The 57,671-nt window shown below is 31.9% G+C and carries 49 protein-coding genes and 3 tRNA genes (2 of these 52 running past the window's edge); 22 read left to right on the top strand and 30 right to left on the bottom strand.

The window, feature by feature from the left end:
• On the top strand, window positions 1–351 hold the 3' portion of the coding sequence (locus U0D62_RS22675; protein ID WP_322289645.1) for a hypothetical protein. The gene continues 210 nt to the left of window position 1, outside the view; only the last 351 of its 561 coding nucleotides appear in the window; its start codon lies beyond the left edge, outside the window; its stop codon occupies window positions 349–351.
• Window positions 352–840: 489 nt separating this feature from the next.
• A complete protein-coding gene (locus tag U0D62_RS22670) occupies window positions 841–1,350 on the top strand; it encodes a hypothetical protein (protein WP_322289644.1) in 510 nt (169 codons plus the stop codon).
• 66 nt (window positions 1,351–1,416) lie between these two features.
• On the opposite strand, the gene U0D62_RS22665 is transcribed toward U0D62_RS22670, so the two are convergent.
• The 4 genes from U0D62_RS22665 to U0D62_RS22650 all read right to left on the bottom strand — a co-directional run bounded on the left by U0D62_RS22665 (window position 1,417) and on the right by U0D62_RS22650 (window position 5,918).
• Window positions 1,417–2,526, bottom strand: a complete 1,110-nt coding sequence (locus tag U0D62_RS22665; RefSeq protein WP_322289643.1) for a hypothetical protein — start codon at window positions 2,524–2,526, stop codon at window positions 1,417–1,419.
• A gap of 221 nt (window positions 2,527–2,747) precedes the next feature.
• Entirely contained in the window at window positions 2,748–3,224 is a 477-nt protein-coding gene (locus U0D62_RS22660) for a hypothetical protein (RefSeq protein ID WP_322289642.1), read from the bottom strand.
• A gap of 17 nt (window positions 3,225–3,241) precedes the next feature.
• A complete protein-coding gene (locus U0D62_RS22655) occupies window positions 3,242–5,509 on the bottom strand; it encodes a nitric-oxide reductase large subunit (protein WP_322289641.1) in 2,268 nt (755 codons plus the stop codon).
• Window positions 5,510–5,600: 91 nt separating this feature from the next.
• Window positions 5,601–5,918, bottom strand: a complete 318-nt coding sequence (locus U0D62_RS22650; RefSeq protein ID WP_322289640.1) for a 2Fe-2S iron-sulfur cluster-binding protein — start codon at window positions 5,916–5,918, stop codon at window positions 5,601–5,603.
• Between the two features lie 113 nt (window positions 5,919–6,031).
• Here U0D62_RS22650 and U0D62_RS22645 point away from each other — a divergent pair, with 113 nt between their 5' ends.
• Window positions 6,032–6,373, top strand: coding sequence for a cupin domain-containing protein (locus tag U0D62_RS22645; protein WP_322289639.1), 342 nt, complete (start codon window positions 6,032–6,034; stop codon window positions 6,371–6,373).
• A 2-nt stretch (window positions 6,374–6,375) separates the two neighbouring features.
• Here U0D62_RS22645 and U0D62_RS22640 read toward each other — a convergent pair whose 3' ends face one another.
• From U0D62_RS22640 to U0D62_RS22630, 3 genes are read right to left on the bottom strand one after another with little or no spacing between them, the layout of a single operon-like run.
• Entirely contained in the window at window positions 6,376–6,738 is a 363-nt protein-coding gene (locus U0D62_RS22640) for a methylglyoxal synthase (protein WP_322289638.1), read from the bottom strand.
• An 8-nt stretch (window positions 6,739–6,746) separates the two neighbouring features.
• Entirely contained in the window at window positions 6,747–7,733 is a 987-nt protein-coding gene (gene pfkA / locus U0D62_RS22635) for a 6-phosphofructokinase (protein ID WP_322289637.1), read from the bottom strand.
• A 46-nt stretch (window positions 7,734–7,779) separates the two neighbouring features.
• The gene (locus U0D62_RS22630) at window positions 7,780–12,159 is read right to left on the bottom strand and encodes a translocation/assembly module TamB domain-containing protein (protein WP_322289636.1); all 4,380 of its coding nucleotides are present in this window, start codon (window positions 12,157–12,159) and stop codon (window positions 7,780–7,782) included.
• A 126-nt stretch (window positions 12,160–12,285) separates the two neighbouring features.
• Here U0D62_RS22630 and tsaD point away from each other — a divergent pair, with 126 nt between their 5' ends.
• From tsaD to U0D62_RS22615, 3 genes are all read left to right on the top strand, one after another.
• A complete protein-coding gene (gene tsaD / locus U0D62_RS22625; RefSeq protein WP_322289635.1) occupies window positions 12,286–13,308 on the top strand; it encodes a tRNA (adenosine(37)-N6)-threonylcarbamoyltransferase complex transferase subunit TsaD in 1,023 nt (340 codons plus the stop codon).
• A gap of 56 nt (window positions 13,309–13,364) precedes the next feature.
• Window positions 13,365–14,069 carry a 16S rRNA (uracil(1498)-N(3))-methyltransferase gene (locus U0D62_RS22620; RefSeq protein ID WP_322289634.1) on the top strand — a complete coding sequence of 235 codons (705 nt, stop codon included), beginning with the start codon at window positions 13,365–13,367 and terminating at the stop codon, window positions 14,067–14,069.
• 63 nt (window positions 14,070–14,132) lie between these two features.
• Window positions 14,133–15,272: an esterase-like activity of phytase family protein gene (locus U0D62_RS22615; RefSeq protein WP_322289633.1), complete on the top strand. Its 1,140-nt coding sequence runs from the start codon at window positions 14,133–14,135 to the stop codon at window positions 15,270–15,272.
• Between the two features lie 19 nt (window positions 15,273–15,291).
• On the opposite strand, the gene U0D62_RS22610 is transcribed toward U0D62_RS22615, so the two are convergent.
• The 4 genes from U0D62_RS22610 to U0D62_RS22595 all read right to left on the bottom strand — a co-directional run bounded on the left by U0D62_RS22610 (window position 15,292) and on the right by U0D62_RS22595 (window position 18,066).
• A complete protein-coding gene (locus U0D62_RS22610) occupies window positions 15,292–15,822 on the bottom strand; it encodes a GNAT family N-acetyltransferase (protein ID WP_322289632.1) in 531 nt (176 codons plus the stop codon).
• A gap of 25 nt (window positions 15,823–15,847) precedes the next feature.
• Window positions 15,848–16,669: a cyclase family protein gene (locus U0D62_RS22605; RefSeq protein WP_322289631.1), complete on the bottom strand. Its 822-nt coding sequence runs from the start codon at window positions 16,667–16,669 to the stop codon at window positions 15,848–15,850.
• Between the two features lie 151 nt (window positions 16,670–16,820).
• Entirely contained in the window at window positions 16,821–17,180 is a 360-nt protein-coding gene (locus U0D62_RS22600; RefSeq protein ID WP_322289630.1) for a nuclear transport factor 2 family protein, read from the bottom strand.
• 166 nt (window positions 17,181–17,346) lie between these two features.
• Window positions 17,347–18,066 carry a DUF1223 domain-containing protein gene (locus U0D62_RS22595; protein ID WP_322289629.1) on the bottom strand — a complete coding sequence of 240 codons (720 nt, stop codon included), beginning with the start codon at window positions 18,064–18,066 and terminating at the stop codon, window positions 17,347–17,349.
• Between the two features lie 46 nt (window positions 18,067–18,112).
• Here U0D62_RS22595 and U0D62_RS22590 point away from each other — a divergent pair, with 46 nt between their 5' ends.
• The 5 genes from U0D62_RS22590 to U0D62_RS22570 all read left to right on the top strand — a co-directional run bounded on the left by U0D62_RS22590 (window position 18,113) and on the right by U0D62_RS22570 (window position 24,518).
• A complete protein-coding gene (locus tag U0D62_RS22590; RefSeq protein ID WP_322289628.1) occupies window positions 18,113–18,757 on the top strand; it encodes a DUF4159 domain-containing protein in 645 nt (214 codons plus the stop codon).
• Entirely contained in the window at window positions 18,757–19,272 is a 516-nt protein-coding gene (locus U0D62_RS22585; protein WP_322289627.1) for a TrmH family RNA methyltransferase, read from the top strand. The genes U0D62_RS22590 and U0D62_RS22585 overlap by 1 nt, the downstream gene beginning before the upstream one ends.
• A 103-nt stretch (window positions 19,273–19,375) precedes the next feature.
• The gene (locus U0D62_RS22580; protein ID WP_322289626.1) at window positions 19,376–20,464 is read left to right on the top strand and encodes an AI-2E family transporter; all 1,089 of its coding nucleotides are present in this window, start codon (window positions 19,376–19,378) and stop codon (window positions 20,462–20,464) included.
• A 24-nt stretch (window positions 20,465–20,488) separates the two neighbouring features.
• A complete protein-coding gene (locus U0D62_RS22575) occupies window positions 20,489–21,673 on the top strand; it encodes a THUMP-like domain-containing protein (protein ID WP_322289625.1) in 1,185 nt (394 codons plus the stop codon).
• 184 nt (window positions 21,674–21,857) lie between these two features.
• The gene (locus tag U0D62_RS22570) at window positions 21,858–24,518 is read left to right on the top strand and encodes a T9SS type A sorting domain-containing protein (protein WP_322289624.1); all 2,661 of its coding nucleotides are present in this window, start codon (window positions 21,858–21,860) and stop codon (window positions 24,516–24,518) included.
• A 119-nt stretch (window positions 24,519–24,637) separates the two neighbouring features.
• Here U0D62_RS22570 and U0D62_RS22565 read toward each other — a convergent pair whose 3' ends face one another.
• From U0D62_RS22565 to U0D62_RS22545, 5 genes are all read right to left on the bottom strand, one after another.
• Entirely contained in the window at window positions 24,638–25,312 is a 675-nt protein-coding gene (locus tag U0D62_RS22565; RefSeq protein ID WP_322289623.1) for a response regulator transcription factor, read from the bottom strand.
• On the bottom strand, window positions 25,309–26,115 hold the full coding sequence (locus U0D62_RS22560) for a sensor histidine kinase (RefSeq protein ID WP_322289622.1): 807 nt from the start codon (window positions 26,113–26,115) through the stop codon (window positions 25,309–25,311). The genes U0D62_RS22565 and U0D62_RS22560 overlap by 4 nt, the downstream gene beginning before the upstream one ends.
• A gap of 595 nt (window positions 26,116–26,710) precedes the next feature.
• A complete protein-coding gene (locus U0D62_RS22555) occupies window positions 26,711–27,148 on the bottom strand; it encodes a hypothetical protein (RefSeq protein ID WP_322289621.1) in 438 nt (145 codons plus the stop codon).
• Window positions 27,149–27,315: 167 nt separating this feature from the next.
• A complete protein-coding gene (locus U0D62_RS22550; RefSeq protein WP_322289620.1) occupies window positions 27,316–27,786 on the bottom strand; it encodes a hypothetical protein in 471 nt (156 codons plus the stop codon).
• Window positions 27,787–27,809: 23 nt separating this feature from the next.
• Window positions 27,810–29,432: a hypothetical protein gene (locus U0D62_RS22545; RefSeq protein WP_322289619.1), complete on the bottom strand. Its 1,623-nt coding sequence runs from the start codon at window positions 29,430–29,432 to the stop codon at window positions 27,810–27,812.
• Window positions 29,433–29,711: 279 nt separating this feature from the next.
• On the opposite strand from U0D62_RS22545, the gene U0D62_RS22540 reads away from it, so the two are divergent.
• From U0D62_RS22540 to U0D62_RS22525, 4 genes are all read left to right on the top strand, one after another.
• A tRNA-Ser gene (locus U0D62_RS22540) sits at window positions 29,712–29,795 on the top strand.
• Between the two features lie 35 nt (window positions 29,796–29,830).
• Window positions 29,831–29,905 (top strand) — tRNA-Pro (locus tag U0D62_RS22535).
• A gap of 55 nt (window positions 29,906–29,960) precedes the next feature.
• Window positions 29,961–30,034, top strand: a tRNA-Arg gene (locus tag U0D62_RS22530).
• 294 nt (window positions 30,035–30,328) lie between these two features.
• Complete coding sequence (locus U0D62_RS22525) at window positions 30,329–31,696, top strand: beta-propeller fold lactonase family protein (RefSeq protein WP_322289618.1); 1,368 nt, start codon at window positions 30,329–30,331, stop codon at window positions 31,694–31,696.
• A 186-nt stretch (window positions 31,697–31,882) separates the two neighbouring features.
• Here U0D62_RS22525 and U0D62_RS22520 read toward each other — a convergent pair whose 3' ends face one another.
• Entirely contained in the window at window positions 31,883–32,050 is a 168-nt protein-coding gene (locus U0D62_RS22520; RefSeq protein ID WP_322289617.1) for a hypothetical protein, read from the bottom strand.
• Window positions 32,051–32,078: 28 nt separating this feature from the next.
• On the opposite strand from U0D62_RS22520, the gene U0D62_RS22515 reads away from it, so the two are divergent.
• The 3 genes from U0D62_RS22515 (at window position 32,079) to U0D62_RS22505 (ending at window position 34,860) form a co-directional block, all read left to right on the top strand.
• A complete protein-coding gene (locus U0D62_RS22515) occupies window positions 32,079–33,134 on the top strand; it encodes an outer membrane beta-barrel protein (protein WP_322289616.1) in 1,056 nt (351 codons plus the stop codon).
• Window positions 33,135–33,592: 458 nt separating this feature from the next.
• Entirely contained in the window at window positions 33,593–34,117 is a 525-nt protein-coding gene (locus tag U0D62_RS22510; protein ID WP_322289615.1) for a hypothetical protein, read from the top strand.
• 272 nt (window positions 34,118–34,389) lie between these two features.
• Complete coding sequence (locus U0D62_RS22505; protein ID WP_322289614.1) at window positions 34,390–34,860, top strand: hypothetical protein; 471 nt, start codon at window positions 34,390–34,392, stop codon at window positions 34,858–34,860.
• 237 nt (window positions 34,861–35,097) lie between these two features.
• Here the strand turns inward: U0D62_RS22505 and U0D62_RS22500 are convergent, their stop codons facing one another.
• Complete coding sequence (locus U0D62_RS22500; RefSeq protein WP_322289613.1) at window positions 35,098–35,364, bottom strand: hypothetical protein; 267 nt, start codon at window positions 35,362–35,364, stop codon at window positions 35,098–35,100.
• A 659-nt stretch (window positions 35,365–36,023) separates the two neighbouring features.
• On the bottom strand, window positions 36,024–36,902 hold the full coding sequence (locus U0D62_RS22495; protein WP_322289612.1) for a haloalkane dehalogenase: 879 nt from the start codon (window positions 36,900–36,902) through the stop codon (window positions 36,024–36,026).
• 172 nt (window positions 36,903–37,074) lie between these two features.
• On the opposite strand from U0D62_RS22495, the gene U0D62_RS22490 reads away from it, so the two are divergent.
• A complete protein-coding gene (locus tag U0D62_RS22490; protein ID WP_322289611.1) occupies window positions 37,075–37,962 on the top strand; it encodes a LysR family transcriptional regulator in 888 nt (295 codons plus the stop codon).
• A gap of 13 nt (window positions 37,963–37,975) precedes the next feature.
• Here U0D62_RS22490 and U0D62_RS22485 read toward each other — a convergent pair whose 3' ends face one another.
• The 4 genes from U0D62_RS22485 to U0D62_RS22470 form a co-directional block, all read right to left on the bottom strand.
• The gene (locus tag U0D62_RS22485) at window positions 37,976–40,174 is read right to left on the bottom strand and encodes a PepSY domain-containing protein (protein ID WP_322289610.1); all 2,199 of its coding nucleotides are present in this window, start codon (window positions 40,172–40,174) and stop codon (window positions 37,976–37,978) included.
• A 10-nt stretch (window positions 40,175–40,184) separates the two neighbouring features.
• A complete protein-coding gene (locus U0D62_RS22480; RefSeq protein ID WP_322289609.1) occupies window positions 40,185–40,673 on the bottom strand; it encodes a DUF2271 domain-containing protein in 489 nt (162 codons plus the stop codon).
• A gap of 91 nt (window positions 40,674–40,764) precedes the next feature.
• On the bottom strand, window positions 40,765–42,261 hold the full coding sequence (locus U0D62_RS22475; RefSeq protein WP_322289608.1) for an ankyrin repeat domain-containing protein: 1,497 nt from the start codon (window positions 42,259–42,261) through the stop codon (window positions 40,765–40,767).
• 1 nt (window position 42,262) lies between these two features.
• Window positions 42,263–43,168: a DUF6607 family protein gene (locus U0D62_RS22470; RefSeq protein WP_322289607.1), complete on the bottom strand. Its 906-nt coding sequence runs from the start codon at window positions 43,166–43,168 to the stop codon at window positions 42,263–42,265.
• 109 nt (window positions 43,169–43,277) lie between these two features.
• On the opposite strand from U0D62_RS22470, the gene U0D62_RS22465 reads away from it, so the two are divergent.
• Window positions 43,278–45,392, top strand: coding sequence for a TonB-dependent receptor plug domain-containing protein (locus U0D62_RS22465; protein ID WP_322289606.1), 2,115 nt, complete (start codon window positions 43,278–43,280; stop codon window positions 45,390–45,392).
• 10 nt (window positions 45,393–45,402) lie between these two features.
• Window positions 45,403–46,152 (top strand): HmuY family protein, encoded by a 750-nt coding sequence (locus U0D62_RS22460; protein ID WP_322289605.1) that lies wholly within the window; start codon window positions 45,403–45,405, stop codon window positions 46,150–46,152.
• A 104-nt stretch (window positions 46,153–46,256) separates the two neighbouring features.
• On the opposite strand, the gene U0D62_RS22455 is transcribed toward U0D62_RS22460, so the two are convergent.
• Window positions 46,257–46,958, bottom strand: a complete 702-nt coding sequence (locus U0D62_RS22455) for a hypothetical protein (RefSeq protein WP_322289604.1) — start codon at window positions 46,956–46,958, stop codon at window positions 46,257–46,259.
• 221 nt (window positions 46,959–47,179) lie between these two features.
• Complete coding sequence (locus tag U0D62_RS22450) at window positions 47,180–47,707, bottom strand: hypothetical protein (protein WP_322289603.1); 528 nt, start codon at window positions 47,705–47,707, stop codon at window positions 47,180–47,182.
• 435 nt (window positions 47,708–48,142) lie between these two features.
• Between U0D62_RS22450 and U0D62_RS22445 the strand changes: the two genes are divergently transcribed.
• A complete protein-coding gene (locus U0D62_RS22445; protein WP_322289602.1) occupies window positions 48,143–49,732 on the top strand; it encodes a glycosyl hydrolase family 18 protein in 1,590 nt (529 codons plus the stop codon).
• Window positions 49,733–49,829: 97 nt separating this feature from the next.
• Here the strand turns inward: U0D62_RS22445 and U0D62_RS22440 are convergent, their stop codons facing one another.
• The 5 genes from U0D62_RS22440 to U0D62_RS22420 form a co-directional block, all read right to left on the bottom strand.
• A complete protein-coding gene (locus tag U0D62_RS22440; protein ID WP_322289601.1) occupies window positions 49,830–50,732 on the bottom strand; it encodes an ROK family protein in 903 nt (300 codons plus the stop codon).
• 20 nt (window positions 50,733–50,752) lie between these two features.
• Window positions 50,753–52,159, bottom strand: a complete 1,407-nt coding sequence (locus U0D62_RS22435) for a sugar MFS transporter (protein ID WP_322289600.1) — start codon at window positions 52,157–52,159, stop codon at window positions 50,753–50,755.
• Between the two features lie 42 nt (window positions 52,160–52,201).
• Window positions 52,202–55,540 (bottom strand): VCBS repeat-containing protein, encoded by a 3,339-nt coding sequence (locus U0D62_RS22430; protein ID WP_322289599.1) that lies wholly within the window; start codon window positions 55,538–55,540, stop codon window positions 52,202–52,204.
• A gap of 80 nt (window positions 55,541–55,620) precedes the next feature.
• Window positions 55,621–57,144: a SusD/RagB family nutrient-binding outer membrane lipoprotein gene (locus U0D62_RS22425; RefSeq protein ID WP_322289598.1), complete on the bottom strand. Its 1,524-nt coding sequence runs from the start codon at window positions 57,142–57,144 to the stop codon at window positions 55,621–55,623.
• A 22-nt stretch (window positions 57,145–57,166) separates the two neighbouring features.
• Window positions 57,167–57,671 carry the final stretch of a SusC/RagA family TonB-linked outer membrane protein gene (locus U0D62_RS22420; RefSeq protein WP_322289597.1) on the bottom strand. The gene runs 2,588 nt beyond the window's last position, so 505 of the gene's 3,093 nt are visible here — the last part of the coding sequence; the start codon falls outside the window, past its right edge; it ends in the stop codon at window positions 57,167–57,169.

Raw genomic sequence — 57,671 nt, 5'->3', positions numbered from 1 at the left:
AAAAAGCACGAATATGAGTTAGTGATAGGTATTTATAAAATGAATATCCTTAACACCCCTAAAATTGGAAATGCTTTATCACAAAGCAACTTAAATTATATTCCTGAAGCACATTGCTATATCAAACATAACAATGGTGTAATTGATGTAACTTCTACATCCTCTGATTTTGAAAGAATCGAAAAAGATATTTTAGTTGAAAAAATAATTACTCCTGATCAGGTTGGGGAATTTAAAATACGATACCATCAGGATTTTATTAAAAACTGGATCGTATCTAATGATATGAAAATGAGGTTTGAAGAGGTTTGGAAAATACGTGAGCAATGTATTTTAAATTTATCTAATTAGTTTTTCAGAAAGTTTTTATGTTGTTTTCAAAACTACAGTAAATAAAGGGATTTAGAAGGATTTTTCATTTTTGGCACGGCAATTGATTTCTATATTTTATACAAACAATTAAAATGATATATTATGAAAACCTTTTATTTTAAATTTAGATTTGATCTCAAAACAGTTATTAACTTTTTAAAAGAACTTCCTGCATCATCATCTTACGCGATTCACCGATAAGATGGAATCTATAACGCAGGAAACCGGAGAAAATACCGGTAATCTCGAAAATCGGAAACAAAAATTATGGAGCCCCTAAAAAGCGAGATAGTACTCAATACAATCTCGCTTTTTTTTATATCTATCTCTGAACATTTCTCTTTCTATTCTTTTATATTTTGACACTCTATAAACCTAACTTTATTTTTAACAATTTCTTGTTCCTATAGTAAGCTATACACTCATTCTTCGTCCAAATATTTATAGTAATAACTTTTAATTGATTTTATGGAACTTACAAAATTTCATCAACTATGTGATGCTTATAATAATGCACAAAATAATTTCGAAGAATACAAAAAGGACTGCCATATATTCTCTATGGAAATCGTTAGAGAACTCAAAGCGTATTACAACGTTCCTGAAAGTCAATTTTCTCTATTTAGGATTAATGAACAAAACGGTTTTGAGTTAGTTCCGTCGGCTTTGATTCATGCGATTTCTCTTGAACAAGATTTGTATTGGCATTTTGGAGTTGGATTAACAGTTTGTAAAGCTCCAGAAACATTACCTGAGGAGTTAATTCTTATTCACTTAATGTTTAGAAAGAACGAAAATAACGAGTACTTTATCAAATATGCAAACAACAAAGAAGAATTCCAGATTCAAAAGGGAGCGTCTTCTTCTTATCACGATTTTTTTGACTTTCTGTTTAATATTATAATCACCTCCTATAACGAGCAGTTACAGCATTTTATTGGTGAAAAAACAACGCGTAAATTAGGGTATAGAAAATAATAATTTTGTGATTCCCTGTATATCTTTCAATAAATAAGAAATACGAAGAATCATCTATTACAGTTATTAAATCTGACATATCGTTTGTGTAAAATTCAAGTCATTATTTACTACAATAGTTCGATATTGCGTAATCCCATGCCCTCTTAGGTAGATTGTTATTTCTTCATTAAAAGAATCATTAATTTCTGGAGCGATAATAGTGGGGATTATTTGATGATTGGATACATCGGGGATATGAGCTTTCACCCATTTTATATATCTATTGAGTTGCGAAGCTGCCGAGGCGTCTGCCTGAACTGATTTCAGTTCTATTAGATGAATAAATGAGTTCAATTCATTTTCTGAAAAGATGAGAATATCCATGCTTTGCATACCAGCTCCAGCATATATTTCATTACCAATCCAGGTTATTTCTACTTGCGGAAACAATAATTCTGTAAGTTCTGCATTTCTTTTTATTTCCTGCATTAAATATGCCTGAAGTTGTAACTCCCATCTTCTGTCTGTATTAGTCATAAGATTCTTAAGGTGATCATCGATTCTATCAATGGTGTCGGGAACATTGAGATATGTAGCGTTAGGTTGATCTGCTTCGATCAGTTTTAGGTTTTCCTGATCAAAAGCAATTGCCTTAAAACTTGATTTTTGACCTCCGTTTCTTAAGTCGAGCATTTTTTTGATTGTTTTAGACTCATGAGGTAATAAAGGAGTACATCCTCTACCGGCAGTCATTTTGCGATAAATTAATGTCCAGGGAATATCATAGATACTTTTCATATCTGTCATCTCATCCATCGTTTGCCATTCTGATATTCCTGAACTATAAATCACCTTTGGCTTTATTAATAATCGATATATCAATGATATATCTAATTCATCTTTTAAATATGTTCCGTTTTCCTCATAAAAAGGAAAAGCACTGTCAACCTCAAAAATCCCTAAAAATCTACCTCCTTCTCTACTATGATCATTAGACGTCCTTTCTAAATAAAACAATATTTCATCACCTTTATGAACTCTGCAAATATCAGCATACATGGATGCCTGAGATCTTTCTGACTGAGCGTTAACCGTTACATTTTGCCAACTACAATCATTACGCTTCATTACACCCGCAAAACTATAGTGCAAGTGTACTGGTAATGTTTTTTCTGAAACTATAAATAAGTGCATCGAAAATAATACTATTGTTAGTAAGCCTCATAATTATAAATATTCGCAAGGCTTTTTTGTGTTAATCTAAGGATTTATATTCAACACAATATACAGTTTTTACACACAATCTCATTCTTGAGATATTGATATTTTATGATAATAATAGCGCTTAATTAAAAATAAAAAAGGAGTAAAATCTGATATCGGTTTTACTCCTTTTTTAATATAAGTGTTATGATCTAATCTATCTCAAAATTCTTTATCGTCTGTTCTACAATGTTTTTTCTATATAAAAGTAATTTTCTATATCCTATATAAAACAGTAAGAACAATTTAACTACTTCCAGGATCACATAGAATATATGTGGTATATTGGATGGAGATGATCCTCCTTTAATAACGATATCTGCATATTTATCCAAAACCGGCAACAAGTAAAATGATTGAACTCCTACGATCACAAAAAGGAATAATAACCCAATGAATATTTTTTTATCGGACCTTTTCATTTCTTTTAAAGTAAATAATAAAAAAATACTAAAAAGAAGTTCAATACTATTTAGAGCTTTAAAAACGATTTTACCAATTTCGACTCCAATAGCAGTGGTTACAGAATCTGCTTGAAACTTGAGAGGAGCTTCCATAAAACTGATTGCAATTAGAAAACCGATCCAAATAAATATAATTACAAAACTATAAAGAGATATCTTTTTCATAGATCTAAACAAGATATTTATAATATTTCATTTTTAACAGGACTTGCAATATTGGAGCTTGCTTTTGTCTTTCTATTATTCATACAAGCTAATGTTTCTTTAATAGTAAACCAGCAAAAATATCCTATCCCGACAGAAAAAATAACATCTCCAATAATTCGCAACCACTTAATCACTTGAAATGAAGGAGAATATAATAATTCTGAACTTCTCGCATACCAATATCCATGTTTAATTGATGCCAAGGTTTGAATTATACCTTGTGGTAATAAACTAAACACAACCATAGCTAATAATCCTATATTTAATGACCAGAAGGAAATCTTTAACACTTTACCATTCCAAACTCTATTAGATATCATTCGTAATGAAAATAAGATTAATCCCATTCCTAACATACCATACACTCCAAATAGAGCCGTATGTGCATGAACTGCTGTAGTATTAAGTCCTTGGATATAGTATAATGCTATTGGTGGATTTATTAAAAACCCAAAAACTCCTGCTCCCAACATATTCCAAAACGAAACTGCCAAGAAGAAATAAATTGGCCATTTAAATTCTTGCACCCATTCTTTAATTTTTAATAAGTTCCAGTTTTCCCATATTTCATACCCTATTAAAGTTAGAGGAACCACCTCAAGCGCACTAAATGTAGCTCCAAAAGCAATTGCATGTACTGGTGTCCCCGAGAAATATAGGTGGTGTAAAGTTCCTATAATTCCTCCTGAAAGAAATATAATTGCAGAAAGTACGGTAACTCTCCCTGCAGATTTTTCTTTTATCAATTTCATCTTTACAAACAAAAATGCGATAACGACCGTTGCAAAAACCTCAAAGAATCCTTCTACCCATAAATGAACTAACCACCATCTCCAATAGTTTATCACCGATAATGATGTATTTTCTCCATACATCAAACCAGAAAAGAAAAATGCTCCAATTGCAATTACAGATATTAGAAATAATACCAGAAGGTTTTTAGTATTATCCTTTCTTTTAATACCAATGACAATATGTCTTCCTACCAAAAACACCCATAACACCAATCCTATAGCCAATAATATCTGCCAGAATCTACCCAAATCCATATATTCATATCCTTGGTGTCCAAAGAAGAAGTTAGTTGTTAATTCTAAGTATTGCTTAACACCTAACCACTCTCCTATCATAGATCCTAATACCACAATTAAAATTGCAATAAATAGAAAGTTGATTCCAAATTTTTGAAACTTTAGTTCTCTTTTACTTACTAATGGAGCGATAAACAATCCAGTTGATAACCAAGCCGCTGCGATCCAAAATATAGCTAATTGCGTGTGCCAGGTTCTACTTATTGAATATGGGAGATATTTTGAGAGCTCAAATCCAAAAAATGCTTGCCCTTCTACACTATAATGAACTGTTATAACCCCTAAAATCACTTGTAAAGCAATCAATAAACTAATTACTAAAAAGTATTTTAATGTTGCCTTTTGAGAAGGAAACAGAATAATTCCTTTTAGAGGATTGCTATTAGGAACCTCATCATTATGTTCTTCATTATGGCTACTTCTGATATGGTACCAAACCATAATAGAAATAAACAATAGTAATAATACGATCGAAAATCCAGACCATATTTGTGCGTCTACAGTTATTGTGTTATCTATTAATGGTTCATGTGGCCAATTAGATGTATAGGTAATATCATCACCAATTCTATTTGTAGACGCAGCCCAGGAAGCCCAAAAAAGAAAAGCATTTAAATCATCTAACTTAGATGAATCTGTGAGCATATCTTTGGGGATTGCATATTCTTCATGACCTTTAGAAAATATATTTTTATAATGAGCTGAGTTGGATACTATCGCTTCTTTTCTATCAGATGATATCAGTATATTTTTTGTTATAGTATCATATGTATTGGTCTTAACCTGATCAATCAATCTCCCTTTTAGTAATGATTGGTGCTCCAGAGATAAATCCTCATATTCTTTATCAAACTCAACGGACCACTTTTCTAGTAGAAACACGGCTTCTTTATGAATCCAATCTGCAGACCAATCTGGTGCTACGTAACTTCCATGTCCCCAGATAGACCCTACTTCCATACCTCCAATAGACTCCCATACGTTTTGTCCTCTTTGGATATTTTCTTTGGTAAACAAAACTTCATTAGTATCAGCTACTAATACTTTCTCTGGTATTGGTGGTTTCTCTTGATATATCTTTATCCCTACCCAAATTAATGCTGTAAAAGACAACACTACAATTGTGGCAAATCCTATCCATATTTTTTTCATGGTTCTTGTTTTGGTTTCTATAAATTTTAGAAGCAAAACTACCATCGTTACTAATCATATTTTATGATCCAAATCATGTTGAAAAATAAAATCAATCTCTCCCTACAATTTCAAAATGTGTTTCGTTTATATGTTCATTTAGAAATATCTGACAGGCAAGTCTACTGTTTTGATAATGTTTCCATTGATTGTTCAATGTTTTTTGCTCTAATGCATCTGGCGATATAATTGATGTATTAGGAGTCATTATTCTAATATGGCAAGTACCACACAAGCTTCTTCCTTTACAATCACCAATATCTTCGTACAGTTTATTAATCAGTAACTCCATAAGGTTAGCATATTCATTCCTGATAAATTTAATACTATGATATTCTCCTTGAGTATCTGTTATATATATCTTATACATTGCAATTAATTAATCATACAAGTCTAACAATATTAGATTCTTTTGTTTATGATCTAACTCATAAAACAATATTGAAGAAGGTTATAATTTTGACCTAAATAAAAAGAATTGATATGCATTTAAGTTCATTACTCAACGATATTACTTATGGAGATAAAAATCCTGTAATAAAAAAAATAATGGAAACCGAAGTTTCTAAGGAAATCAGGATTGTTTTCAGAAAAGGACAAGAAATGAAAAGTCATAAAACAATATTTCCTATTACTGTTGAAATCTTTGATGGAGAAATTGGTTTTGGAGTCAAAGATATAACGTATGTCCTTAAGAAAGGTGATCTTATTTCTTTAGATTCTAATGTAGTTCATAATCTTATAGCAACAGAAGACAGTATTGTCAGGCTTTCTCTATCAAAAAATGATTCTGTACAGAGGGTGCAAAAGGTAAATAATCAATAGTATTAAAGCCCTTTTAATAATAATTGTGCTGTAGCTGGATTTGTTGCCAAGGGCACATCATATACATCACATAGTCGCATTAACATAAAAATATCTGGTTCGTGAGGATGTTTTGCTAGTGGATCTCTAAAAAAAATCACCATATCTACTTTATTTTCTGCAACTCCTGCAGCGATTTGAGCATCACCTCCCAGAGGACCAGATAATAATGCCTCAACATCAAATCCGGCTCTCTTTGCTTTTTCTCCTGTAGTACCAGTAGAGATAAGCTTAATGTCCTTTGCATGTAAGATTTCCTGATGTTCGTTTAAGAATTGAACCATTTCGGCTTTTTTACCATCATGTGCAATAATCGCTATAGTCATAATCTAAATTAAGTAGATAATATATCTGATATCCGTAATAATTCTTTATTAATACCGTGATCTTCTTTTAAACCCTTATCAAAATTGGTAGCAGCAATTTTATTATTGATTAATCCTACCATTACATTTTTTTCTCCATCTAAAAGTAACTCTACTGCTTTTACACATAATCTACTAGCAAGTGTTCTATCAAAGCAGCTGGGTGAACCTCCTCGTTGCATATGTCCTAAAACTGTTACTCTAACATCATAATCAGGAAGGTTTTCTGTAACATAATCTGCCAACTCATAAACATTCTTACCTGTTTTATCTCCTTCACACACTACAACTATACTGGAGGATTTACCAGAGCGTTTACTTCGTTTTAAAGATTCTAATAAACGATCCAGTCCTAAGTCTTCTTCTGGAATCAGAATTTCTTCTGCTCCCGCACCAACACCGCTATTTAAAGCAATGAACCCAGCATCACGTCCCATTACTTCGATAAAAAATAAACGATCGTGAGAACTTGCAGTATCTCTTATTTTATCAATCGCATCAATTACTGTATTTAAAGCGGTATCATATCCTATTGTATAATTAGTTCCGGCAATATCATTATCTATTGTTCCAGGAACTCCAATTACAGGAATATCATATTCTTCGCTAAAGATTTTACCTCCTCTAAATGTTCCGTCACCTCCAATAAGTATCATCGCATCTACTCCAATTTTTTTAAGATTATCTGCTGCTTTCTTTCTTCCTTCTACTGTTTTAAATTCTTCAGAACGTGCAGATTTAAGGATGGTACCACCTCTACTAATTATATTACGTACACTTCTAGCGTCCATGACACAATAATCTCCTTCTATCATACCTTGATACCCTCTGTAAAACCCTATACACTTTACATTATAATAAGCACATGCTCTTGCTACAGCACGTATAGCTGCATTCATACCTGGAGAATCTCCTCCCGAAGTGATTACACCAATGGTTTGTATTTGTTTAGCCATTTATTGTTTTTTGGATGCTTTTAATGAATTTATGAAGTGAAATATTTTAGTTATTCTTATCTGTAAAGTTAATAAAATCCGGAGTATCTATTTTAGTAGTGTCTTTAGGTTTGGTAACCGTATCTTTAACTTTTTTCTTAAAGATTTTTTCCTTCAGTTCTTTAAAATTATCAAAATCTACTGAATATGAAATACCTAAACCTTGTTTATACCCCTGCGCTTCTCCGATATATTGTATTTCATTTTGTCTATTAAAAATCTTACCTCTTAGTGACCCATCTTCATTAAAAAGATACTCTACCTCAACATCTCCTACCACCACAGATTCGCTAACTCCACCAACCGGGACTCCAACACTACCATTAATAAGTATTCTGTTATTAATTTGCGTTGAAACGGTCAACCCAAACTCATCGGCGTTTTCTTGATCTGGTGTACGATATCCCTGTACATAGTTAAGGCCTACTTTAAATTTATCATCTTCATCTGAAAAGATATCGCTTACAAGACTAGAAGCTCGCTCAGCTACCAAACTACCTGTTATATTATTAGCGTTTAAATTTCCGCTATAAAATTGTCCTTGAGAAACTAGCGATAAGGCTTGTAATTCTTTTGTTGATTGATCGTTTAACTTGTATTCTAACTCACTTTTTACAACCGAACTTACGTTAGGGAAATTAATATTAAAATTAAGATTTGGTTGAATCAGTTCTCCCTGTAGATCAACTACTACTTCTACCGGGATTTTTCGATTCACAGCTGCATTATCTAATAATATAGCAGGGTTAGCTTCGGTTTTATATACGGCACTAAGATCAAGAACTGCACGTGTTGGACTTCCGTCCCAATTTATAGTACCTCCCGTTTTTACAGAAAATACTTTTTCTAAAAGAGCTCCATATCTAAAGTTATAGCTTCCTTCATACGCAACAAAATCTCCCCACATATTAAACTTCCCGTTGGTGTTGATTTCTATACGTAATATTCCGGCACCTCGTCCTTTTAGAGAACTTCCTGTTTTTTTATCAACTACTATTTCAACCAGAGCATTATTATTAACATCTAAATCAAAATTAAGCTCTAGTCCTTTAATTTCGTCAAGTACAATTTCTTTTCCTTCAAGACGAGCTTGTTTTTCTTCAGGACTAAAAAAATGGATGAAAGAATTATCTCCCAGAGATTCTGTTTCATTTAATGGTATTTTAAAAACAGTACCTTCTTTTGTTTCTGCCATAACATCAATGACCAACTCATCTGTAGGTCCTTTTATAGTAGCCTCACCACTTATAAAAGCAGTTCCGTAATAGAGAGATTCTTCTTCTTCTTTTGTATCTAATACAAGTAATCTATCTTGGGCAAGGAGTTCTAATCCTAACTCCCATTTAGAAAAGCGTTGATGTGCAATATATCCTCCTAAGATTCCATTAGTATTATATTTTGTATCTGTAATATTAAAATAATCGAAATTGAAGCGTTGTTTATCTAACAGTACTTTTGCATTTTCTTCAAAATCAAGATCTACATTAAGGTATGGTACTTTAAGTCCTGCTTTTTGTAGTCGTAATTCTCCATCCATTGATGGATTATTATAGCTTCCTGATATTTTGGCATTTCCAGAAACATATCCTCTTATATCAGAGATTACAATGCCCCCTAAATCGCTAAAACCTATCATATTGAGTTTCTCAAGATCTACATCTATATCTAATTGAGAACTAGTATCAGAAACATCAATAGTTCCAATAGCAGAAAGCGTTTTTATATTATCATTATTTAATAATCGCGTATTAATCTTATACTGTGTTAATGTTTCATTTCCTGATGCGTTAAGACGTAGTTCTCCCATTGGATTGCTATTGATCGCCAGATCATTTATGACAATTGTAGAACTAGGAAAATAAGCTCCTTTATCTTGAAGGATTGCCAGGTCTCCATCGACTTTTCCATCTAAGCGAAGACCTTCTATATAAGGTGTGATCTTGTTGAGGTCAACATCTTTAAAAGTAGCTTTTATATCCTTATAGTCTTTCCCAATCATTTTTCCATTAACACTAATCTCTTCTCCTTTATGATTAAGTATAATTGATTGTATATCTATATTCTGAAAATCATTATCAAAAATGATTTTGTTTTTGGCTTTGCTTTTTTCCTGATTAGTACGCCAGGTATATCCTTTAAATTTAAAATCTGATTTTCTAAAACCTACAACAGAATTATTATCTTCATTAATTGTATGATAAAATTCTAAATTATAATCATCTACATTATTTTTACCTCCCTTAAATTCTGATCTCATAAACAAGGTATCTTTTAACGTTACATTGATCAGACTAAATTTAGAAACATCATAGTATTCGGTATCAATACTATCTACGGCGATATATGTATTAAACAGTGGGTTTTTATTATCCACCTGTATGTCTACATTATCCATATAATTACCAAAGGCATTTATTGCAGGAGACTTAAAAGTAAGTTTAAATTCTGAATCATTACTTTCTACTTTTCCTTTTATAAATGTATTAGGAGCAAATTGTATATCAGGGAAGAAAACATCCACAATTTTATTGTAGATATTAAAATTGAATTCCATAAACTCATTATCGGTAATCTCTGTAGGTTCAAAGTTAGTATACAAACTTCCTATTGAGTTTCTAAACAGATCGTATACATTTTCAAACCTAAAAACTCCTTTTACATTACCATCAATAATATCTGGGCTGTTCATGGTAATGGTTCGAACGCCTTCATCATCGAAACTGGAGGTAATATCAAAATCTTCAAAGTAATAGCTTGCATTTTGATTCTTATACAATGTTTTCTCAAAGGAGATCGTTCCAAAAAGGTCATTAATGCCAGTTCCTTTCATGTTCATAATGACATCTCCATTAAAAACAGAAATATCATCTCTTGTAAATAGTTTTAATTTATTAAAATCTATATGATCTACCTTGGCAACAAAATCATAATTATTGATTTCTTCAGACAAATCTGCTACTCCATTAAAAGCAAATTGTACATTCGGGTCATATATCGTTAGCTTACCATCAAAAACAGGATCTTTAAGGTTTCCTATTACTGTTAAATTTGTATAGTTATATCCATTAAATTCTAACTTGGTAATATACCCTTCTATTTTTGTATCTAGATCTTTAAGGGTAAAACCATTACCATCTACCTGAATATCGAATGCCGCATTACCTAGAGATTCTTTTCCTAAAAGTTGACCAATATTAAAATCATACGAAATCACGGTTCCATTATAGGTAGGTTTTTTTGTACCCTCTAATTCTCCTAATAAAACAAAGGCATTAATTTTTCCTAATTGAGAAAAAAGATCCATATCAACATCTACATCATTAGGAGTAACAATAACATTTCCTATAGCTTTCACGCTACCAAATTGGTATAATTCTTTAGGTAATGATGTTCCTAAAACTCGTGGCAATAAATTTATGAGATCGTAATAATTAGTAGTTAAATTTTCAAAAGTACCATCTAACTTAAATTCTGTTGGGTCTTTAAGTGCATTTCTAATTCTGATATCTCCTTTGATTATTGATCTATCCAGTCCTCTTATATCTGAGTTAATTACTTTAAAATCATTTAAAGTACCTTTTACAAGAGTATTACTTAATATTATATCTTGATTTCTTCCAAACTCTCTATAAAACGGAATCAAATCATTAGTAGATATTTTGGCTTGACTAAAATCAGCTGTGATATTTACTTTATTTTCAAAATCATCGAGACCACCTGGTTTGTATGAAAAAAGTACTTCTCCTTCTATTTTAGAATCTTTTGTTTCTATAACAAGTTCCTGAAACTTCATAGTTGTAGGTGTTATAGCAAAGCAGGTCTGTAATCTAGAAACATTCAATCCTCGTTGATCTTTAAAAGATAATGCATCTATATTTACATATATATCATCTCCATCTACAACAAGACTCTCTGCATCTAATGTTAGATCATCATAGATAACAACATTAGGGTTATTTAGATTTTCATCAATGAAGCTAAATTGACTATTTGTCATTGCAATATTACGAGTAGTGAGCACGAATTTTTTACCAGAAGATTCTTTCTGTCCCGTATCAAACTTTCTGATAAAGGTCATAAGATTATCGCTTTTCTCTCCTTTATACATTTTCATATCAAAAGTCAAATGATCAATAGATACAGTGCCTAGCTCAGGATTTCCTTTTGATATTTTTCTTAAGTTAAGAATTGAAGTTTCTATGCTTCCAGCATATAATAATGTATCCTTATGATGATCTTTTACTAAAACTTCTTTCAGGTTTACGTTACCAGAATATGTTAATCCAATCCTTTTGATTGCTACATCAACACCATATTCATCATTAAGATAATTTGTAATCCTTTTACCAAAAAACGTTTGTACACCAGGGATTGAAAATAGTATCACTAGGATTAGAAATAGCGATAACAGGACAAGCATTGTCCTTAACAATATTTTCCCGAATTTTTTGATACGTTTTATTGTTTTAACTTTGTTGACAATATTAACAATTTCTATGCCCTTTTCCTCATAATGAGCTTACAAAATACATATATCTTAGGTATTGAATCTTCGTGCGATGATACATCGGCCGCTATATTATGCAACGGTAAAGTATTATCTAATGTTGTTGCATCACAAAAAATTCATGAATTATACGGTGGTGTAGTACCAGAATTGGCGTCAAGAGCGCATCAACAAAACATTGTACCGGTAATTGATCAAGCTATTAAACAAGCTAATATAAACAAGGAAGATTTAAGTGCGATTGCATTTACACGTGGCCCGGGATTAATGGGATCTCTTCTGGTCGGTACTTCTTTTGCTAAATCTCTTGCTTTAGCTCTGGATATACCTCTAATTGATGTAAATCATATGCAAGCACATATTCTTGCTCATTTTATAGAGGAAGAAGAATATGATAAACCCGAATTTCCATTTTTGGCAATGACTATTAGTGGAGGTCATACACAAATTGTAAAGGTAAATGACCATTTTGATATGGAAATTATCGGTGAAACTATTGATGATGCTGTCGGTGAAGCCTTTGATAAAAGTGCAAAAATATTAGGACTACCTTATCCTGGAGGTCCTTTAATCGATAAGCACGCACAATCCGGTAATCCTAAAGCTTTTCCTTTTACTAAACCAAAAGTTGGAGATCTAAACTTTAGTTTTAGCGGACTCAAAACAGCTGTACTTTATTTTGTGCAAAAACAGGTAAAAGCAGATCCTGATTTTATTGAGAAAAACCTGGATGATGTATGTGCATCTATACAATATACCATAATTAATATTTTAATAGATAAACTTAAAAAAGCTTCTAAACAAACAGGGATTAAAAGTATTGCCATTGGTGGTGGGGTTTCTGCTAATTCTGGTATAAGGAAAGCTTTAAAAGAAGGAGAGTATAAATATGGATGGAAAACATTTATTCCTAAATTTGAATACACAACGGATAATGCGGCTATGATTGCCATTGTTGGATATTTAAAATTTTTGAAAAAGGATTTTGCTGATTTAGATATCGTAGCTAAAGCCAGAATAAAATTTTAAAATTACTTAGGTACAAATCATAATATATTTAGCACATAATATCTAAGCACTAAAAAATGCAATTATTTTATAATAACACATTAACCGCATCAAACACAGAAATACGATTCTCCAGGGAAGAAAGTAAGCATATCGCTAAGGTATTACGAAAAAAAGAAGGTGACACATTATACATTACCAATGGTTTAGGATATCTCTTTACCGCCAATATCACTTTTGCGAATCCAAATCAGTGTATAGCCACAATACAAACCGCAGAAAAGCAATCTAAAAGAAGTTATCGATTACACCTTGCTGTTGCTCCCACCAAAATGAATGATCGATACGAATGGTTTTTAGAAAAAGCTACAGAAATAGGTATCGATGAAATTACTCCTGTTATATGTGATCATAGCGAAAGAAAGGTTATAAAATCCGAACGTTTTGAACGTATATTGCAAAGTGCCATGAAACAATCTCTTCAGTGTTATTTGCCAAAACTGAACCCTGCTATTCCATTTAATGAGTGGCTACTTCAAAAAAAAGAAGGTCAATTATTAATAGCACATTGCGAAGAAACTAAAAAACAATCCCTTAAAGAAGTTGCAGAATCAAATTCTGATACAACCATCTTAATTGGTCCAGAAGGGGATTTTTCCCCTAACGAAATTACAAACGCTCTAAAAAATGGGTTTACTCCTGTAACTCTAGGATCTACACGTCTTAGAACAGAAACTGCTGCTATTGCTGCGGTTCATAGTATAGCATTTATAAATTCTTAGTTCTTTAAAGTGTCTTCCTCTTAAATAAATTAATACCTTTATATAAATATAATTCGCACAAAAATGTTGAAAGGTACAAAATGGTTATTTCCAATTATTTTGTTATGCTTGAATTGTTCATCAAGTAACGACACAAATAATCAACCTCCTGTTAATGATAGTAATACAATTAGTACTATAGAGTTTATAGATGAATTTATTATTCCGAATCAAGAAATAAACGGTGTTCCGATCGGAGGATTATCAGGTATTGATTATCACGATGGAAAATGGTATTTAATATGTGATACCTCTACTCCTCCTATCCGTTATTATGAAGCCAATATATCTTACACAAAAGATGCTATACAAAATGTAGGGATTACTTCTATGGTAGAAATTAAGGACGAATCAGGAGCTCCTCTAGCATCGGGTATTGTAGATCCAGAATCTATAAGATTAGATGTAAATACGGGTACTATTTTATACACTAGTGAAGGAAGTATTAATAATGGTATCGATCCAGGATTAATCGAAATTTCTACTTCTGGTAATCAAATAAGAAATCTTACCCTTCCTGATCATTTTAAAGCCAATACAACCGATGATTTATCAGGTCCAAGACATAACGGAGTATTAGAAGGACTATCTTTAAGTTTTGACGACAAAGGATATTGGGTTTCTATGGAGTTACCTCTTATAGAAGATGGTCCTGAACCAACGACAGCTGATACCGAATCGCCTGTGCGTATTACTTTTATTGATAAAGCATCTGGAGTTGCGCAAAAACAATTTGCATATGAACTAGATCCTGTGGCTCGTGAACCTGCATTAGGAACCTCTTTTGAAGTTAATGGATTGGTAGAGATTCTTGAATATGATGAGAATCAATTTTTAGCTTTAGAACGTTCTTTTTCTTCTGGGTATATTGATGGTGGTAACACGGTTAAGATTTACAAAGTAGACATAACCAATGCTACAAACACACTTGATATTGAATCATTATCTAATACAACTCATACTAAAGCAACAAAGACGTTGCTTTTTAATTTTGATACGATCAGAGGGCAACTTACAAATTCTACAGTTGATAATATCGAAGGAATATCTTTAGGATCAAAACTAGATGATGGAAGCCGTACACTTGTAGTGGTTTCTGATAATAATTTTAATTCGTTTTTCCCTCAGTTAAATCAGCTTATTGTTTTTAAGATTATTCCATAAATAATATACAGCAAAATTTTTATAGAATTAATCTAAAACCATAGACTGGAAGTTCTCCTTGCATAAAATCAAGATCTTCGGATCTTTTGAATCCTATTTTCTCATACATCCCCCATGCAATTTCCATAGCTTTTGTAGAGTGAATGACTACTTCTTTTTGCTTTTCCTCTCTGGCGAGTTCAATACAATGATTAACTAATTGTTTGCCTATTCCTTTGCCTCTTGTAGTAGGATTAACGGCCAATAATCTAAACCCTGAAGCATTTTTTTCATTGGGAGCAGATCCTCCAGATCCATAAAACTTCATATCACCCAAATAAATTACCGCACCTCCTATTTGTTCTTTTGATGTAACAGCTATTAATAACCTTGTTTTAGGATTTTTAGTTAACTCTCCTATATTGGCTAGTACATTATAATATGCTGGCTGTTTTTTTTTTGATGGAAAACCTTTTAGTTTTGAATAGACATGAATCATTAATTGTCCTACTTCTTTAAACTCATCTGGTTGGGCGTCTCTAATAATATATTCCTGGTGATCTGAATTCAATTCTAATACTATTAAATTTATACTATTACTTATCTAAAAGAGCAATGATTCTTAATGGTCCTCCACTTCCTCCTTTTATTTTCATAGGTAACGCAATTATAGTAAATTCTTTTTCGGGGAGTTTATCCAGGTTTGTTAGATTTTCAAAAGCGGGAATATTTTGTTCAAGAAGTATCACATGGCTTTTAAAATATTGAGATTGCCCATAATCTATACTTGGCGTATCAATTCCTATGGCATTAATATTTCTGTTCTTAACCAACCATTCTGCAGCTTCAGGTGAAAGCCCAGGAAAATGAAGGTCCTTGAGAGCTTCACTTCCTCGTTGGTCTGTACCCAGGTATTTTACCTTATCCGGATAAAATTTTGAAAAACCAGTTTCTAATAAAACAATAGATTCATCAGGGATTGATTGATTTTCTTTTTCCCAATTCATAATATCTTCAATACTTATCAAATAATCAGGGTTATTTTCTGCATTCCCTGAAACATTAATCTTTATAGCTTTTCCTATTAACTTTTCTAAAGGTATTTCATCAACAGTTTGTTTGTTTTTAGCAAAATGAATCGGAGCATCAATATGAGTTCCTCCGTGTTCTGCAGTAGCAAAATTATTTGCTGCATAAAAGAATCCTTTATCTGTTTCGCCTTTGGCTACTACATCTAATTCAAATTCTTTTGCTGTTACCCAATAGATAGTTTCTTCAGAAAAAACGTGTGTTAAATCAATAATTTGACTTTCAGAAATATCTTTCTTTGAGGTTACAATAGGTTCTTGACTCTGATGAGGTTTATTGTTACATCCTATTAATAAAAAGAGACCAATTAGTGTATAGAGAGTTTTCACAAATCTGCATTTTAGTTGTTACAAAATAGTATTAGTTAACCACCGTTTTGAAGGTGGGTTACACTCAATATAAGTAGTCTTTACATAGATACAATCCAACTTATAAAAGGTTTAACATATACTGCTAGATATTACCTTGTTTCATAAAAGCTTAGAAGTTTTCAAGCTTTCGTTTCTCGCTTATTTCACCTTCAATATTGTAATAAGCTATTATCTCTTCTATTTGTTCATTTTTAAAAAAATACCATTCACTTACTTCTAATTTAAAATCATCTTTAATACCTGTATAACAAACGCAGGCTTTGTTATCTGCATATATTTCGTGATGCAATACAAAACGATGTCCTAAAAACTTGTCTTTATTAGCTTCTACCAGATTTAAGTATTCTTCTTTTCCGTTTATGGTTCCGTAAGGACTTGTATGTTTAAAATGTTCTGATATCGGTAAATTATAAAAATCTCCTTCTTCCCACTTATCAAACCACTGTTTTACTAATTGTTTTACATCCATTGTTGTATTTGGTATTTATTAAAAAGTGCTTTAAAAATTATCTTCAATCAATATTATCTAAAGTATACTACCACTTTTCAAATTAATAAAAAATCACCTCATAAAAAAACCACAACATTATCGTTGTGGTCTTTTATACATCATTGCTAATTTCAATTTATTCTCTCTATATTTCTATTTTTACTGCTCCTGTAGTTTTTAACATTTTATCTTGAGTGTACGCAATAACAGAAAGCTCATCAGAGTTTTGTATCCAATCTGGTATTATCAACTTTATCTCACCTGAGTTTTCCTTTTTCACTAAACGGTTAGCTACTATATTACTATTCTTTAAAGTTCGATTTCTATTTTCTCCTCGGCGGACTTCTGTAATTCGTTCAGAAACTACTAATGCAAGAGTTACTCTATTAAACTCATCTCCATTTACTGCATAGTTTAGTATCACCTCATTATTGTTACGCTTAACTTCAGTTAATTTGATCGCATTTGTTGCCTTGGATTTACTATATTTCTTTAAGGCATATTCTGCTTTAGTACCATTTGATCCCGTAAAATGTTCGCTTCCGTTCACTACCAATTGAGGGGTATATATAGATCTACTATAGAATTGTTGTGCATAATCTCTTTGATAATCACTAAAAGATTCTGCACTAAAAGGGTCTTTCCATCCTAAACGATTCCAATAATCCACATGGTATGAAAGCACAAAGACATTTTGATCGCTATAAGTTTCTTTTATATCATCAAGTAATACATCTGCAGGAGGGCAACTACTGCATCCTTGAGAGGTAAACAATTCGAGAACTATAACAGATTCATTATTTTCTTGTGCATGTGTATATACTGAAAAACTAAGCGTTAATAGTATTAAAAGGTATTTTGCCATCTTCTAAATTTTAGTACTTTTAAACTTTCTTATTTAGACGCATACTATGATTAAACTTACGGGATATTACTTTCTTTTTTTGTTTTCTATATCCATACAAAGCCAGGATATTGCAATATTGCAGTATAAAGGCGGTGGTGATTGGTATAGTAATCCTACTGCATTACCTAACCTAATAAGGTTTTGTAATCAAAACATAAATACTGCAATAAAAGATAAACCCGCTACCGTAAAACCAGAAAGCGTTGATATTTTTCAATACCCTTATATTCATATGACTGGCCATGGTAATGTATTTTTTACCGATGAGGATGCAGAGAATATCAGGGATTATTTATTGAGTGGTGGATTTCTACATATCGACGACAATTATGGCATGGAACCCTATATAAGAAAAGAATTAATTAAAGTATTTCCTGACAAAGAATTAGTCGAATTATCTAGTTCTCACCCTATTTTTTCATCAAAATATAATTTCCCTCAAGGTCTACCTAAAATCCACGAACATGATGGAAAACGACCACAAGCACTTGGAATAACACATGAAGGAAGATTAATCTTGTTATTTACTTTTGAAAGTGATCTTGGTGATGGTTGGGAAAATCCAGAAGTGCATAATGATCCAGAAGAAGTTCGTTTAAAAGCATTGAGAATGGGTGCCAACATCATTAAATATGCTTTCGAAAATTAATGGCTGATCAATTACATCACTATAATGTCAAATTTGAGAAGAAACAGTTTTCGATAACGTTACTATGTGATCGGGTAAATTCTCCTGCAAACATTGGTAGTATATTTAGGGTAGCTGATAGTTTTGGCGTAGAGAAAATTTACTTTTGTGGTGAAGAAATTACTGTAATTAGTAAGCGTATGTTAAGAACTTCGCGATCTACACATAATAGTATACCTTATCAACAAGAAGATAAAGCCCTGGACATTATAAAGCAGTATAAAGCTAATGGATATAGAATTCTTGCGTTGGAAATCACAAAAAACAGTATCCCGATTTCTGAATTTAAATCGTTAAATGATGAAAAAATAGTTTTAGTGATAGGCGAAGAAAATTCTGGTGTATCTGAAGATATTTTACAATTGGTGGATCAAAGTTTACACATTAATATGTACGGAACTAATAGCAGTATGAATGTTGCTCAGGCAGCAGGCATTGCATTATATGAAATCACCAAACAAGTTTCTAGTAGTTAAAATAAACGTTCTAAAAAATTAATAGATATTAGAAATAGTTCTTAGTTTTGAATATAGACAAAATAAAGCTTCCATTTTTTTGATACTTTAATAACTATAGCATATGAATTCAAAAACAATCTCCTACGGAATCCTAAGAGCTGTAGCTGCCATTATTGGTACGCTTGGGTTATTATGGTTTTTATATAAAATACAATCCATATTGATCTACATTGCATTTGCAAGTGTTATTTCATTAATGGGAAGACCTCTTGTATCCTTTCTTAAACGAAAACTAAAGTTTAGAAATACACTAGCTGTAGTATTTACTTTATTCATAACAATAGGGTTATTTACTAGTATATTTACTTTGTTTGTACCTATTATAAGTGAACAAGGACAACTAATTGGTGAGATTGATCTTAATAAAGTAGGAGAAGATTTTGATCGTCTTAATCAAGAGATTAGTGACTATTTTAATGTAGAGAAACTTAATTTGGTTGAATTGATCAAACAGACAGATTTGATGCAGTTCTTTGATTTAAAAGCTATTCCTAATGCTATTAATTCTTTTTTAAGTGGTTTTGGAGCATTATTGATTGGTTTATTCTCTGTACTATTTATTTCATTCTTTCTTTTAAAAGATAGCAAACTATTAGAAAACAGTTTATTAGTATTTGCAAAAAAAGAAGATGAAAACAAGTTTATGACGGCTTTTACCAAAATCAAAGATTTATTATCAAGATACTTTGTTGGTTTATTATTGCAGGTTACTATTTTATTTGTTTTGTACACTATACTCTTATTAATATTTGGAGTACATAATGCTATTGCCGTAGCACTTATAGCTGCTATACTCAATCTAATACCATATGTAGGACCGTTGTTTGGAGGCATCTTAGTATTGCTTCTTGCAACTACCAGTAATTTAGGGTATGATTTTTCTACAGTTATCCTTCCTAGGTTAAGCTATATATTGATCGGGTATTTAATTATACAGATGATAGATAATTTTCTTAATCAACCTTTGATTTTTGGAAACAGTGTAAAATCTCATCCTCTAGAGATCTTTTTAGCTATCTTAATCTTTGGATCATTATTTGGCATTGGAGGGCTTATTGTGGCAGTACCTTTTTACACGGCAATTAAAGTGATTTCTAAGGAGTTTTTGTCTCAGTATAAGATTGTTAAAAAGCTTACCAAAGATCTCTGATATTGTGTTTTTACCTTTTTAATATTGAATAAAAGAATTTTACATAAAGAAGTTCAGGACTTTATTTTTGAAAAATCAAATAAAAAAGTTGATCCTCATAAATTAGCGCTGTCAGGAAGTCCCTTTAAAGAGATTACTCCTCAGGAATTAGCGCAACAGGTAAACGGACGAATTAAAGCTGAGCATAAATTAAAATCTTGGTTTTCACAAAGAGATATATACTACCCTCCTACTATTAATCTTGAACAAACTTCTTCTGAAACTACAGCTCTTTATAAAAGCAATCTGGTTTCTGGAAAAGTTTTAATTGATCTCACTGGTGGTTTAGGTATAGATGATTATTTTTTTTCAAAAAAAACTCAAAAAGTAATTCATTGCGAACTTAATTCAGAGCTGAGTGACATTGCTAAGCATAATTTTACTGTTCTTACCATTAATAACATTGAAACACACTCCGGAGATGGATTAACTCTTTTAAAAGATCAAAATACTGTAGATTGGATCTATATTGATCCTTCGCGAAGAAATGAAAGTAAAGGAAAAGTGTTTTTTCTGGAAGATTGTCTTCCTGACGTACCTAAACATTTGGATTTTCTCTTTTCTAAAAGTGGCAATATAATGATTAAGACTTCTCCTCTATTAGATATACAAGCAGGTATTAAATCACTCAAAAAAATTAAGGAAATTCATGTGATTGCTGTCAATAATGAGGTTAAAGAACTTTTATGGATTCTTGATTCTTCTTATGTCGGAAATATTACTATTAAGACCGCAAATATAACAAAAGACAATACTCAAGGATTCACCTTTTTATTAAAGGATGAGACCATACATATTGCAAATCTTGGATTACCAAAAAAATACCTGTATGAACCCAATGCAGCTATCTTGAAAAGTGGAGGTTTTTCAAGTATTTCTAAGCATTTTGATTTAGATAAACTACATCTTCATTCACATCTATATACTTCTGACAACGAAATTGATTTTCCTGGAAGAAAGTTCGAGATTATAACTGTATTTCCTTATCAAAAAAAGGTTTTGGCAAAAACAGGTATTACCAAAGCTAATATCACTACCCGTAACTTTCCTGAATCTGTCGCTGGAATCCGTAAAAAATTCAAAATCAAAGATGGTGGAGATCATTACCTTTTCTTTACCACAGATTGTAAACAAAATAAGGTGGTTATACAGTGTAAAAAGGTTTTTTGATCATCATTAACATTAAAACTTACTCATTCTTCAAAAAGTGCATTCGTTTGTAAAAACTATCCAAAAAGCTACAATTTTAAGTCATTCAGCTAATTAGTTTTTCTGCTCTATGACTTATATATATCTTTTTCAACTAATCACAATAGTTAACGACTATTGATAAACTCACTTTTAAACCTACGTTATGAAACACAAACTCATTTTACTATGCCTATTTATAGGCTTTTTTGCGCATTCTCAAACTTTTATCAAAAATTACACTACTGCTTCCAGTTCTTATCAGTTAACAATAGAATTTTTACCACAATCCTGGGGTGATGTGTATTTAGACATACAGGTCAAGAATACTGGAACTACTAATATTGACGCAAGAAATTCTACAATCCGTATTGTTTCAGATAACGTTCCTTCATTAGTGAATTTTTTCCCAGAAGGAAACATTTCATATCCAACTACTTCTTTAAGCACAGTGGCAGAAGGAAATTTACAAGTAACCAGTTTAAATATTGAACTTCCGGTAGGTTCTTGGGTAGATCATACATTATTACCTAATGAAACTATATCAGCTAGATTTGATCTTAAAAGTGTTAGTTCTTCTTTTGAGAATTTAGCCGATGAAATTCGATTTTTTCAGGAAAACGAAGAACCCGATTTATTTGTTGATGTAAATACTAATATTTCAGGAAATGATAGTTCTGTAGTAACAGTACATTATAAAAACCTAAGTACTAATACAGAAGTCACCAAAAATATAACTACATCTGATATTATTCCTTTGAGAAAAAACCAGGAATATCAAGTATGGGCAGACAATTTTGTCTCTGGAACTACTCAGTACACCAGTCAATACTCAAGTAATGCTCCTTTATCATTCACTCCAACAGATACTAACACTAATATTTCAATTGCATATACCAAAACAACAATTAGCACAGAAAATGTTACCATAAACGTATCTGGGTTACCTGCAAATGCTTCTACAAGTTTAGTATTAAAAAATAACACTGTTACTGTAAATGATATTACCACACAAATTTCTAATGGTAGTAATACCATTAATAATGTTATTGTTGGATCTTATAGTATTACTATAGATTCATATAGTGACTCAGTTACTAATAAAGTATATTCACCATCATTTAATAGTACTTTACAGGTGAGTAGTGGATCTTCTAATTCTGTATCTGTGGTATTTAATGAATCTACTTTAACAGACTTTAGTGTAAAAGGATTTCCTCCTTATCTCTCTCATGGTACCATAACTAATGCATCTGAGGCTTTTGATGACAATTTTAAAAATTCGCCATTAAGTGTACTTTTCAAGTACTCAGGTCTTGATGGTGCTGGAGATCGTGGAAGAATTCCTGACATGACTCCTACTGTAAATACTATTGAACAAGCAAGACGCCTCGAAGCTAATCAAGGAGGAAGAGTTATACTACCAGTAATGGTTCATTATACTGCTAATGCCAGTGGTGGTGGATCACGTGAAGCAATCAGGGATATTGCAGAACAAGATAATTTATATTTTCATTATAGAAATCTAATTCAGGAAATCAAGGTGATGCTTAGTTATGAAGATGCTAATCATCCTAATCCTGGTGCATTTGTAATCAGTCCAGATCTTATTGGAGCCATACAACAAGATGTTGTTTTTGGAAATGATCATAATATTAGAACAATACGAATAAACGTAAATCAGGATATCAGAAGAGCTTTTCAGGATGAAAACCTTAGCGTTTCAGACATTCCCAATTTTGGCGAAGACTTAAAAGGATATTTTCAATCGGTAAACTTTGTGATTCATCATGTGGGAGAATGTAAAATTCCGTTTGGATACCAACAAAATGTATGGGCTGCAGGTTCTGCAAGATGGGTCTATGAAGCAGCAGGAGAATTTAATGATCCTGTAAGTGAAGGAATAGAAGTTGCCGATTTCATGAACAGCTTAGAATTATATACAGGAGATTGGAAACCTGATTTTATTGCTTTTGATAGATACGAACGTGATTGTTTTGGTCCTGCTGCAATACAAAACTATGCCTGGACAGCAAGACATTGGGATAAATACATGATTTTCTGTGATGAAATTGCAAAAAGGATTGGAAACGTGCCAATTATGTTATGGCAAATCCCAGGAGGTCATATGGCTACAGTAAACGAAAACATCGGTAATTATAGTATTAGTCAACATTCTTCAGCATCAGCTCCTTATTTCTTAGGAGATAGTAGAATAGGAACCAACATTAACAATATTCGTGCAGATCTTAGAAGCATCCCATTAACGCTTCCTCATTATCAAGCAAATAATGTTGGAGAACATTTAGCAAATGATAATGGATATGATTGGGGTACATCCAACCTACAAAAAATAGCAAATATGAATGTATTCTCTATCCTATGGGGCGGCGGATCTACAACAGGTGTAGGATCTATTGGCACCAATGGTGATGATAACAAATGGTTGGCTGGTAAAATAACTGATTATTATAATAATCCTCCTGTGTATAAAACGATCCCTACTACTCCATATCAAGGAGCTTCTTATTGTCAAAATGCTAATAGAACTCCTTCAGAAAACGATATTAAAGGGCAATTAGATATAAAAATATTTCCTAACCCGGCAAAAGATCAGTTATTAATAAATAGTGCAATTATCAATGAAGAATATAACATAACGATATATGATATTCACGGCAAAAAAGTTCATAATTATTCAACGGATAAAATGCAAGAAAATGTAATCGATATATCTCAACTTCAGGAAGGGATGTATATCATTAAGTTTTTAAGTAGTAATAGTGATGTAAAAAATAATATTTCAAAAATTTTCTACAAAAAGTAAATAGTAATACAAAATAGGGCAATAGTTTTCTCATCTATTCTCAGTTAAGATCATAACCTTCACCAAACTATTGTCCTATTTTATTTTTTACAACACCCTTTTTTATAAGTTTCAGGAACTTATAATTTGGCATTACGAACATATATCTGATGTTCTATTGCGTGAATAACTAGTCCCGCTATATTTTTAGAACCTGTTTTCATTAATAGGTTATTACGATGCCCTTCGACCGTTCTAGGGCTAATAAATAATTGTTCGGCAATTTCAGAAGTAGTTTTTTGTTCACATATTAATTTTAAGACTTCACGTTCTCTTCTTGTTAAGTACTCTTCATCATCATACTTATTTTTCTTAAATGTATTTATTGAAGCTTCTTCAATAATTTCTATCATGTTTTCATCATAATAGAACCCTTTTAAGGCTACCTGATTTATCGTTTCTATAACCTTTGTTGGAGTTGCATTTTTAGCAAGATAAGCCACTGCTCCCTGATTAAGCATATTAGTGATAAAAGGTTTAGAATAATAACTGGTTAGTGCGATAATCTTTATATCCGGAAATCTTTTATGAATAATTTTTGTTGCTTCTACTCCATTAAGATCTGGCATTTTAAGATCCATTAAAATAATCTCTGGAAGCTCTCTCGTTGCTTCTAATTGTTTAATAAGATCATTTCCATTCTCCGCCTGTATACAGATGTCTATGTTGGTTTCTTTATCCAGAATAAAAGATATTCCTTGTCGAAATAATGTTTCATCATCCGCAATTGCCAACCTTATAATATCTTTGCTCATTTGTCTTGATTTTTGATCATAATATTAAAAAATGCTCCTTTACCGACCTCACTGTGATAAGAAAGTTCCCCATCGAGTATATCTACTCTACTTTCTATATTTTTAAGGCCAATTCCCTTCTTTTTTTCTACTACTTGTTGATCAAATCCTTTTCCGTCATCTGTATAATTAATTTTTAGTTGTTGTTCGTGCGATTTTATTGTTAAAGTTACTGTTTTTGCTTCTCCATGCCTAACCGAATTGTTTAATAATTCTTGTATAATTCTAAATAAATGTAATTCATTGCTTTTTGATAAGAATTCTTTATACTCAATCTTATATCCTACACTTACTTTTTTACTATTTATAAACTCATCACAAAGTTCTTCTATCGCCGCTTGTAAACCAAAATTTTCTAATATAGGAGGTAATAAGTTATGCGCCAATCTCCTTGAACTTTCTAAAGTACCTGTGGTTACATTTAATATGTGTTGTAGCGTATGTGCTTCTTCTTTCTTATCTAATTTACCATCTATAAGCACATTAGTACTAAGACTTACCACATTGAGTTTTGCACTAATTGCATCATGTATGTCTTGTGCTATACGTTTACGCTCTTCTTCTTGTGTTTCTATGGTAGCATATAACAAATCCTTTTGATACGAAATCTCAAGATTTGCTTTTTCTAACTCAGTAGCTACTATTTTTTTTCTGGAAAAGAAAAAAAACAGCACCAATGCTCCTGACATTAGTAACAAGATCATTATAGCAATCAAAATAATCACGATGATCTGAGCGTCTTCTTGTAGTAATTCTTTCTCCATTCAACAAAGATCAGGGTTTGGAAAATCAAATACAAAACTAGATTAACATAAGTTAGCACCCTATAAGCATACGTTGGAATATTCAAATTTAATGATAAATTACCTGCCGCAAAAACTAATGTACTGCAAACAAGATAAATAAGAACACCTACGTTTACTATTAAAAAATGAGGTGTTTCTAATTTAAGTGATTTAAAAAAATATATTATTGAATAAATTATTAATAAGCTATGAGTAAGACTTATACCTATTGAATTATATTGATGAAATATTTCAGTATCTCTTATATATTGAATACTTAGTAGTCCCAAAATTATTATCAAAACATAAATTACGATTTTACTTTTCAATAAATAGCGATAGAAAAAGCTTAAAAATATGAATTGAAAAAATAAATAAAAGTGTGATAAAAATAGATTTGGTTTATTGAGGACAACCACAAAATAGGTCATCACAGTTTGCACTAAAAACATGCTAAAGAGATAAATAGTGAAAAACTTAAAAGCCTTACTCTCTCGAGTAAAGCTTTTTAAGAATACAATTATATTTATCAATAGGAAACAAGTTCCTAACATGCTTAAAATGATAGTAAATCTCATGAATTTAAAGGACTATTAGGGTCACATTCCCTTGGACATGGTAACGTAAAATCATAAATCCCACTACTCTCTACACCTCCTACATTAATTGTAGCTTCAGTAGCACCACCATCAATTTTACCATTGATTATATCTCTATAGATACCATCAACTTTTTCTGTTCCTACGATAAGAATTTTTTCTTCAGGCTTATCATTTGGATCTTCTGCTCCAATAGCCATATATCCTCTTACTTGAGCATCTAGTTTATTTGCTTTTTTCTTTGCTTTTTTAGCGGCTTTCTTTCCTAAAACTCCTATTTCATGTAAGACTTCTACAAGATCTACACCAGGGATTAAAAAGGCTCTACAATTTTCGGGGCATTGTTCTCTCCAGGCTGTAGTCCAATCTATAGCTTGCTGTTCAGTGACCGTGTTTTCGTTATCAGAATTCATTGTGGTATTCGGTTTTTTAATTAGTAATGCCTAAAGTTAGGATAAATCCTCAAACATGCTCAAAAAAAAACCAAAATTTCACGGTTTATTCCCGGTAAGTTAAAAAATGAAAATGTAGTATTAATAAAGAGGTTTAGACTAGAAGAATGGAGTATAAAAGTAACAAATCACTTCTCAGAAAATATTTCAGAATCTACAATAAACCCTTCTATGTATTTTTTTAAATCGGGAGAATTGATTTGATCTACATGAGTAAGAATAAAATCTTTATCAGATTCGATCTCTTTATAATATCCCAAAATTTTAGGAACATTATACTGTATACAAAGTCGGATCATTCGTATTTCTATATTATCCGGCTCCTCTTCTATCGCTTTTTCTACAAGCTTTTTTCCTTTTTTAAAATAAGATAGTTTACTAAAAAAATTACAATGAGCAGCTTTAAGAGTCAATGCCGCTCCGTGATAAGCAGTATATATAGCCTTTTCTTCTTTAACAGCTTTTTCCGTTATTTCATAAAACTGCTCTGCTTGTACCTCTGATTCATGAGAATGCTTGAAAGAAGTTCGAATATCATTAATATCTATTTCTGGTAACGTATAAACGAAACATAGAATAGTAAATAGAAATAATCTCATGAATATTTTTTAAGCAGTTGATATTATTTGGCTAACGATATTTTCAGTAATAAATTATTCTTTTTACCATCATAGGCTTCAAAGATCATATCTTTATTAGGTAAAGTGCCGTATTTACTTAACTCCATAACATCTAATCTGGCATTACGAATATCACTCCCGGTAAGTATAGGTTCTTTGGTTACTTCTCCAGTTGCATCGTTAATAACATACGATGTTAAATAAATAAACTCTTTTTTACCATCAAAGTAACGAGTTGGAAATTCATCTAATGTTCTTTTAAGATTGGTAAAATCATCTATATAAAATAGATAGTGTTTTCCTTGATTTCTAAAATTAAAATAGGACATACTTCGTTTTCCTTGAGTTCCCATTTGAAACTTAGGCAATTTGTGCATCCAATCTACATTTCCTTGAGTTGATAACTTAATAGCAAAAATATCTCTGTAGTAATATTTGTATGTTGTTCTTGATCCAGAAGAACTTGAAGTAGTAAATGATTCTGCATATCGTTGCTCTCCAAAAATAACAGAGCTACCATCACCATTAAACACCACATTATTAACTTTTAAATCTTCAAGATCTTTTTTATCGTCTTCACGCTGTGTTCCTTCATTTACTCGCTCTTCTCTTTTTAACACATATTGTTCCATTACATCAGAAGGAAAATCACTTTTTACCGTATTGTTAACAACACCTGTTTCATCTAATGAAGCCGAAAAAACTCCTGAAGTTTCTTCTTTATTATCATTATTGCTATAGAATCCTGATATTTTAATAACGCCGGAAGAGGTAACATTTATAATTGCATTGGTAATAGATTTACCAGAGATATCGATTTTACTTTTAATAATCTCCTTAGGGTTTTCTTTAATTTTAAAAACCTCAGTTCTATAACTTGATTTAATTTTATCCTTATCTGAAGAATCCCCATTAAATACAGAAGCTGTCATATAAAAGTCTCCAGCATTATCAATGGTAAAATCTTCATTTTCAATTTTATTAGTAGTATATGGCAAGGTTACTTTTCTTCTCCAGATTAATTTTAACGAAGTGTCATATACCAAAATCCCTATTTTATCTGCTTTATCCTGTGCAGTTTGTATTCTATACAGTACTAATAGCTTTGTACCATCAGGTGATTTTTTAAAAGCAAATTTGTTGATTCTTCCACCGGCATCAAAACCATAGGTACTTTTAAAACTAAAATCGTTATCAATATTCTCCTTATCAAATGCTAACTGAATAGGTTTTTCTGCAACAATACCTGTGAGTGATAATTTTTGAGCAAAAGCCTTATCTCTTATCGTATAAAAAACCACAGCCTTATTACCAAGTTTCATGACTGTTTGAAAATCTCCTTTATCCTCTATTACCTGCCTTAGCTTTACATTTTCCTTAAGATCCTTAAGTGCATAACGCTGAACGGTCATACTATTTCTTCCTTTTTTTACAGAAAGGAATCTATCTCCAGAAGCAACATAATATGTATTGAGACTTTTTATTCTCTTATATTTTTCTCCTATTTTAAATGTAAAATCATCCAGTAGAACCGGTTTTTGAGCAAAAACATAACTACTGATTAAGAAGAAGCATAAAAAAAGTGACTGGGTATACTTTTTATTAAAGTTCTGGACAATACTCATAACGATATTAATTTAGGTCAAGATATAACAAATATAAAACTCTTATCTTAAACACTGATGAAACTCTAAAGAATCAAAAGTATTGTTATAGTATATTGATAGTTTATTGAAAAAAATATAAAGAATATTGCTTCTTGAAAAAACTGATTTTCAAGTTTTTAAAATAAAGGTTTATTTAAATCAAAAATAATGCAAAAAAAATGTTGCATTGTACTCTCATAAAAGCTACATTTGCATCCGCATTTGAAACAGTAGTGCAACGTTCATAACAATTTTTTAGGAGAGGTGCCAGAGTGGTAATGGAGCAGATTGCTAATCTGTCAACGCGTAAGTGTTGCCTGGGTTCGAATCCCAGTCTCTCCGCTTTTTTTTGAGAATTTTATTTTTAAAATTCAATTCGGGGTGTAGCGTAGCCCGGTTATCGCGCCGCGTTTGGGACGCGGAGGTCGCAGGTTCGAATCCTGCCACCCCGACTTTATTTATCTTTGATAAATATTGTTGGATAAACCCGACAAAAAAATACATATTGGTCGCGTAGCTCAGCTGGATAGAGCATCTGCCTTCTAAGCAGACGGTCACAGGTTCGAATCCTGTCGCGATCACGAGAAGCCTTACTTTTGTAAGGCTTTTTTGTTTTATATAAATAATTCTATCGCTATAACATACTAATTTTCTCTCCAAGTATTATTCCTTCGATTTTTTCTTTATTGGTTTAATTTTATTAAAAGATCATCTGTATTTTAAAACATAAGGCTCAATTATAAGGAATTATGTCCAAGCGCTTATATCCCTCATATAATAATTTTAGCAAAATTTCAGTTTGAAAATTTGATTTTCTCAAGTCAAACATCAACGAAATTTTTTAGATGAATTAATAAATTATAACAACCATTAAAATGAATAATTACATCAAAAAATTATTATTGCCAACATTGGCAATAGCACTAACAGGACTTACCGCTTGTGATAAAGCTAATTCTGCAACTGATCAGAAAGCCAAAACTGCGATTAAAACAAAAGTAAATTCAGAAAACATTGTACCAGCTTCTAGAGAAACAATTTATGTTGCTTCTAATAAAACAAGCGGCAACAGTATAGTGGCTTTTGCTCAAAAAAACGATGGAACCCTTACATCTATAGGAGAGTATCCTACAGGAGGTAAAGGAACTGGTAATATAGAGATCTTTGATGGAGGCTATGATTATACAGAACCTTTGGCAGATGGTGTCGATCCACTCATTTCAGCTTACGGCGTTTTCAAAACACCAGATAATAAAAACCTTCTTGTTGTCAATTCTGGAGACGGGACAGTAAGTTCTCTTAAAATAAATAGAGATAAGAGTCTTACTATAAATAATGTGGTTAAAGCTGGGGATATTCACCCTGTGAGTATTGCATCACATGGCAGTTTTGTTTACGTAGCTAGCTCTGGATCTGTATCTACACCTCCTTTTAGCGGGAATATCTTAGGATATAAAGTTGATAGTAACGGAAAACTAACATCTATTTCGAATAGTCTTAGAGATTTGAGAGCAAGACCTACGTGTATTGCATTTACCGAGGATGGTAAATTTCTTGTGGTAGCAGAACTTGTATCTGGACTTGTAAAAGTTTATGGAGTACAAAACAACGGAAGCTTAACAGATAAACCAATATCTATGGTGTCTTCGCCACACGATGCTTCTAATGATAGATGGTTACCTATTCCTGTTGGATTTGATTTGGTAAAAAAAGGAACAAATACTACTGTACTTGTTTCTGAGGCTCGTTTTTTAAATAATAAAGGAATGTTACGCCCAGATCCAAACAAGGTACCACAGTCTCCAAAATATTCCTGGCAAACAGGATCAACTTCTTCATATGTGATCGATAAATCAGGGCAAATTAAAATGATATCAGGTGATGTAATGACAGGAACTTCTAAAGAAGGTGGACAGATTGCAAACTGTTGGGTAGAAATATCTCCTGACGGAAATACACTCTGGGCTTCAAATGCACTTTCAAGTTCTATAACTTCATATACTATTGGAGGAAATGGATCACTTACCTTACGAAATGAAAAAGCATTTAAAAAGAAAAGTGAAGATCTATTTTTTAGTGATACCTATATTAGTGCGGACGGAAAGTACTTAAATCAGCTTATAGGTAACCGAGGAGCTGTTATGGTATTCAAGGTTAAATCAAATGGGGACCTGGAGGAAGTTGGAATGTTCACTTCTTCTGATTTACCAATGGTAGGCGCCTATGGGTTAATCGTAATATAACTATTACATCAACGGCAACAAGAAGTCGTTGGTCGGTAAATCTAATAACAGTGTAACCATCAAGATTTTTTAAGAGATTCAAAACAAAATTTCTTTTTATACTGCTCTGTTTTATTTTTATCAGAATTAAACTTACAATCTATAAGATTCCCTGATGCTACTACTAAAAATCAGGGGATCTATTGGTTATGGTAGCTTTAGATACAGATCAAAGTGATCATAATGAATTGTATTTCTTCTTATCGCAATAATTCTCTGAGAAAGTAAATTACTTATCTCCTCTAGAGAAAGAAATAATTGTTTTTCAAAACTTGTTTTGGTTGTCAATAATAAAAAAATCTGTGTGGTTTTCATAAGGCCACTTTTATCCTAAAATTCAATAATGAAAAAAATATTAGTAATAATAATCTTTACGTTCATAACGCTTTTCGGAAACGCCCAAGAATCAGTTATTGAATCAATTAAAAAGAACCTGGAACTTTCTGGAAGTTTAGATGTATACTTTAGACAAAATTTTGATGCTCTTAACGAAGAAGGGATTGCTCCTAATACCGCTTTTGCAAATCTGAATGGTTTTGCTTTAGGGTTTGTAAATCTGGCTTTGAATTATCAAACTTCAAAAGTAGGAGGAGTTGTAGATCTTGTATTTGGTCCCAGAGGTGAAGATGCCGTATTTCTTTCAAGAGAACTCAGACCAGAAGGAAGTTCAAATATCATTAATCAATTATTTATTTACTGGAATATTAATAAAAAAGCAAAAATAACCTTTGGGAATTTTAATACCTATTTAGGTTATGAATTGATTTCTCCCGTGACAAATTTTAATTATAGTACCTCTTATATGTTTTCTGGTGGTCCTTTTTCGCATACAGGAATTAAATTAGATTATCAATATAACAAAGATTGGAGTTTCATGCTAGGTGTGTTTAACAGTACCGATGAAACAGAATTTAATGTATCTAATAACTATACAACAGGACTGCAAGCAGGTTATAAAAACGTTTTTCTGAATATACTTTATGGTAGACAAAGAAATAACTCTAACAGAACATTTCAAATTGATCTTACTACTGGCCATCAATTTTCTGAAAACTTCTTTATTGGTCTTAATTCGACATATAAAACTACCGAAGAATCAAACTTTTATGGTGTAGCATTGTATCCTAAGTATACTTTTTCTAAAGAAATTCAATTAGGTCTGCGTGCTGAATATTTTGTTGAACAAGAAGAAGGAGCTGGTCTTATTGGGGTTTATGATCAAAATGGTAATGCAAATGTATTTGATATCACACTTACAGGAAATTATAATATAGGAGATTTAAGCCTTAAACCTGAAATACGACTGGATAGAACTAGTGAGGATAGTTTTTTTGATGATGATGGACAACCACGAAACTTCTTAGTTTCAATAGTTATCGCTGCAATATATAAATTGTAAATAAAGATGTGGAATCAAAATTGACCCTGGAAAAGTGATATTAAAATAAATAACAATAGATTCTAATCAACAAAAGTTCATTTTCTTTAAAACAAGTACTTATTTCTACAAGAGGTCTATTGAAAAAATTAAGTTTCAACCGCTTTGAGCTACCAAGAAGCCTTACTTTTGTAAGGCTTCTTGGTTTTAAGAGATTTCCATTTCTTCTAAAATTTCTTAAAAAAACAAATACTTCAATAATCTATAATTAGAAAACAAAATCAATATAAAATCAATAAGGTTTCTTGTTATTATAAGTTTATCTCGATGATATAAGATGTAATATTATTAATCTCTGCCCATCCATAACTTTATTCTTAGAATCAAAAACTAAAGCAGTTGTCCTGCATATTTTTTGATATTAAAGGTGGATTCTGAAAAACCTATAATTGAGTAAGAGTAAATAAAATTGAAGAAAAATGTCAACTAAAACAAAAGAAAAAACAAAAGTAGTTAAGGATTACTCTAACCAAGAATTGATTAAAATTCATCAACAACAGCGAGATGAATTAATCAAACAAATTAAATCAGCATCTGCAGACAGTCAGATATTCAAAGAGAATACCAATCTTCAAAATAAATCTTCAGGTGATTATGGAGCATTTGGAGCACTAGAAACAGGTGGTTTTATCTGGTGGGGAATGAATTGTGATTTATCCATGACCTCTCCGAGGGATTTTGGCGTACCTACAGCCCGAATAAATGGAAGTGGTGTTGGATTCTTTATTGGTGGAGTAGTAACTACGGTTGTAGGCGGTTTTGAAGTATCATCATTTGAATTACCTAAGAAATGTAAGTTTGAAGTAGGAACAGTAGCAGGTGCAGCAGGCGTTTGCGTATTAACTATTTACAGTGAAAAAGGGAAATTTTTGGGGATGTTTACAGGACCAGCTGCGGGTCTTGGTATCGGTAAATCATCCGGACACGGAACCATAGATGTTTAATAAGTTATTTTAGGTTATATAAATTTTATTAATAAACAATGTATATCCAAATCATAATCATAGATTCGAATACTGTTTTGATCACAACACAAGAACCTCTGTAAATACGGAGGTTTTGTTGTTTTATCACCTTTCTCAATTTTGTTTTTCAAACAAACCGTCTTAACTAGCTAAAAATCAATCAACAACCAATTAATTCGGCGTAATTATTGATGCTATAAAACCAATAACACAAGTTTCTCTTATTAATCAATTATTCTAAATATATTCACATGAAAAAAATAACATTATTCCTTGCTTGTTTACTGGTTAGTATAAGTTCCTTTGGTCAAATCAAAAAAGTAGAAACCGTAAATAAAGAATTGATAGGAAAAGTTTCTAATTTAGGTTGGTTTTTAGTTTCAATTCATAAATCTGAAAACACATATTATGTTACTTATCAGGATGCAAAATACAATGACATTAAAGATCATAAATTCTTCAGTTTTGAAGATATAGATCATGCTTTTGACACCTTGTACCATACAATTCTAGAAGGGTTTAAAACTCCTCAAGAAGAACCTGTTATTCTAGAAATACCGAGTGGGTATGTGTGGTTAGATTACTCAAAAGAATTAGGAGTAGTTCTTTTTAGGTTTGGATATTCTATAACCAAAAACGGAGAAATGATATGGTATTCTAACTGGTTGACAAAAAGGAAGGTAAATAAAGTGTTTGGAAAAAAACAAAATAATATTAATTAGGTTGTTATAAATTTCCCTAGCTACATTTATTAAAAGAAGGATCCTATTTTATAGTAATTTACCACTAATAATCAGGAAATTATAATCTAACTAAGAGACAAAAAAAGCGCTCAGATTATGTTCTATAATAGTGGAAGTTACTGCGAAGAACTTGGTAGGTATATCTGAAGTGTTATAAGGTTGGTTATTACTTCTTTTGGATTAAAAAAAAATTGAACAATGGTTACATTGTTATGGTTAGTCAATATTTTTTTTGGATATCCTCCAATCTGAGCGCTCTCTTTGATATTTCTTTTTATTAATTGTTACATTACGAGATAACTTAAAAGCTTCTAAGAAATAAAATCTAATTGCTTCTATTGATTTAGATTGATATTCACCATTATAAGTAAAGATGCCATCTTTTAATGTAAGAACATTCTTTCTTTGATCCACTACTTCTAAATAGCCTTTGATCATAGCAATATTGATTATTTCCTCTAATATGTTTTGTGTTATCTTCATTCGTTTGGAAGCTTTCCATATAAAGTTATAGAATAATTATGGATTTTACTTGCGGGTCTTCACCCATAATTTTAAGGGCTTTTTATCAAAAATTGGGTTTTATACTAAATCCTGTTAGAAAATTGCAGATTTAGGTTAATATTATATTAATATTACTCAGAAAGGGAAAATTCCCGAAATAAAATTTGTTCCTTTATATGTAATTGGAATTAACAGCAGTTTTGGATTTTTAAAAGTATGTTTTTCCAATTTAATTGCCACTTGAAAAAAGCTCACAGAAATGTGAGCTTTCTTATTTAACACACGATTTTCAATTGTAATCCATGTATTTGTTAAGAATTCATAAAAAAGAAAAAGCCCATTTATAAATGGGCTTTCTTAGAGAACTAATAAATCTAATAAAAACAGTTCAAAGCCTTTGGGGTTGACTTTGTTATTGATTTTAAAAGCGTGCAAAAGAATTAATAAAACAGGGAAATTTCAAACTTTTATTAAAAATTTAATAAAGTTTAACCTAAGTTTTTGAAACCAATTGTAGGAATATTTACTAAATGGATACTCAAAGTATATATCTAAGTTTTGTACCATGAAAAAACCACCTGTTTTAGGTGGCTTTTATTTACTTATTCATAAAATGATACTATATCTCAGAATGCTTTTTATTTGTCTAACTTAGCAACCCATTCTTTAAGTTTTGAACCTATTAGTTCTGGGTTGTCTTCCTGGATAAAATGTGTTCCTTTACCAATATTTACAACTTCTAAATTAGGAATATTCTCGATAATCCAATTTCTCACTGGTTCTGGCATAAAAGCTCCTGGTTCTGCATAGAAAAAAAGTTTTGGGATATTAGATTCCTGTAATTTTTCTCTATAATTCTTTACAATTGCTGATGTTAATTCTGGTTTTCCGTGAAATGGTACCTGCGAAACAAATTTCCAAATAGGTTTTCTACTCTCTACTGTTTGAAAAGGAGCTTTATACGCTGTTAATTCTTCTTCTGTTAATCCTCTTACCACCCAAGTTGGTAAAACATCATTTAGAAAGATATTATCTTCTGCAATCATTTTCCAACCATCTTTTCCTCGTAATTTTTTGAAAAATGCTTGAGTATCTTCATCAAAATATGTACCTATGTCTTGTATAATACCTTCCATAAAAGCAATTGCTTTTACATTTTCAGGATGATTAGCAAAATAATTAAATCCAAGGCCAGATCCCCAATCATGTATTACCAACGTAATATTTTTGAGCTCTAGTTGATCAATTAAAGTCTCCAGGTATTCATATTGTTCTAAATACGTATAATCAATATCAGGTTTATCTGATTTACCCATCCCTATTAGATCGGGAATATAAACCGGATGTCCCATATTCAATACTTGAGGTGCTATATTTCTCCATAGATAACTGTTCGATGGATTACCGTGTAAAAAAAGAATAGGATTGCCATCCCCTTCTTCATTAGAAAGTACATGCATTTTACTGCCTAATACTTCATGATATGTTGATGTAAATTGTTGATCTTTTTGAGCCATAAGTGTTATGTTAAAAGTTAATATTATAAAAAGCGTTGGTAATAAGAATTTGATTTTATTATTAGAGGTATACATGAATTATTTTTTACGTCTTCATTTTATTTATTGGACAAAGCTATATACATTTGTATTATAAAAAAAATGAATTGTTTTTATACATATCATAAAAAAAATGAATATATCTCTTAAAAATTTAAAACTGGTTAACGTAATTGTGAAAGAAGGCTCTGTTACCAAAGCAGCAGAAAAACTTTTCCTATCTCAACCTGCATTAAGTCATCAACTTAAAAAAATGGAAGAGGAAATAGGCATCAAGGTATTCAATCGGATGAATAAGAAATTGCTACTTACAGAAGCAGGGCAAGTTCTTTTTAATACATCAGAAGAGATGTTGGCATCTTTTGCTCAGCTCAATAATAAAATAGAACAAATTAAAAATGGTAAAAAGCGAGTTATTCGTTTAAGTACAGAATGTTATACCACATATCATTGGTTACCAAATGTAATACAAGAGTATAAAAAAGAGAATAATGATGTTAGTATTGAAATTGTAATCGAAGCTACCAAAGACCCTCTAATTTATTTGACTGAAGGTAAAATTGATCTGGCTATTGTAAGCTCTGTCATCGATCACCCATCTATTCATTTTAGACCTCTGGTTCAAGATGAAATGGTGGTCGTTTTATCAAAAGAGAATGATTTACTACAAAATAACACTATAGATTTATCTAATCTCAAAGAACAAAACCTTATTCTTTATGATATATCTGAAGAAAAAAATTATGTATTAAACCATATCTTACAACAAAACAAAGGATTTGTTAACTCTATACAGAAAGTACAATTAACAGAAGCTATTATTCAATTGGTCCGTGCCAACCTAGGAATATCGATTATGGCCAAATGGTCTGTTCAACCCTTTTTACAAGATGGACAACTAACAACAATCCCATTAAAATCAAAAAGAGGTATTCGAGAATGGTATTTAGCTAGTTTAAATGAAATTTCAGAAGTAGAACTAGGATTTATTGATCAAGTAAAATTTATTTTCAATAAATAAAAAAGATAGTTTCTTAATAACAATCCATCACCAATTGTTCACTATTTTCAAAATCACTTAAAGGTTGTTTTAATCGTTCTTTTACAATAGTTTCAAGAATATCTAATACACCATGTTGCATCGCTAATGATCCACAAATCATAATAACACCTCCTTGATTTAAAGTTTCAATAACTAATGTTTCCTTTTTTAAAAGTAAATCTTGTACATATTGCTTAGTTTCTTCTCTAGAATATGCAATATAATATTCATCAATATTCTTTTGAGAAAAGGCTCCTTCAATCTGTTCTTTATATAGTTCAAAAGAATTTTGGGTTCGACCTCCCCAAAATAGATGAACAGGGATATTATTTTTATTCTCCTTAATCATTCCCAAAAATGGTGCAATCCCTGTACCATTAGAAATCAGAAGGACAGATGATGCATTTTTTGGAAAATGAAACTCAAAATTTCTCTGAATAGTTCCTGATATTTCTTCTCCAATTTTGAGGTTATTTAAGTAAGAAGAACACGCTCCATTTTTGTGTTTTTTTATACTTAATAAAATCTCATTTCCCTGTTTGGCTATAGAATATTGTCGTTCACGTTCTTCATTTTTTGGGATAATTTCTATTAAATCTCCTGATTGAAATTTTACATTTTTATTAGGCTGTAATTTAAACAAGAAAGTATCATCCACATTGAGTTCAGTTCGTTCAGATACTTTAAAAGTTCTTTGTTTTGCTTTTCTTTTTGAAGGTTGTTGTAAATCTAATTGTACAGAAACACCTACTTGTTTTTCCCATTTATGCACCCAATCTCTAAATGCGACTTGAGATTGCTCATTGATCTTAGTCAATACCATATCAGAAGTATATCCAGGGTGGTTATTTAAAAATTGATCTGCTGTAATAGCAAATCGACAATAGTGAGGATATAACAATGATCCAAAACCAACTACAGAAAATTGCAATTGATTTATTGGATCAATATCAGAAAAAAGCTTTTCAAAATTTCTTGCGTTGTTAGGAGCATCCCCATCACCATAAGTAGCTGTGAATATGATTAGATGTTTTGCATTATTATAAGTACTATATTCATTAATAGACGAAAGAAAAACTCTCTTTTTTGATTTGATCAGTGCTTTATGAAAAGCTTTTGCAAAAATATACGTGTTCCCTGTTTCTGAGCCTACCAGAATAATATATTCACATTCATCCTTATCAGGCATCGGCAACACTTCTTGTACCTTTTTTCTTCTTTTAAGGGTCATCGCAAATCCCGAATAAATAAAGAATAGAATACTTGCTGTAGCTATTAATAGTACAATTGACCACAAAACACTTCCTTGTCCTGTATGTAATTGCATACTTAAACGAGATGCCAATTCAACAAAAGGATAGTTAACCTCACTTATAATCTCACCGGTATATTGATGTACTAAAAGTTCTTTATCTTTTAGGGATACCTGAAAATAATCTTCGGCATCTTCTGAAAAAGGAAAAGCAAGATTTTTGACATCTTTTAGTTTAAGATTCTGAAAAACTTCAAAATCTGACACAGGTAATGTCGTTAAATCTTTAGATGAAGTAGCATTCCAATTATGTTCTATTGAGGTTGCTGGCAGTAACGAAAATTTTTCTGCAGAAAGATAAACCCCTGTTACAGCAATAATAATAACAGGGATCAATAACCATCTCCCTAAAATCACGTGGTATCGTTGTTCAAAATTAGTTTCTTTAACTTTTGCAAAAAGCTTATAAAAACCTCCCTGCCGCTGGATAAGTAATAATAACCCTGTAACAGCAATTAAACAAAGAAGTAATGATACTAATCCTACAAAAAAACGCCCAGTACTTTTCAGAAAAAGTGATCGATGCAAATTGGTAGTGAAACTAAAAACCGGCGATCTTTCTTTAACAACTCCGAGTTTTTTTGCTGTTAGTGGATGAATATAAATATCTTCACTACTCCCCTCTTTGGTTATTACAGAAGCGCTTACAAAATCCTGAGCATTAATTTTTAACTCTAATGCCTCTTCATATTCACTTTTTACTGCAGAAATTGTTTGCGCAACAGATACATTTTCTATTTCATCAACTGCATAAGGTTGCATTGAATCTGAAATAGGTTCAAAGGCCAAAATAATTCCTGTAACCGAAGCAACGATCAAAAAAAGTGCCGATGATACTGCCAATATAAGATGGCTGTACCTCCAAATCGAAAGAGTCATACTAATTATCTTATTGCGGCATCATACGGACATAACGAATAAATCCTTTTCCTTCTACTTTACTTTTTACACTTTCTGAAGTAAGCTCAAACTGAACGTCATCTACATAATATTCTTGATCTTCTACAGCAGTTTCAAAGCGAATAGCATATCCCGCATCAATCTTATCTCTTGGAATTTTAACAATGCTTATAGTACGCTCACCTCCACCAACGGTTGCTCCTGAAATTGCATCAATATCTGGACGCCTTTTACCATAAAACTTCCACCATTGGGTAATATCACTATACCACTCCTTATCTTTTCCTTGTACGTATAATGTTTTCTCGTATTCTCCTTTTGGATTAATAAGGGAAACCACGACATAAGCACCTTCACCAGTATAATTAACCATCTGGATCATACATTTTACATTGGTTGTTTCTGAAGGTTTATTAAACGCTAACAACATAAAAAGTGTTAACACGGTTAATGGAAATAATTTTAAAATTGTTTTCATTTATTTTATTTTTTTAAATCAAAACCTGTCTATAAAAATAGACAGGTTTATTAACTTCCTAATTTTGGTTTGATGGTTAGTGATGGGTTATTTATTGAAGGAAGTTTAACTCTATATTTTGTTTTTGTAATAATTCATTTTCGCTAGCCAGGTCAAAAACAGTTTCTTCAAAACGGGTTTTGATATCTTTGTCAGCTCCCTGATCGAGAAGAAACTTTAATACTTTTGCATCTGTTGCTTTCATAGCTGCTATGTGTAAAGCAGTATTTCCTTCTTCATTTTTAAGGTTCAGCGGTACTTTTAACTCTGCTATTTTTCTCAATAATTCGACATTATTTTCTTTTACCGCCAAATGCCATAAGGTATTACCTTCTGCTTGAGATTGAGCAAAATCAACACCTTTGTCTTTTAGTAGGCTTAGTTTTTGTTCAAATGCTTGTGGTTTTTTGGCATCATATGATTGCAACGTATAGTATGCCAAAGAGTTTCCTTCATTATCTTTTGTCAGAGCATTAGCTCCTTTACCTAATAATAATTGAACTACCTCAATATTATTTCTTTGTGTTGCTTTCATTAACGAGGTTACACCTTTTCTGTCAGATACATTGATATCTTTTACATAATCAATAAGAAAAGTAACACTTTTTATATCATTGCGGTTCGCTGCATTCATAAAAGGAGTATTACCCTTATCATCAGCTTGATTAACATCGACTCCTTTTTCAATAAAATATTTAAATATATTTAAATCTGTATTCTTAAAAGCCAAAGCGTGTAAGGGAGTAAACCCTTTGTCTGTCTTTACGTTTGGCTGAAGCCCTAAAGTTTCCAAATATTTATATGTTTCTAAAGAATTAGCACTATTACGTGTTCCTTGACTTGCAAAAATAAAGGCGTTACCTCCTTCTTTATTCAAATTTTTATATGCTACTCCTTTCTTTATAAGTAACTCAAGTACTTTTTTACTTCCTTTTTTGGCGGCATAATTAAAAATACCATTACCTATATCATCTATACTATTTAAATCAATACCCTTATCAACAAAATAATTAATCAGTGTATCGTCTTGTAAAAATGGTGCTACAAGTAAAAGCGCATTGGCACCATCATTATTAGTTTCTGTTAATGGATTGGCTCCATTCGCAATACAGAAATCATATAGTTTAGTATTCTGTTGACCGGTAACAGCCGCAAAATTAAGTAATGAATATCCGTGACTATCAATAACATCAGTTTTTGCTCCTTTATCAATGAGATACTTCATTATTTCTAAATTGTCACGATAAGCAGCCCAAAATATATAAGTACGACCATCATGAGTCTTTTTATTGACTCCATTTCCTTTTTTAGTAAGCAGAAACTTAATGGTTTCATTATCTGTTTTTTCTATTAAAGCATAAGAAACTGCATCAAACGCAAACTTATTAAGTTCTGTTGGATCATTTCCTTCAGTTATATCTTTTTTGATTTGCTCAATAGTAGGATTTGCTTTCCAATATTCTCTATCTAAGAATACATTTTCCTGGGCGGATACTTGAACATATATCAATAGAATACCTACCCAAATGAAATTTTTAATTTGTTTCATCTTAAGGTTTTTTAACAAATGATTCTATAATAGTATCTATATCTGCTTCTGCCTGATAATCCTCTGTAAAAAGGTGTTTATACAATGCTTTATTATCAACTTTTTGTTCAAGAGATAAGTCTTTATTTCTAGCAAACACTTCGTCCCATTTTGTACGTACGATTGCCCATTTGGCTTGATTTTCTTTCCACCAATCTGCTGCAACTTTACAACGACTGTCATCCACTCGTTTATAAATATTGTACCCTTTTTCTTTTGCTACAATGATATCTTCTTTACCTGTTTCTCGAATTATTTTATCATTGTCCTGATCATGAACCCAGCCTTCTGGAGTAATTTCATGGCGATTTCCTCTTACCGTTATATTATAATCACTTCTGGTAGTATACTCACGACGTGGTAAGGGTGCATCAGTAGTATTTTCCCAAAAACTTTTGCCATCTATATGAACCCAACTTGCAGAGCCTTCATATCTTGGACTATCATCTACCTGATAAACTTTTTGTGTCCACTGCCCTTTTACATCTCCATTAGGTTTTTGTACATATTTCCAATTATTATCACCATCATACATATAGAAATCCTGGTTTTCATATACCCAATCCTGCCTCCAATGTTTCACTATATGTGGTTTTGCGGGGTTACCAACTTGTAATATATGCTGAATAGATACTTTTTCTTTCTCATCTATTACCAATTGCGCCCACTCTAGCCCTTTATCAGTTTTATTTTTGGAAGGCTTGTATAAAGAATCGTTTGAATAATTAAAGGTCTCTGCAAAGTTGAAAGTCACTTCATAACAGCCACACATCTTTTTTATGGCTTCTGCATCCTGTTTCTTTTTATTCTGTGCATTTACTGAACACAATATTAAAAAAGCAAATAGACTATAGATTGTTGTTTTCATTACGTAATGATTTTGATTTTAAAGTTTGCAGCAAAAATAGTTATTTTTATTTATTCTAAATAAAATTAATCTATATATTTGCGAACTATTAAGAATCATTCTAAACAATATGAAATACGATAGTCAGGTTTTATGTGTTTTAATATTCTTCTTTTTTTTCAAATCAGGTTTGAGTCAAGTTGAAGAAGTCAATCTCAATGAAAATAGAGCAGATACAACCAAAACCACGCAATTAGATGAAGTTTTCTTAACTGCTACTCGAACAGAAAGACAGCTCTCATCTCTTCCTTTACCCGCACAACTTATAACTAAAAAAGAGATTCAGAACATCAATTCGGTACGCTTGACCGATATCTTAAACGAACAGACAGGGCTTATTACTGTTCCGGATTTTGGAGGTGGTGAAGGGATACAACTACAAGGATTAGATAGTCAATATACACTTATCTTAATCGATGGTGTGCCATTGGTAGGTAGATCTGCCGGTACGTTAGATTTAAGTCGTCTTACTGTAGGTAATATCAAACAGATAGAAGTAGTTAAAGGAGCTTCTTCTAGTCTATATGGTAGTGAAGCTCTGGGAGGAGTTATTAATATTATAACAGAGAACCCTAAAGAAGGGTTTAAAGGAAATCTTCGCCATCGAGCAGGTAGTTTTAATACTCAAGATCTAAGTACCAATCTAAATTTCAAAAAGAAAAAATTAGGTATCAATGCTTTTTTTAATAGGTATAGTAGCGATGGTTACGATTTGGTTGATAATGATGAACTTAATACCGTAGAGCCCTTTAGTAACTATACACTAACAACAAAGGTCTCTTATGATTTTTCTGAAAACACTAAGCTTTTACTTTCTGGCCGCTATTATACTCAGGAGCAAGATAATATTGCATCTGCCACTCTTAAAGGCGAAAGCTCTATTAATGAATGGAATGCGCATTTAAAATTTAATCATAAGTTCAATCAGAAATGGAGTACTTATTTTGAATTTTACACGACTCAATATATCGCAGAAGAGTTTCTTAATGATGAAGCATCTAACAGTCGATTTTCTGAAAGTGATTTTGATCAACGATTTTTACGCCCCGAAATTCGAGCTTCTTATACACATAATAAAAAACACGCTATCATTGGCGGTATTGGTTTAACCCGAGAAACTCTGGATAGAACAGATTTTTTTGAAAAACCCGAGTTTAATTCTCCATATATATATGCGCAATATGATGCTTATCCATTAGAGAATTTAAACCTTATTATTGGTTTTAGATATGACGACCACAGCGAATATGAATCTCAATTTAGTCCAAAAATCGCACTTCGATATGAATTCACAGATAAATTAGCTGCAAAGGGTTCTGTTGGGTATGGTTTTAAAGCTCCAGACTTCAGACAACTATATTTTGACTTTACAAATGCTACCGTTGGTTATACCGTTTTAGGGTATAATGCAGTACCTTCTCAACTACAAGAATTAGCTGATCAAGGACAATTAACAGATGAAACTGTAAATGATCTTCCTGCAATTATAGCACAGTTTAATGATGCTTTAAAGCCTGAAAGTTCTATTAGCTACAACTTTGGTATTGATTACAAACCTGTTTCTGCTTTAAAACTTAATGTCAATCTTTTTAGAAATGATATTACGAATCTTATAGATACTAGGGTAATAGCCAGAAAATCAAATGGACAAAACGTATTTAGTTACACTAATGTAGACGAAGTATATACGCAAGGAATAGAATTTAATACGAATTGGAAAGTAACATCTCAATTAACGCTTTCTGGAGGATATCAATTACTTTATGCAAAGGATAAAACAGCTGAGCAAGCTTTTGAAAATGGCGAAGTATTTGCCAGAGAAAATCCAGCTTCACCTTCATTTCAGTTAACTGAAGAAGATTATTTTGGTCTTTATAACAGATCCAGACACCTTGCCAATTTTAAAGTGTTTTATACGATTCCTGATTGGAATCTTAATACCAACCTTAGAGCTACTTATCGAAGTAAATTTGGTCTATTCGATACTAACGGAAATACTTATCTAGACGACTTTGACACTTTTGTAGAAAGCTATACTATCTGGGATTTAGCCATTAATAAAACCTTTTATGATAACTACCAACTTGGTTTGGGAGTTGACAATTTATTTGACTTTACCGACCCTCAAAATATTAGTAACATTTCGGGTCGCATTTTATACGGAAAACTAAACATTAAATTTTAATTATACCATGATGAAAACACTTAGATTTTTAACACTTATAGCACTTACAGCAGGATTCTTTTCTTGTGATAGTGACGATGATTCTTGTGTCGAAAGTACTTTTTTTAAAGATGCTGATGGAGATGGATTAGGTAATTCTACAGAATCTCAAGTTGCTTGTGCGGCTCCAGATGGATTTGTAGCAAACTCAGATGATAACGATGATGATCAACCTCTTGCTAGCCTTATTTCTGAATCCGTGTCCAACCTGCATGCTCCACAACTAGGAGGGCAAGGACAGCCTGTATCCGGACCATTTACAAAGTTTGATTTTGAGACTGGTCAAATCACAACTAGTGATACCGATTGGGATATTGCTTTTAGAGGTACTACAATTATAGTCAATGGTGGAGCCACTCAAGGAACTACCGACGAACCTAACAGAACTGGTAACGCTGCAGTATATATTGCAACAGGAACTCTAGATGGAATTACTTCTATAGAAACAGGTTCTCTTACACAGGATACAGCTTCTGATCTTGCTATTCCTTCTGGAAGTAATAATGGATGGTATTCTTATGCTGGACCTCCAACACACTTAATAACTCCGTTGGCAGGTAAAATATTGGTATTTAGAACTACTGAAGGCAAGTATGCAAAAGTAGAAATCTTAAGCTACTATAAAGATGCTCCAGCTAATCCGGATGCTTTTGTAAACGAAAGTCGATACTTTACATTTAATTATGTATATCAACCTAATAATAACGTAGCTAGCTTTTAAATAAACGTTTAAAAACATTAAAAAATATCCCTGTTACCGTTTAGTAACAGGGATATTTTTATATGCACTTATCAAATCTTGATAAGGTCAGAAACTTTTAATTTTTATCTTCCTGGTCGCCCATCAACATAAAAATTTTGAGTTCTAATTTGCGTACCACATAAAGTATTATCTAAATTGGATACGACAAGCGTAACATTGGAGCTTCTTCCACGACGAAGTTGCGCAGTACGCCCTGTACTATAACGAGTTCCTATATTATCCACAATGGTCCATTCATACTTATAATTTTGATTATAATATTTTGCACTTACTGATGAATAGTATTGCTCTATATTAGCATCTCTGCTTTCTGGACATTTAATTGAAGGAGGAATTGCCTTAAAAATAGCTGTAGAAGTACCTATTACAAGCGAACCAACTTCATAAACATACGAAATCTCACCAGCCTCATCACTTGTTCTAATGGCATGTACTCTTTGAGCATTACTCTCTACAATAGTAAAACTTCCAGTAGCAGTCCAACCAATATATTTTCCACAAGTCTCATTTGAAACTCCAACTACCGTTACTCCTACATCAGGAAAAACTCCTTCCTGAGTATAAGTCACAGTTCCGTTTAAATATTTTTCTATATACCAACAGGCAGGGTTTTTATTTGACTTAGATTCATAATTTACAGCTGCATTAGATTCTTTTTTGGTTAATCCCTCAACCTCTTGAATATTATCATCATTGGTTTCGCAACTACTCATAAAAACGAGAAGTATTGCAACAGAAATTGTTTTTAAAATTGTTTTTTTCATAATCTATTTGTTTAAACTTAATTAATTGACTAGCAATATTATTAAGTTCAAAAATAGATGTGTTCTTCTATTGATTTTACACTGTTTTCAGTGAAAATCTTCTTTATAACAAAATCTGTTATTTGGCATCAAACCTTATATATCAAAAAGCAAAAATAGCCTATCATAAAAACGCCTCTCACTTAAATGTAAGAGGCGTTATGAACAAATAATACCTTGAATTAATATTTAAGATGAACTCTTACCCCTCCATATTTCCCTATTGATTTGCTATATGAATATCTTCCTTTTTGTATAATCAAATTTCTTCCTGCTATTTCTTCTGTTTCTAAAGAATAAGTTTCATCAATTTCTAAAGTCAATTCTTCTTCATTATATTCATCCACAGGAACATCAAAAGAAAGGTCGAAATAGTACCCTTCTCTCTCTTCATAAAAAACAGTACTGTTCACCGTTTGATTGCCGTTTGGCGTTACAAGAGCATTAGGAGTATCACACGGCACACTGTTTCCGCTTTCATCTACACAACCAACTGAAATCGTTGGCCAATCACAAAATCCAAAGCCTGTACATTCATGCTTTGGTCTTCCTAGCGGGATTTCAATTTTAAGAACTCTTCTTGGTTTATTTTCCCTTGTCAAAGTAGTATCTTCAATCTGACTGATTTCCAGGCTCGGTTCTACATTTTCTGTTGAACAGCTTATAAATAGAATTCCAATTAATAGTGTAAAAAATTTTAATGTTTTCATTGTAATGGTTTTAAAAGTATTCCCTACTCTCTTAAGGCTTTTCAGGTTACGCCTTATGTTATAACACTAAATAAAACTACTTTAAAACCAACTTTGGGCTACCCAAAAGTTTCCGAACTACAGTTTATTTCTTCCAAAAGGTGTTATTTAATTTCTAAAAACACACAACCAGTTTTTTAACTAAATCTTATAAAAAACTATATTTTTTTATGAATAAATACAATCAATAATCCTTAATATATAATTGTATGTTATCAACAAAAAGGCTTCAAAAAAATTAACTAATTAAAATAACATCAAAGGGTAAAATCCCACTCTTTTCAAATTATGAATCCCACATATTTCTCACAATTATCCTGTTCTTTTAACGTTTGTGCTTATTAAACACATCATTTTAATTAACTATAATACTAACCCCATAACTAACTATTTTAAATGAAAAAACTCATTTTACTCATTGTCATATTTGTACAGACGTTAAACGTTACATCCCAGGTTACTGTAAGTGATCCAATAATACTTGCTTATTTTCCTTCCTGGTCAGAGAACTTTACTTCGGCCAACCAAGATTCAAAACTGAGAAGAATTCCTCCTTTTGTAAATTATGTTTTCTTAGCTTTTGCTAAACCTGATTTAAGATACACTAAGGACTCTTTTGATATCTCACAAACCGGAATCCAGGTTCCGTACGATGGATGTACATTAAAAGAAAGTATTTCTGCTCTTAAGAATAAAGGGGTAAATGTAATTTTATCTATTGGAGGCGAAACCTATTGGACAAGCAGCACGATCTACGATCAAATAGATTATCAACAAATAAAAGACTTGGTCGATGATCTGGGAGTTGCTGGAATCGATTGGGATTTTGAACCTAATGGATCTTTTGCTAATATAGGTAGTGCTGAAAATGTACAGCATTTTATTGATTTCTTTAATAACTCAAGAGCTTTAATGCCTAGAAGTGAAGGGTATGTATTAGCATGTGCTCCAAGTGGTGTGGGTGCTTTAGGAGGACAAACTAATAATGACGCTGCTTCTCCATTTGCTTTTGAGAACAGAAATACATTAACTGGAGAATCCGATACAGAGTTATATAATGGCCCAGCACAAACTAACGGTATTAATTTATTCGGATTTTCTGCTACAGGACATATGATTCCTGTTATGCAGAGTGTAGGAGATAAGATCGATATCATTGCTTATCAAGGGTATAATGCCGGAGGTAGTATGAACAGATCTATTATGTATGATGCATTTGCCTATTATGCAGAACAATATAATTTTAAAGTGGTAGCAGGAATTCATTATCCTAATGAACCTTGGGGTCCTTATTATGAGTATACTCATGAAAATGTAGCTTCATTATCAAATCACATTAAGACTCACACCGATCGTCAAGGAGAAAAAGATGGAATTATGATTTGGCAATTACTATTAGAAGGTGCCGGCAGTTCTGCTTATTCTTATCTTAATGTAGCTAGTAAAGTGCTAAACGGAGCGACTGAAGCTACAGCTATTGCAGAAGCTAATTCGTTTTCGCTTGCTCCATATAGTGGTGGTGGCGATCGATGTACAACTGGAGGTGGTAATGTATATTGTGGCGTTACAGAATATGATAGTACTGCTGAATATCCTACCCCTAATACCAGTGTCTATCATGGGTGTAAGATTTGGGAAAATCAGTGGTATGCTAATGCCAATGAAATCCCAGGAGAAAACTCAGTTTGGGTAGAAACAGGTACTTGTACTGAAGGCCCAGGATGTACTCTAAGTGTTAATGAAGAAGAGCTTTTAGAAAATATCTCTATATATACTAGAAATGGTATCGTTTATATAGAAGAATTGTCTAGTAAGGATACATTAAAATCAGTACATCTGATCTCAATCACTGGTCAAAAAGTAATGAGTAGAACTATAGAGAATAATCGATTAGAAATTGATGTAAGATCATTATCACAAGGTTTTTATATCCTTGAATTAGATTTTGGAGCCTATAGAGTAGGTAAAAAAATTAGTATCAAATAATGTAAAACTTTAATTACCTTTTCCTCTTTGAGGCAAAATTATTTCTTTAAAAAGATGACCCAATGTTCGATAGGGTCATCTTTTTTGTTTTATCCATCTAATATAATTTACTATAAAAATCAACATCTACTAACCTTGCACCTCCTACCAAAGCTGCATTCTCTCTAAGTTGGCTTTTATAAAGTTCTGTTTTAATATTTAATTTATTAAGTGCTTGAGATAAGTTTGATTCAAAAAATGTCCAGGCATTACTTATATTACCTCCAATAACAATTGCTTCTGCCTCAAAATCTCGTAACCAAGGCTCTAAAAACACAGCTAAATTTCCTGAGAATTCTTCAAAGATTTGTACAACAATTGGATTGTTTTCTGTAAACATCATCAACTCTTTTACACCTGTTATTTCTTTATCGGTAAGCTCTTTATATCGTTTTTGAAACCATTGTGTAGAAAAATGGGTATCTGCAATATCATCTCCAAAAGGAAGATGATATAACTCACCATACAGAGGCACTCCTTTACCAGAAGTTACAGGAACTCCGTTTATTAAAAAAGTTGCTCCAAAACCTGTTCCTAAGGTAATAGCAATTGCCTTTTTGCAGGATGCTATTTGACCTATCCAGGCTTCTCCTATCCCAAAGCAAGCTGCATCATTATAAAACTGTACAGGTACAGATGATTTAAGTTTTAACCTATCTACAATACATTCTTTAAGGTTAAGATTATATAATGCTTCAAATTTACTTTCTCCTTTATCAGGAAAAACACCTTGATTATAATCAAAAGGTCCAGGAATCGCAATTCCAATGCCTTTTAACTCTTTATCTCCCAAATTATCTATAGCTAATTGCATACCACAAATCCAGCTGTCAATAATAGTTTCGAGTTTTTCTTTATGACCAACTTTAACCGTATAAATTTGTCGTACCTCATAAGGTATATTTTCATCTATAATCGCAACAGAAATATGACTTCCTCCAATATCAACGCCTAATACCATTTCTTCTTTTATATTCTTAATTATTGTACTTCTTTTACTTTATGCCCTATTAGTCCATAAAAGACCAAATATGTATAACAAACTATTGGTATAAAAAAGGATAATTGAATTCCTATATTATCTGCAACTGCACCTTGTAATAATGGAATAAGAGCTCCTCCAACAATCATCATTACTAATAAAGAAGAAGCCTGACTTGTATATTTCCCTAAATCTTTAATAGCCAAAGTAAATATATTAGACCATAAGATAGAATTAAAAGCTCCTATTGCTATAGCACTCCAGAAAGCTATTTCTCCTTGGCTCAAAATCATTATTAATAACAGTATTATTACAATCCCAGCAAATAAGGTTAATACTTTGGAGGGTTTTGATCCTCCAACAAGAAAAGCTATATAATTAATAATTAAGAATACTATAAACAACCATATTTTGGAAAACGGTAATAACTGAAGTGAAAACTCTCCTCCTTCTACCTTTATCGCTGTAATAAAATATAAGACAAAGAAAAACAAGATTGACAGTCCAGCCATAATAAGGTATTTCTTTGTTTTATCTGTGATGCTTCCCATAGAAACGGATCCCAGAAATCTTCCTATCATCGCTCCTCCCCAATAATACGAAAGAAACACACCTCCTTCAGCTTCTTCCATTCCCATGATTGATTCTAATCCAAAAAAATTGATCAAAAAACTTCCGATAGAAACCTCTCCTCCTACATAAAAGAAGATAGCAAACATTCCTAATACCACATGTCTAAATTTTAGTACACCTATTCCTTTCTCAATTTTATCTTTATTAACAAAAGAAGGGAGTTCTATAAATTTTATAATGATAGCGAGTACAAAAAATAGAGTTCCATAAATCAAGTAAGGCATTTTTAAAGAATCTACGGATATTTCTCCATCTGAAAATACTTTATATAATAGTACTGCTCCAATGATAGGCGCCAGTGTGGTTCCAAAAGAATTAAACCCTTGTGCTAAATTAAGCCTACTAGAAGCTGTTTCTGGTTTACCAAGTATTGCAGCGTATGGATTTGCCGTGATTTGTAAAATAGTAACTCCAGAAGCGAGAACAAATAATGCTCCTAGAAAAATACCATATCGTTGATAATTAGCCGCTGGATAAAAAAGACAACATCCGATACCACATAATATAAGTCCTATTATGATTCCATTTTTATAGCCTACTTTGGCTATTGGATCTCCCTGACTCACAGATATAATAAAGTAAATCAAAGAAATAACAAAAAAAGCCCCGAAAAAAGCAAATTGTATTAATGCCGCTTGAAAATATGAAAGTTCAAATACCGCTTTTAAATGCGGAATTAAAACATCATTCATTACGGTGATAAAACCCCACATAAAAAATAAAAAAGTAATCGTTATAAAGGGTTTTCTGTAATTTGTTTTTTCGTTATCCATGCTGTTCTACTTTTATCGTATTATTTATTATAACTAATTATATTATTTATCAATTGTATTTTTTGCCTGATGCTCTTCATTAAATTTAAAAAGCTGTATTTTATCATTATTATTGGCCACTATCACCCACTTTTCTTTCTCATTATCCATCCATAATAACTTCTTTACATCTCCATTGGTGAAAAAGCCACTTTCTTGAATGCTTTGAGATATAAAGCTTCCATCTCCCTTTCCGTATAACAACAACCCAGTTCCTGCATCATTACGCATTGTTTCTATTTCTGAAACATACAGATTCCCTGCTATTAATACATCCAAATTATTATCGTTATTAAAATCTTTAACAAGTATATCATTTACACTTGAAAACTGAGCTTTATTTGGCAAAGCTTTCAATTTAAACGTTCCATCACCTAGATTCTCTATATACGAAGTTGCAAAAGTTTGTACTTCATAATGTAAAGCTTCTTTCAGGTTATCATTTCCATAAACTTCTTCAAGTTCTAAAGAAGCAAAAAGATCGTACTTTTTTATTTCTTCCTTTAATTTAGGCACTTGTTGTGCCGAACATGAAAACCCTCTTAAAGGATAATGTTTTCCTGAATTATAATATCCTAATACGATATCTCCTAATCCATTTTTATCAAAATCTTGATAATATATGTCAAAAGGCTTTTCTACAGTTGTTTTATATTTATAATTAAGACCCAAATTGCCAGCAATAAAATCTATATCGCCATCATTATCAAAATCTCCTTTATGAATACTAAACCACCATCCAGATGAATTTTTAATAGTTTTTGATTTTACTAACTGTCCTGATACATTTTCAAAAATTGTAATAGGCATCCATTCTCCTACCACAATCAAATCTAGATCGTTATCCTTATCAAAGTCATCCCATATAGCATCCGTTACCATACCTACATCTATTAGTTCTGGAGCGATTTGTTGTGTAGAATTTACAAGAACTCCTTTTTTATTTTCTAAAATATAACTGGATACAGGTGTTGGATAAGCTCCCGGAAATAACCTACCGCCAACAAAGACATCAAGATCTCCATCATTATCAAAATCTCCAGGAACTGCCACTGAACCGCTAATCGAAGGGATATCTAATTCTTTAACTTTTCTAAAAACTCCTGTACCATCATTCTTATAAAGTTTATCCTTATAATTCTGCGAGCTGGATTTATATTCATTCCCTCCACTAACAACATATAAGTCTTGATCTCCATCATTATCTACATCAAAGAACACTGCATCTAAATCTTCAGAAATTGCATCTTCTTTAAACGCTTCCTGACTGGCCTCTGTAAAAGTCCCTAAGGTATTTTGAATGTATAATGAAGCTGTCTTTCCTGCGGCAGCACCTATATACACATCTAACAAATTGTCATTATTTACATCTACTGATGCTAATGCCGGTCCAAATTGTGATAATTTATGAGGTAATAACACCTGATTTTTATAGTCATTAAAATTATTTTCTATATGCCTATGTGTTAATTTTTGTAGCTTGGTTATTTCTTTGAAAATTGGATTTAGGATTTCTTCTTCCTTTTCTCCTGAAACCGCTTCATTCATAAAAAGTGTTATCAACTGATTAGTTTCTACATTTTTTAGAAGCGTTTGTTTACCGTTAGGCCAATTGACCACCACTTTATTTATCTTTTCTTCTGTATTTAATCCAAAATGCACTATTTGCTCACTAGTTGAATAAATACCTCTTACATTGGTAGTTTCTATAAACTGTTTTTGGTTTTTATAGTGGATTGTGATCTTGGTCCCTAATGTGTTTTTATTGTTTTTGTCTTTTAGTGCAATTCTTAAGAAGTTTTGTCTGGTGTTTTCAATAGTATTATTCTTATATATAAAAGCGGTCTCATTAATATTATTTACAATGATTTCTAAATCTCCATCATTATCTAAATCTGCGTAAGCCGCACCATTAGAGAATGTTTTCTGATCCAATCCCCAATCAGTCATTACTTTAGAAAAAGTATAATCTCCATTATTTTTAAAAGCGTAGTTTTTTAATTTTTCTGATGGAAGGATCTCTACTGTTTTTTTTAAATCCAGAATATCCCAGATACTTACGTCGCCGGCGTTAGGGTTTTCTTTTACAAATGTGTTGGCCACCTCAACAACATAATCTGCCATTTTTGCATTAGCATCTGTATTTCTAATATCTCTCAAAAGTCCATTGGTGACATAGATATCTTTTAATCCATCATTATCAAAATCTGCTATCAGATTTGCCCAACTCCAGTCTGTAGAAGATATATTAGCTAGTTCTGCAATCTCACTATAAGTTCCATTACCATTATTTAACTGTAGCGTATTATACATATATTGGTAATGTCCTCCATTATTGACTACTTTCCAAAATGCCTTTGGATCCATACCACTCATATTAGATTTTAAACGCACATTATCTTCTGCAGCCATATCTGCAACCATAATGTCCAATAATCCATCATTATCAATATCAGCAGCATCTACTCCCATACTGAAGTAAGACATATGTTTTAGAGCCTGGTCAGCTATATTAGTAAAGGTTCCATCTTGATTGTTTATGTAAAAAAAGTCGGGTAGATAAAAATCATTAGCTATATATAAATCTGTATACCCATCATTATTAAAATCTCCTGTGGATACACTATTAGCATTGCTAGTTCTTAAGACTCCAGCCTCCTCACTAACATCTACAAAATGAGTATTATCTACATTTTTATATAATTTTGATGCGTACCGAAGGTCATTTTTAAGGTTTATACCAAAAAATTTAGAATAACTACCTGGATTTGGAGGTTGATTTAATAAAAAAAGGTCTAATAGACCATCATTATTATAATCAAAAAAAGTCGCGTGTCTTGTTCGTTCTGAATTATCAATTCTAAATTGAGTTGCCTGCTCAGAAAAAGTAAGATCTCCGTTATTGATATAAAGTTTATTTCTTCTTAGTTCAGGATGATCATCATATAATTCGCGACATACATAAATATCTATAAATCCATCTCCATTAACATCAGCTAATGCAACACCAGAGGACCAACCTCCATTATTAAGAATCCCAGCCTTTTGAGTTATATTTTCAAATTTTAAATTGCCTTTGTTAATATAAATCTCATCTCCAACAAGATTGCCACTAAAAAATAAGTCCTGCAAACCATCATTATTAAAATCTGCAATACCTACTCCGCCACCTCCATAATAATTAGAGTATAATAATATATTTCTATCCTTAAGATCTTCTACATTATTAGAAAACGTGACTCCTGTATAGGCAGGTTCCAGCAATGTAAAAAGTTTATTGTCTTGAGCTGTTATGGAGCTCCAGAATAAAAAACTTAAGTAAAAAATAATATTTTTTTTCATGACCCTTAAGATAAAAAAGAAGGGATTGACTTCCCTTCTTTTTTGATTAAATCAAGTCTAATTCATTCAACAATTACAAATTATTCCACATCCCACCATATTCTGGTAGTAAATTGATCTGGTCCTTGTCTTGTAATCGCTGCTTGATAATTCTGGGGATTAGTAGTTTGTTCTCTCTCAAAATAACGAAGTCTTCTAGGAATCGTTCCATTAGATTCATTACCTGGATAATTAACCGGAGTAAGCACAGGGAAACCTGTTCTTCTCCAATTAGCGAAAGATTCTATATCATTTAAAAATGTAACTATCCAATATTGTGTATTTACCTGCTCAAGACCATTGGCGGCATCAAAAGGGGTTGCCGTTAGAAAATCCTGAATCTCAGTATCTGTCACACTCTCATCGCCTATATCGTATAAATCCATTTGTCTCATAGCTGCAGTAACTCCAGCCTCATAATGAACTGATGGGTCTCCTCCTGCAATTCCCCATCTAATATCTGCCTCTGCCAACATAAATTCTACTTCTGCATACGTTTGAAAGAAATAAGGAGCATCTTCTCCGGTAATAAGGTTTCTGTTAGGTTCAGAAAAATTATTGATATCATCTCCTCCTGGAATATTTAATACTGTAGTTGCATCTAATCCATTTGGCAATCCTAATTGTAATGCTGGATCATTGCTTCCACTTGTATTTCTATCTCCGTCTCCGTCTGGTAAAGCCGCATAAATACGCATTCTAGGATCTCCCGTTAATGCGTTAATAAAGGTATCGCTCAATCGCATATCATCATCTGCACTAAAAACCTGTCCGTTTCCATTTCTGTTGATTCCTTCTGGGCCATCTGTATGTTGCACAAATGCTATATCATCATTGGATTGCATAACTCCTCCATTAATAGCGGCCTGCACCCATTGTTGCGATGCAGATGGATCTACTTTTATTAATCGTAACCCTAATCGTAGCATCATCGAATACCCAAATCGTTTCCACTTATCCTGATCTCCAGCATAAAGTATATCTGCAGAACCAAATTGTGATGTTCCTGTTCCTAGAGCTGCTGTAGCTTCTGCAAGCTCATTTAGCATATCAGTATAAATTTGACTTTGCTCGTCATAAGCTGGTCTAAAATTTCCTGTAATGAAACCTTTTCCTGCTTCGCTATAAGGTACATCTCCATATAAATCAGTAATCTTATGATATATAAATACTCTTAGTATTCTTGCTATAGAAAGCATTTCTTCTGAATATCTATCTTCAGGATCTGTTTCTAGTTGAAAAACAATATCTTCTATGATTTTCACCATATCATTATACCCTCTTTCAAACCAAGCGCCAGACCATTGGGCATTATACAAATATTTATCTCCTGCCCAAACGCCTCCTATAGAAGCCATATGTTGAATCATCATGGAGGAGTAAATTAAATTTCCTCTCCAATTCTCAAAACGATCTCCCGAAGTTCTTAAAATTGCATTGGTAAATTTTGGCCCTGGTTCTAATTCTGTAGCAGTATTAGGGTTTTCATTAAGTTCGTCGAAACCACTGTCACAAGCAGTTGTTCCTATAAAAATTATTAGTATTGCTATGATAACTTTTTTCATTGTTGAAATGTCTTTAGAATTTTTAAAACTTCAAATTAACGGTAAGTCCATAACTAGCTATAGATGGTAATCCAAAGTATTCTAAACCTTGTGCGTTACCTCCGTTAAAACCAGCTTCGGGATCAATATTCTCTGAATCTCTTTTGATAAAAAATAGATTTCTTCCTATAAGAGAAACATTTGCTCCGGTAATAAATGTCTTACTTAATAATGATGATGGAAAAGTATATCCTAAACTAACTTGTCGTAGTTTTATAAAGTCTGCATCTTCGATCACCTCTTCTGCAATTCCTGAAATTCTATTATAATACGCTTGTAGTGTCGAATTATCATGTGTAAACGTAAATGGGTTACCCGCTTCATCAACTCCTGTTACTGTCAAACCACTTTCTCTACCTGCTAAAGTTCTTTTATCCAATCCATTTGAAAGTGCTATTGCATTTGTTCCTGCATACACTTGACCTCCAAACTTAGCATCTACCAAAAAGCTTAAGTTGATATTTTTATAACTAAATGTATTGGTAAGT

Origin of the sequence: Aquimarina callyspongiae (assembly GCF_034322225.1) — a bacterium.
GTDB lineage: Bacteria > Bacteroidota > Bacteroidia > Flavobacteriales > Flavobacteriaceae > Aquimarina.
The sequence above is the reverse complement of the archived record's forward strand: the minus strand, read 5'-3'. Positions and strand labels throughout refer to the sequence as shown.

Excerpts from the sequence above, each read along its gene's own strand:
- U0D62_RS22445 (WP_322289602.1), top strand. The coding sequence starts at position 48,143 with ATGAAAAAACTCATTTTACTCATTGTCATATTTGTACAGACGTTAAAC.
- U0D62_RS22440 (WP_322289601.1), bottom strand. The coding sequence starts at position 50,732 with ATGGTATTAGGCGTTGATATTGGAGGAAGTCATATTTCTGTTGCGATT.
- U0D62_RS22650 (WP_322289640.1), bottom strand. The coding sequence starts at position 5,918 with ATGTATAAGATATATATAACAGATACTCAAGGAGAATATCATAGTATT.
- U0D62_RS22490 (WP_322289611.1), top strand. The coding sequence starts at position 37,075 with ATGAATATATCTCTTAAAAATTTAAAACTGGTTAACGTAATTGTGAAA.
- U0D62_RS22620 (WP_322289634.1), top strand. The coding sequence starts at position 13,365 with ATGCAATTATTTTATAATAACACATTAACCGCATCAAACACAGAAATA.
- U0D62_RS22500 (WP_322289613.1), bottom strand. The coding sequence starts at position 35,364 with ATGAAGATAACACAAAACATATTAGAGGAAATAATCAATATTGCTATG.
- U0D62_RS22460 (WP_322289605.1), top strand. The coding sequence starts at position 45,403 with ATGAAAACACTTAGATTTTTAACACTTATAGCACTTACAGCAGGATTC.
- U0D62_RS22520 (WP_322289617.1), bottom strand. The coding sequence starts at position 32,050 with ATGAAAACCACACAGATTTTTTTATTATTGACAACCAAAACAAGTTTT.
- U0D62_RS22570 (WP_322289624.1), top strand. The coding sequence starts at position 21,858 with ATGAAACACAAACTCATTTTACTATGCCTATTTATAGGCTTTTTTGCG.
- U0D62_RS22585 (WP_322289627.1), top strand. The coding sequence starts at position 18,757 with ATGGCTGATCAATTACATCACTATAATGTCAAATTTGAGAAGAAACAG.
- U0D62_RS22435 (WP_322289600.1), bottom strand. The coding sequence starts at position 52,159 with ATGGATAACGAAAAAACAAATTACAGAAAACCCTTTATAACGATTACT.
- U0D62_RS22455 (WP_322289604.1), bottom strand. The coding sequence starts at position 46,958 with ATGAAAAAAACAATTTTAAAAACAATTTCTGTTGCAATACTTCTCGTT.
- U0D62_RS22640 (WP_322289638.1), bottom strand. The coding sequence starts at position 6,738 with ATGACTATAGCGATTATTGCACATGATGGTAAAAAAGCCGAAATGGTT.
- U0D62_RS22505 (WP_322289614.1), top strand. The coding sequence starts at position 34,390 with ATGAAAAAAATAACATTATTCCTTGCTTGTTTACTGGTTAGTATAAGT.
- U0D62_RS22485 (WP_322289610.1), bottom strand. The coding sequence starts at position 40,174 with ATGACTCTTTCGATTTGGAGGTACAGCCATCTTATATTGGCAGTATCA.
- U0D62_RS22510 (WP_322289615.1), top strand. The coding sequence starts at position 33,593 with ATGTCAACTAAAACAAAAGAAAAAACAAAAGTAGTTAAGGATTACTCT.
- U0D62_RS22655 (WP_322289641.1), bottom strand. The coding sequence starts at position 5,509 with ATGAAAAAAATATGGATAGGATTTGCCACAATTGTAGTGTTGTCTTTT.
- U0D62_RS22615 (WP_322289633.1), top strand. The coding sequence starts at position 14,133 with ATGTTGAAAGGTACAAAATGGTTATTTCCAATTATTTTGTTATGCTTG.
- U0D62_RS22495 (WP_322289612.1), bottom strand. The coding sequence starts at position 36,902 with ATGGCTCAAAAAGATCAACAATTTACATCAACATATCATGAAGTATTA.
- U0D62_RS22425 (WP_322289598.1), bottom strand. The coding sequence starts at position 57,144 with ATGAAAAAAGTTATCATAGCAATACTAATAATTTTTATAGGAACAACT.
- U0D62_RS22475 (WP_322289608.1), bottom strand. The coding sequence starts at position 42,261 with ATGAAACAAATTAAAAATTTCATTTGGGTAGGTATTCTATTGATATAT.
- U0D62_RS22560 (WP_322289622.1), bottom strand. The coding sequence starts at position 26,115 with ATGGAGAAAGAATTACTACAAGAAGACGCTCAGATCATCGTGATTATT.
- U0D62_RS22565 (WP_322289623.1), bottom strand. The coding sequence starts at position 25,312 with ATGAGCAAAGATATTATAAGGTTGGCAATTGCGGATGATGAAACATTA.
- U0D62_RS22590 (WP_322289628.1), top strand. The coding sequence starts at position 18,113 with ATGATTAAACTTACGGGATATTACTTTCTTTTTTTGTTTTCTATATCC.
- U0D62_RS22660 (WP_322289642.1), bottom strand. The coding sequence starts at position 3,224 with ATGAAAAAGATATCTCTTTATAGTTTTGTAATTATATTTATTTGGATC.
- U0D62_RS22600 (WP_322289630.1), bottom strand. The coding sequence starts at position 17,180 with ATGGATGTAAAACAATTAGTAAAACAGTGGTTTGATAAGTGGGAAGAA.
- U0D62_RS22580 (WP_322289626.1), top strand. The coding sequence starts at position 19,376 with ATGAATTCAAAAACAATCTCCTACGGAATCCTAAGAGCTGTAGCTGCC.
- U0D62_RS22450 (WP_322289603.1), bottom strand. The coding sequence starts at position 47,707 with ATGAAAACATTAAAATTTTTTACACTATTAATTGGAATTCTATTTATA.
- pfkA (WP_322289637.1), bottom strand. The coding sequence starts at position 7,733 with ATGGCTAAACAAATACAAACCATTGGTGTAATCACTTCGGGAGGAGAT.
- U0D62_RS22555 (WP_322289621.1), bottom strand. The coding sequence starts at position 27,148 with ATGAATTCTGATAACGAAAACACGGTCACTGAACAGCAAGCTATAGAT.
- U0D62_RS22665 (WP_322289643.1), bottom strand. The coding sequence starts at position 2,526 with ATGCACTTATTTATAGTTTCAGAAAAAACATTACCAGTACACTTGCAC.
- U0D62_RS22465 (WP_322289606.1), top strand. The coding sequence starts at position 43,278 with ATGAAATACGATAGTCAGGTTTTATGTGTTTTAATATTCTTCTTTTTT.
- tsaD (WP_322289635.1), top strand. The coding sequence starts at position 12,286 with ATGAGCTTACAAAATACATATATCTTAGGTATTGAATCTTCGTGCGAT.
- U0D62_RS22470 (WP_322289607.1), bottom strand. The coding sequence starts at position 43,168 with ATGAAAACAACAATCTATAGTCTATTTGCTTTTTTAATATTGTGTTCA.
- U0D62_RS22645 (WP_322289639.1), top strand. The coding sequence starts at position 6,032 with ATGCATTTAAGTTCATTACTCAACGATATTACTTATGGAGATAAAAAT.
- U0D62_RS22550 (WP_322289620.1), bottom strand. The coding sequence starts at position 27,786 with ATGAGATTATTTCTATTTACTATTCTATGTTTCGTTTATACGTTACCA.
- U0D62_RS22480 (WP_322289609.1), bottom strand. The coding sequence starts at position 40,673 with ATGAAAACAATTTTAAAATTATTTCCATTAACCGTGTTAACACTTTTT.
- U0D62_RS22545 (WP_322289619.1), bottom strand. The coding sequence starts at position 29,432 with ATGAGTATTGTCCAGAACTTTAATAAAAAGTATACCCAGTCACTTTTT.
- U0D62_RS22525 (WP_322289618.1), top strand. The coding sequence starts at position 30,329 with ATGAATAATTACATCAAAAAATTATTATTGCCAACATTGGCAATAGCA.
- U0D62_RS22670 (WP_322289644.1), top strand. The coding sequence starts at position 841 with ATGGAACTTACAAAATTTCATCAACTATGTGATGCTTATAATAATGCA.
- U0D62_RS22595 (WP_322289629.1), bottom strand. The coding sequence starts at position 18,066 with ATGGCAAAATACCTTTTAATACTATTAACGCTTAGTTTTTCAGTATAT.
- U0D62_RS22430 (WP_322289599.1), bottom strand. The coding sequence starts at position 55,540 with ATGAAAAAAAATATTATTTTTTACTTAAGTTTTTTATTCTGGAGCTCC.
- U0D62_RS22515 (WP_322289616.1), top strand. The coding sequence starts at position 32,079 with ATGAAAAAAATATTAGTAATAATAATCTTTACGTTCATAACGCTTTTC.